Source organism: Vibrio sp. YT-15, from assembly GCF_033337445.1.
GTDB classification, from domain to species: Bacteria; Pseudomonadota; Gammaproteobacteria; order Enterobacterales; family Vibrionaceae; genus Vibrio; species Vibrio alginolyticus.
This window is the reverse complement of record NZ_JAWOQR010000006.1, coordinates 288,358-344,610: the sequence shown is the minus strand read 5'-3', so window position 1 is coordinate 344,610 and position 56,253 is coordinate 288,358. Positions and strand designations below refer to the sequence as shown.

General features: G+C 42.9%; 64 protein-coding genes and 2 pseudogenes (2 of these 66 cut by a window edge). 49 read left to right on the top strand and 17 right to left on the bottom strand.

The annotated features are described in order from the left end of the window. From wecB to R7D93_RS14525, 5 genes are all read left to right on the top strand, one after another. Nucleotides 1–1,052, top strand: the 3' portion of a protein-coding gene (gene wecB, locus R7D93_RS14545; RefSeq protein ID WP_213868572.1) for a non-hydrolyzing UDP-N-acetylglucosamine 2-epimerase. 76 nt of this gene lie to the left of the window's left edge; the window shows 1,052 of its 1,128 coding nt (coding positions 77–1,128); its start codon lies beyond the left edge, outside the window; it ends in the stop codon at nt 1,050–1,052. Between the two features lie 35 nt (nt 1,053–1,087). Beyond that, nucleotides 1,088–2,347, top strand: coding sequence for a UDP-N-acetyl-D-mannosamine dehydrogenase (wecC, locus tag R7D93_RS14540; protein WP_213868570.1), 1,260 nt, complete (start codon nt 1,088–1,090; stop codon nt 2,345–2,347). A 435-nt stretch (nt 2,348–2,782) separates the two neighbouring features. Further along, entirely contained in the window at nt 2,783–3,532 is a 750-nt protein-coding gene (locus R7D93_RS14535) for a hypothetical protein (protein ID WP_225496725.1), read from the top strand. Continuing rightward, the gene (locus R7D93_RS14530) at nt 3,522–3,935 is read left to right on the top strand and encodes a serine O-acetyltransferase (protein ID WP_213868566.1); all 414 of its coding nucleotides are present in this window, start codon (nt 3,522–3,524) and stop codon (nt 3,933–3,935) included. The genes R7D93_RS14535 and R7D93_RS14530 overlap by 11 nt, the downstream gene beginning before the upstream one ends. After that, nucleotides 3,932–4,960 (top strand): glycosyltransferase family 4 protein, encoded by a 1,029-nt coding sequence (locus tag R7D93_RS14525; protein ID WP_213868565.1) that lies wholly within the window; start codon nt 3,932–3,934, stop codon nt 4,958–4,960. Before R7D93_RS14530 ends, R7D93_RS14525 begins: the two co-directional genes overlap by 4 nt. 1,363 nt (nt 4,961–6,323) lie before the next feature. Here R7D93_RS14525 and R7D93_RS14520 read toward each other — a convergent pair. Then, nucleotides 6,324–6,965 (bottom strand): annotated as a pseudogene (locus R7D93_RS14520) (IS5/IS1182 family transposase); the annotation flags it as partial. Nucleotides 6,966–7,189: 224 nt separating this feature from the next. Between R7D93_RS14520 and R7D93_RS14515 the strand changes: the two are divergent. The 7 genes and pseudogenes from R7D93_RS14515 to galU all read left to right on the top strand — a co-directional run bounded on the left by R7D93_RS14515 (nt 7,190) and on the right by galU (nt 16,990). Next, a complete protein-coding gene (locus R7D93_RS14515) occupies nt 7,190–8,542 on the top strand; it encodes a hypothetical protein (RefSeq protein ID WP_213868564.1) in 1,353 nt (450 codons plus the stop codon). A 147-nt stretch (nt 8,543–8,689) separates the two neighbouring features. Next, on the top strand, nt 8,690–10,219 hold the full coding sequence (locus R7D93_RS14510; protein WP_225496726.1) for a heparinase II/III family protein: 1,530 nt from the start codon (nt 8,690–8,692) through the stop codon (nt 10,217–10,219). A gap of 24 nt (nt 10,220–10,243) precedes the next feature. Then, on the top strand, nt 10,244–10,948 hold the full coding sequence (locus R7D93_RS14505) for a WecB/TagA/CpsF family glycosyltransferase (protein WP_213868562.1): 705 nt from the start codon (nt 10,244–10,246) through the stop codon (nt 10,946–10,948). A gap of 156 nt (nt 10,949–11,104) precedes the next feature. Then, nucleotides 11,105–12,373 (top strand): annotated as a pseudogene (locus R7D93_RS14500) (DUF6444 domain-containing protein). A 306-nt stretch (nt 12,374–12,679) separates the two neighbouring features. Next, nucleotides 12,680–14,779: a YjbH domain-containing protein gene (locus R7D93_RS14495; protein ID WP_395237239.1), complete on the top strand. Its 2,100-nt coding sequence runs from the start codon at nt 12,680–12,682 to the stop codon at nt 14,777–14,779. Between the two features lie 97 nt (nt 14,780–14,876). Continuing rightward, complete coding sequence (locus tag R7D93_RS14490) at nt 14,877–16,043, top strand: nucleotide sugar dehydrogenase (protein WP_213868560.1); 1,167 nt, start codon at nt 14,877–14,879, stop codon at nt 16,041–16,043. A gap of 68 nt (nt 16,044–16,111) precedes the next feature. After that, nucleotides 16,112–16,990, top strand: a complete 879-nt coding sequence (galU, locus tag R7D93_RS14485) for a UTP--glucose-1-phosphate uridylyltransferase GalU (protein ID WP_005397961.1) — start codon at nt 16,112–16,114, stop codon at nt 16,988–16,990. 97 nt (nt 16,991–17,087) lie between these two features. Here galU and tpiA read toward each other — a convergent pair whose 3' ends face one another. Beyond that, complete coding sequence (gene tpiA, locus R7D93_RS14480; protein ID WP_005384863.1) at nt 17,088–17,858, bottom strand: triose-phosphate isomerase; 771 nt, start codon at nt 17,856–17,858, stop codon at nt 17,088–17,090. A 269-nt stretch (nt 17,859–18,127) separates the two neighbouring features. Here tpiA and R7D93_RS14475 point away from each other — a divergent pair, with 269 nt between their 5' ends. The 3 genes from R7D93_RS14475 to R7D93_RS14465 all read left to right on the top strand — a co-directional run bounded on the left by R7D93_RS14475 (nt 18,128) and on the right by R7D93_RS14465 (nt 20,580). Further along, a complete protein-coding gene (locus tag R7D93_RS14475; protein ID WP_017820736.1) occupies nt 18,128–18,475 on the top strand; it encodes a 5-carboxymethyl-2-hydroxymuconate Delta-isomerase in 348 nt (115 codons plus the stop codon). Between the two features lie 162 nt (nt 18,476–18,637). Beyond that, nucleotides 18,638–19,060, top strand: a complete 423-nt coding sequence (locus R7D93_RS14470; RefSeq protein WP_033905993.1) for a DUF805 domain-containing protein — start codon at nt 18,638–18,640, stop codon at nt 19,058–19,060. Nucleotides 19,061–20,286: 1,226 nt separating this feature from the next. Beyond that, nucleotides 20,287–20,580 (top strand): GIY-YIG nuclease family protein, encoded by a 294-nt coding sequence (locus tag R7D93_RS14465; protein ID WP_025768346.1) that lies wholly within the window; start codon nt 20,287–20,289, stop codon nt 20,578–20,580. On the opposite strand, the gene R7D93_RS14460 is transcribed toward R7D93_RS14465, so the two are convergent. The 3 genes from R7D93_RS14460 to glpX all read right to left on the bottom strand — a co-directional run bounded on the left by R7D93_RS14460 (nt 20,574) and on the right by glpX (nt 23,430). Next, nucleotides 20,574–20,924 carry a DUF3135 domain-containing protein gene (locus tag R7D93_RS14460; RefSeq protein WP_053303351.1) on the bottom strand — a complete coding sequence of 117 codons (351 nt, stop codon included), beginning with the start codon at nt 20,922–20,924 and terminating at the stop codon, nt 20,574–20,576. The genes R7D93_RS14465 and R7D93_RS14460 overlap by 7 nt on opposite strands. A 160-nt stretch (nt 20,925–21,084) precedes the next feature. Then, complete coding sequence (locus tag R7D93_RS14455; RefSeq protein WP_054701039.1) at nt 21,085–21,705, bottom strand: helix-turn-helix transcriptional regulator; 621 nt, start codon at nt 21,703–21,705, stop codon at nt 21,085–21,087. Nucleotides 21,706–22,422: 717 nt separating this feature from the next. Then, entirely contained in the window at nt 22,423–23,430 is a 1,008-nt protein-coding gene (gene glpX, locus R7D93_RS14450; protein WP_005383180.1) for a class II fructose-bisphosphatase, read from the bottom strand. 348 nt (nt 23,431–23,778) lie between these two features. On the opposite strand from glpX, the gene zapB reads away from it, so the two are divergent. Further along, complete coding sequence (zapB, locus tag R7D93_RS14445; protein WP_005379536.1) at nt 23,779–24,021, top strand: cell division protein ZapB; 243 nt, start codon at nt 23,779–23,781, stop codon at nt 24,019–24,021. Nucleotides 24,022–24,156: 135 nt separating this feature from the next. Here zapB and rraA read toward each other — a convergent pair whose 3' ends face one another. From rraA to priA, 7 genes are all read right to left on the bottom strand, one after another. Further along, the gene (gene rraA, locus R7D93_RS14440) at nt 24,157–24,663 is read right to left on the bottom strand and encodes a ribonuclease E activity regulator RraA (protein WP_005379537.1); all 507 of its coding nucleotides are present in this window, start codon (nt 24,661–24,663) and stop codon (nt 24,157–24,159) included. 76 nt (nt 24,664–24,739) lie between these two features. Beyond that, on the bottom strand, nt 24,740–25,657 hold the full coding sequence (locus tag R7D93_RS14435) for a 1,4-dihydroxy-2-naphthoate polyprenyltransferase (RefSeq protein ID WP_005383178.1): 918 nt from the start codon (nt 25,655–25,657) through the stop codon (nt 24,740–24,742). 1,121 nt (nt 25,658–26,778) lie between these two features. Beyond that, a complete protein-coding gene (gene hslU / locus R7D93_RS14430) occupies nt 26,779–28,110 on the bottom strand; it encodes an HslU--HslV peptidase ATPase subunit (RefSeq protein WP_053303349.1) in 1,332 nt (443 codons plus the stop codon). 23 nt (nt 28,111–28,133) lie between these two features. Then, complete coding sequence (gene hslV / locus R7D93_RS14425; protein WP_005383176.1) at nt 28,134–28,685, bottom strand: ATP-dependent protease subunit HslV; 552 nt, start codon at nt 28,683–28,685, stop codon at nt 28,134–28,136. A gap of 115 nt (nt 28,686–28,800) precedes the next feature. Further along, nucleotides 28,801–29,349 (bottom strand): cell division protein FtsN, encoded by a 549-nt coding sequence (ftsN, locus tag R7D93_RS14420; RefSeq protein WP_130544805.1) that lies wholly within the window; start codon nt 29,347–29,349, stop codon nt 28,801–28,803. 225 nt (nt 29,350–29,574) lie between these two features. Then, a complete protein-coding gene (gene cytR, locus R7D93_RS14415; RefSeq protein ID WP_254901949.1) occupies nt 29,575–30,603 on the bottom strand; it encodes a DNA-binding transcriptional regulator CytR in 1,029 nt (342 codons plus the stop codon). Nucleotides 30,604–30,906: 303 nt separating this feature from the next. After that, the gene (gene priA, locus R7D93_RS14410; protein ID WP_225496737.1) at nt 30,907–33,111 is read right to left on the bottom strand and encodes a primosomal protein N'; all 2,205 of its coding nucleotides are present in this window, start codon (nt 33,109–33,111) and stop codon (nt 30,907–30,909) included. 296 nt (nt 33,112–33,407) lie between these two features. Here priA and rpmE point away from each other — a divergent pair, with 296 nt between their 5' ends. The 29 genes from rpmE to rplQ all read left to right on the top strand — a co-directional run bounded on the left by rpmE (nt 33,408) and on the right by rplQ (nt 47,745). Continuing rightward, the gene (gene rpmE / locus R7D93_RS14405) at nt 33,408–33,629 is read left to right on the top strand and encodes a 50S ribosomal protein L31 (protein WP_005379546.1); all 222 of its coding nucleotides are present in this window, start codon (nt 33,408–33,410) and stop codon (nt 33,627–33,629) included. A 456-nt stretch (nt 33,630–34,085) separates the two neighbouring features. After that, the gene (gene rpsJ, locus R7D93_RS14400) at nt 34,086–34,397 is read left to right on the top strand and encodes a 30S ribosomal protein S10 (RefSeq protein WP_004410492.1); all 312 of its coding nucleotides are present in this window, start codon (nt 34,086–34,088) and stop codon (nt 34,395–34,397) included. Nucleotides 34,398–34,411: 14 nt separating this feature from the next. Then, nucleotides 34,412–35,041: a 50S ribosomal protein L3 gene (gene rplC, locus R7D93_RS14395; RefSeq protein WP_005379555.1), complete on the top strand. Its 630-nt coding sequence runs from the start codon at nt 34,412–34,414 to the stop codon at nt 35,039–35,041. Nucleotides 35,042–35,058: 17 nt separating this feature from the next. After that, nucleotides 35,059–35,661 (top strand): 50S ribosomal protein L4, encoded by a 603-nt coding sequence (rplD, locus tag R7D93_RS14390; protein ID WP_005379556.1) that lies wholly within the window; start codon nt 35,059–35,061, stop codon nt 35,659–35,661. Further along, nucleotides 35,658–35,960 carry a 50S ribosomal protein L23 gene (gene rplW, locus R7D93_RS14385; protein ID WP_004398471.1) on the top strand — a complete coding sequence of 101 codons (303 nt, stop codon included), beginning with the start codon at nt 35,658–35,660 and terminating at the stop codon, nt 35,958–35,960. The genes rplD and rplW overlap by 4 nt, the downstream gene beginning before the upstream one ends. Before the next feature lie 15 nt (nt 35,961–35,975). Next, on the top strand, nt 35,976–36,800 hold the full coding sequence (rplB, locus tag R7D93_RS14380) for a 50S ribosomal protein L2 (RefSeq protein ID WP_005383168.1): 825 nt from the start codon (nt 35,976–35,978) through the stop codon (nt 36,798–36,800). A 21-nt stretch (nt 36,801–36,821) separates the two neighbouring features. Beyond that, entirely contained in the window at nt 36,822–37,100 is a 279-nt protein-coding gene (gene rpsS, locus R7D93_RS14375; protein WP_004394525.1) for a 30S ribosomal protein S19, read from the top strand. Between the two features lie 10 nt (nt 37,101–37,110). Then, nucleotides 37,111–37,443 (top strand): 50S ribosomal protein L22, encoded by a 333-nt coding sequence (gene rplV, locus R7D93_RS14370; protein ID WP_005383164.1) that lies wholly within the window; start codon nt 37,111–37,113, stop codon nt 37,441–37,443. 18 nt (nt 37,444–37,461) lie between these two features. After that, complete coding sequence (rpsC, locus tag R7D93_RS14365) at nt 37,462–38,160, top strand: 30S ribosomal protein S3 (protein ID WP_005383161.1); 699 nt, start codon at nt 37,462–37,464, stop codon at nt 38,158–38,160. Nucleotides 38,161–38,171: 11 nt separating this feature from the next. Beyond that, a complete protein-coding gene (gene rplP / locus R7D93_RS14360) occupies nt 38,172–38,582 on the top strand; it encodes a 50S ribosomal protein L16 (RefSeq protein WP_005379577.1) in 411 nt (136 codons plus the stop codon). Then, nucleotides 38,582–38,773 carry a 50S ribosomal protein L29 gene (gene rpmC, locus R7D93_RS14355; RefSeq protein ID WP_005379576.1) on the top strand — a complete coding sequence of 64 codons (192 nt, stop codon included), beginning with the start codon at nt 38,582–38,584 and terminating at the stop codon, nt 38,771–38,773. Before rplP ends, rpmC begins: the two co-directional genes overlap by 1 nt. Continuing rightward, nucleotides 38,773–39,027, top strand: a complete 255-nt coding sequence (rpsQ, locus tag R7D93_RS14350; RefSeq protein WP_005379575.1) for a 30S ribosomal protein S17 — start codon at nt 38,773–38,775, stop codon at nt 39,025–39,027. Before rpmC ends, rpsQ begins: the two co-directional genes overlap by 1 nt. Before the next feature lie 162 nt (nt 39,028–39,189). Then, nucleotides 39,190–39,561 (top strand): 50S ribosomal protein L14, encoded by a 372-nt coding sequence (rplN, locus tag R7D93_RS14345; protein WP_004410450.1) that lies wholly within the window; start codon nt 39,190–39,192, stop codon nt 39,559–39,561. A gap of 13 nt (nt 39,562–39,574) precedes the next feature. After that, entirely contained in the window at nt 39,575–39,892 is a 318-nt protein-coding gene (rplX, locus tag R7D93_RS14340; RefSeq protein WP_005379574.1) for a 50S ribosomal protein L24, read from the top strand. Nucleotides 39,893–39,915: 23 nt separating this feature from the next. Then, entirely contained in the window at nt 39,916–40,455 is a 540-nt protein-coding gene (rplE, locus tag R7D93_RS14335; RefSeq protein ID WP_005379573.1) for a 50S ribosomal protein L5, read from the top strand. Nucleotides 40,456–40,472: 17 nt separating this feature from the next. Then, nucleotides 40,473–40,778: a 30S ribosomal protein S14 gene (rpsN, locus tag R7D93_RS14330; RefSeq protein ID WP_004410442.1), complete on the top strand. Its 306-nt coding sequence runs from the start codon at nt 40,473–40,475 to the stop codon at nt 40,776–40,778. Between the two features lie 29 nt (nt 40,779–40,807). Further along, nucleotides 40,808–41,200, top strand: coding sequence for a 30S ribosomal protein S8 (rpsH, locus tag R7D93_RS14325; protein WP_005379572.1), 393 nt, complete (start codon nt 40,808–40,810; stop codon nt 41,198–41,200). A gap of 13 nt (nt 41,201–41,213) precedes the next feature. Then, nucleotides 41,214–41,747, top strand: coding sequence for a 50S ribosomal protein L6 (rplF, locus tag R7D93_RS14320; protein WP_005379570.1), 534 nt, complete (start codon nt 41,214–41,216; stop codon nt 41,745–41,747). 9 nt (nt 41,748–41,756) lie between these two features. Continuing rightward, complete coding sequence (gene rplR, locus R7D93_RS14315) at nt 41,757–42,110, top strand: 50S ribosomal protein L18 (RefSeq protein WP_005379568.1); 354 nt, start codon at nt 41,757–41,759, stop codon at nt 42,108–42,110. Between the two features lie 14 nt (nt 42,111–42,124). After that, nucleotides 42,125–42,628 (top strand): 30S ribosomal protein S5, encoded by a 504-nt coding sequence (gene rpsE / locus R7D93_RS14310; protein WP_004745894.1) that lies wholly within the window; start codon nt 42,125–42,127, stop codon nt 42,626–42,628. A gap of 7 nt (nt 42,629–42,635) precedes the next feature. Beyond that, nucleotides 42,636–42,812 carry a 50S ribosomal protein L30 gene (rpmD, locus tag R7D93_RS14305; protein WP_005379565.1) on the top strand — a complete coding sequence of 59 codons (177 nt, stop codon included), beginning with the start codon at nt 42,636–42,638 and terminating at the stop codon, nt 42,810–42,812. 5 nt (nt 42,813–42,817) lie between these two features. Further along, nucleotides 42,818–43,252 carry a 50S ribosomal protein L15 gene (gene rplO, locus R7D93_RS14300; protein ID WP_005383155.1) on the top strand — a complete coding sequence of 145 codons (435 nt, stop codon included), beginning with the start codon at nt 42,818–42,820 and terminating at the stop codon, nt 43,250–43,252. Nucleotides 43,253–43,272: 20 nt separating this feature from the next. Further along, a complete protein-coding gene (gene secY, locus R7D93_RS14295) occupies nt 43,273–44,607 on the top strand; it encodes a preprotein translocase subunit SecY (RefSeq protein ID WP_005379562.1) in 1,335 nt (444 codons plus the stop codon). A 38-nt stretch (nt 44,608–44,645) separates the two neighbouring features. After that, nucleotides 44,646–44,759: a 50S ribosomal protein L36 gene (gene rpmJ / locus R7D93_RS14290; RefSeq protein ID WP_000868186.1), complete on the top strand. Its 114-nt coding sequence runs from the start codon at nt 44,646–44,648 to the stop codon at nt 44,757–44,759. Between the two features lie 149 nt (nt 44,760–44,908). Then, the gene (gene rpsM, locus R7D93_RS14285) at nt 44,909–45,265 is read left to right on the top strand and encodes a 30S ribosomal protein S13 (RefSeq protein WP_005383154.1); all 357 of its coding nucleotides are present in this window, start codon (nt 44,909–44,911) and stop codon (nt 45,263–45,265) included. An 18-nt stretch (nt 45,266–45,283) separates the two neighbouring features. Beyond that, nucleotides 45,284–45,673: a 30S ribosomal protein S11 gene (rpsK, locus tag R7D93_RS14280; RefSeq protein WP_001118870.1), complete on the top strand. Its 390-nt coding sequence runs from the start codon at nt 45,284–45,286 to the stop codon at nt 45,671–45,673. 27 nt (nt 45,674–45,700) lie between these two features. Then, a complete protein-coding gene (gene rpsD, locus R7D93_RS14275; RefSeq protein ID WP_005383146.1) occupies nt 45,701–46,321 on the top strand; it encodes a 30S ribosomal protein S4 in 621 nt (206 codons plus the stop codon). A gap of 24 nt (nt 46,322–46,345) precedes the next feature. After that, complete coding sequence (locus R7D93_RS14270) at nt 46,346–47,338, top strand: DNA-directed RNA polymerase subunit alpha (protein ID WP_005383143.1); 993 nt, start codon at nt 46,346–46,348, stop codon at nt 47,336–47,338. A gap of 26 nt (nt 47,339–47,364) precedes the next feature. Then, a complete protein-coding gene (gene rplQ, locus R7D93_RS14265; RefSeq protein ID WP_005383141.1) occupies nt 47,365–47,745 on the top strand; it encodes a 50S ribosomal protein L17 in 381 nt (126 codons plus the stop codon). A 135-nt stretch (nt 47,746–47,880) separates the two neighbouring features. On the opposite strand, the gene R7D93_RS14260 is transcribed toward rplQ, so the two are convergent. Both R7D93_RS14260 and R7D93_RS14255 read right to left on the bottom strand, forming a co-directional pair. Then, nucleotides 47,881–48,360 carry a DUF2780 domain-containing protein gene (locus tag R7D93_RS14260; RefSeq protein WP_017820297.1) on the bottom strand — a complete coding sequence of 160 codons (480 nt, stop codon included), beginning with the start codon at nt 48,358–48,360 and terminating at the stop codon, nt 47,881–47,883. A gap of 153 nt (nt 48,361–48,513) precedes the next feature. After that, complete coding sequence (locus tag R7D93_RS14255) at nt 48,514–49,134, bottom strand: FKBP-type peptidyl-prolyl cis-trans isomerase (protein ID WP_005383137.1); 621 nt, start codon at nt 49,132–49,134, stop codon at nt 48,514–48,516. Nucleotides 49,135–49,366: 232 nt separating this feature from the next. Here R7D93_RS14255 and R7D93_RS14250 point away from each other — a divergent pair, with 232 nt between their 5' ends. Further along, a complete protein-coding gene (locus R7D93_RS14250) occupies nt 49,367–49,963 on the top strand; it encodes a LysM-like peptidoglycan-binding domain-containing protein (RefSeq protein WP_017820296.1) in 597 nt (198 codons plus the stop codon). 91 nt (nt 49,964–50,054) lie between these two features. On the opposite strand, the gene R7D93_RS14245 is transcribed toward R7D93_RS14250, so the two are convergent. After that, nucleotides 50,055–50,516 carry a GNAT family N-acetyltransferase gene (locus R7D93_RS14245; protein WP_225496818.1) on the bottom strand — a complete coding sequence of 154 codons (462 nt, stop codon included), beginning with the start codon at nt 50,514–50,516 and terminating at the stop codon, nt 50,055–50,057. Nucleotides 50,517–50,658: 142 nt separating this feature from the next. Here R7D93_RS14245 and dbpA point away from each other — a divergent pair, with 142 nt between their 5' ends. Next, complete coding sequence (gene dbpA, locus R7D93_RS14240) at nt 50,659–52,038, top strand: ATP-dependent RNA helicase DbpA (protein ID WP_225496746.1); 1,380 nt, start codon at nt 50,659–50,661, stop codon at nt 52,036–52,038. A 54-nt stretch (nt 52,039–52,092) separates the two neighbouring features. On the opposite strand, the gene R7D93_RS14235 is transcribed toward dbpA, so the two are convergent. Continuing rightward, nucleotides 52,093–52,671, bottom strand: coding sequence for a Crp/Fnr family transcriptional regulator (locus R7D93_RS14235; protein WP_225496748.1), 579 nt, complete (start codon nt 52,669–52,671; stop codon nt 52,093–52,095). A gap of 97 nt (nt 52,672–52,768) precedes the next feature. Then, on the bottom strand, nt 52,769–54,730 hold the full coding sequence (gene cpdB, locus R7D93_RS14230; protein WP_225496750.1) for a 2',3'-cyclic-nucleotide 2'-phosphodiesterase: 1,962 nt from the start codon (nt 54,728–54,730) through the stop codon (nt 52,769–52,771). Nucleotides 54,731–55,005: 275 nt separating this feature from the next. Between cpdB and cobA the strand changes: the two genes are divergently transcribed. Together cobA and cysD are read left to right on the top strand one after the other, a co-directional pair. Beyond that, nucleotides 55,006–55,881 carry a uroporphyrinogen-III C-methyltransferase gene (gene cobA, locus R7D93_RS14225; protein WP_213868556.1) on the top strand — a complete coding sequence of 292 codons (876 nt, stop codon included), beginning with the start codon at nt 55,006–55,008 and terminating at the stop codon, nt 55,879–55,881. Between the two features lie 59 nt (nt 55,882–55,940). Further along, nucleotides 55,941–56,253, top strand: the start of a protein-coding gene (gene cysD, locus R7D93_RS14220) for a sulfate adenylyltransferase subunit CysD (protein WP_005379592.1). The gene runs 596 nt beyond the window's last position; 313 of the gene's 909 nt are visible here — the first part of the coding sequence; its start codon is at nt 55,941–55,943; its stop codon lies beyond the right edge, outside the window.

Genomic DNA, 56,253 nt, shown 5'->3' with positions numbered 1-56,253 from the left:
TGGCAGCAGATGATCGCTTTGAAGCAAAATGCTGCGTAACCGCTCAGCACAGGGAAATGCTAGACCAAGTACTCGAGCTATTCGAGATCACACCAGACTACGATCTGAATTTGATGAAAGCGGGTCAAACGCTTAATGATGTGACAGCCCGAATAGTACAAGAGTTAAAACCCGTCCTTCAAGAGTTTCAGCCAGATGTCGTTTTGGTTCATGGAGACACAGCGACGACTTTTGCTGCTAGCTTAGCCGCATATTATGAACAAATTGAAGTTGGTCATGTGGAAGCTGGCCTTCGCACGGGTAACATATACTCGCCATGGCCGGAAGAAGCCAATCGTCGTTTGACTGGTGTACTTACCAAGTATCACTTTGCCCCAACGGAAACGTCAAAAGAGAACCTTCTACGTGAGAACTTCACACCAGAAGACATTTTTGTTACGGGTAATACGGTTATTGATGCGCTGCTAATGGTTAAAGACAAAATCGAATCTGACAGCGATTTGAGTGCAACATTAGCGGCACAATTTCCATTCTTAGATGACAACAAAGAATTGATATTGGTTACGGGGCATCGAAGAGAAAGTTTTGGTGGCGGCTTTGAACGTATTTGCGAGGCATTAGCTCAAACGGCGAGACAACACCCAAATGTACAAATTCTTTATCCAATGCACTTGAACCCTAATGTTCGCGAACCAGTTAACCGAATTTTAGGAGATGTTGAAAATGTGTTGTTAATTGAACCGCAACAATACCTACCATTTATCTACTTAATGAGTCGTTCCCATATCATCCTAACTGACTCTGGTGGCATTCAAGAAGAAGCGCCATCTCTTGGTAAACCAGTACTAGTTATGCGTGATACAACAGAACGTCCTGAAGCTGTTGCTGCCGGTACAGTGAAATTAGTTGGTACTGACGTAGAAAAAATTACGGCCAGTCTCGATTCACTATTAAATGACGAAGAAGCGTACAAAGAGATGAGTTTTGCTCATAACCCTTATGGTGATGGTAAAGCATGCCAACGAATTTTAGACGCGTTAATAGCGCAGTAAGTTTTAATACCAAATAAATTTTTAAGGTTCATATTATGTCTTTTGAAACGATTTCAGTGATCGGTCTTGGTTATATTGGTTTGCCAACTGCAGCCATGTTTGCTTCCCGTAAGAAAAAAGTGATAGGTGTTGATGTAAATCAGCATGCGGTGGATACCATTAATAGAGGTGAAATACATATTGTTGAGCCTGATTTAGACATGTTGGTTAGCGCGGCAGTACAACAGGGTTATCTTGAAGCGACCACTGAACCGAAGTCTGCAGATGCTTTTTTAATTGCTGTACCTACACCATTTAAACCATGTAACGAAGGTGATATTCCTGAGCCGGATTTAAGCTATATCCATAGCGCGGCTAAAGCCATTGCACCCGTGTTAAAAAAAGGCGACTTAGTTATTCTAGAGTCAACTTCACCTGTGGGAGCAACTGAGCAACTGGCAGAATGGTTAGCTGAATATCGTAATGACTTGTCATTTCCACAGCAAGTAGGTGAAATAGCCGACGTTAACGTTGCTCACTGCCCAGAGCGAGTGTTACCTGGCAAAGTCGTTACTGAATTGGTTCAAAATGATCGTGTCATTGGTGGGATGACAAAGCGTTGTTCAGAGCGTTCTGTAGAGTTGTATAAAACTTTCGTCATGGGGGAATGCGTAACTACTAACGCAAGAACTGCAGAAATGGCTAAGTTAACGGAAAACAGCTCTCGTGATGTTCAAATCGCTTTTGCTAACGAGCTTTCTATTATCTGTGATGAATTAGATATTGATGTTTGGGAGTTAATCGCTTTGGCAAATCGCCACCCCCGTGTGAATATTTTACAACCAGGTCCTGGTGTTGGTGGTCACTGTATAGCTGTGGACCCATGGTTCATTGTATCGAAGACACCAAAGCAAGCTCAAATTATTCACACTGCTCGTAAGGTAAATGATTACAAGCCTGATTGGGTCATTGAAAAAGTTAAAATTGCGATTGCTGATTTCTTACAAGCAAATCCAAATAAAACAGCGAAAGATGTGACCATCGCATGTTATGGATTAGCGTTTAAGCCTGATATCGATGATTTACGTGAAAGCCCAGCACTATCCATTGCGAGAGCTATTGCGATTCAGCATTCGTCTGAAGTATTGGCTATTGAACCCAATATTAAAACATTAAATGAAGAAAATATGCGCTTAGTAACTATTGATGAATCATTAAGTAAGACTGATATTCATGTGATGCTAGTGGATCATCATCAATTTAAGAAAATTAAGTTGAATGATGCTTTTGTTATTGATACTAAGGGAATTTGGTAAGGTGTTTTTGAATTGAGGGAGTCTATTGGTTTTTTCTATTTGGTACTGGTTTTTCTAGTGCCAAGTATATTTTTAACTGATCTAGTGACAATAACTACAGGGGTTAATTTCTCAGCTATTGCTAGATTCCTAATTCTCTTGATTGTCATTGCTTTGTACGTTTTAACAACTGATCACAAAAGAGTACTACGTGATATACCATTGTTATTAATTTTAATCTCACTGCAATTATTGGTTTATATATATAATTCTCATTATTGGGAGTTATTAAATAACCTGAATTTTGTTATTAAGTTCATTTCATTATATTTTTGGTATAATGTAAGTAAAAACTTAGTAAATTATAATACTTCTAGTTACGTTAAAGTCTGCGATATGACTTTATTGTTATATTTATGTTCAATATTAATAGCGGCTATCTTTGAGGTGTCCGTTATGAGTACTTATGGTGATACTGGTAGATTTGGTTATAAAGGAGTTATTCCAGCAGCGAATGAAACAGCTCCTTTGTTACTAATATCATCTACTTGGTATGCTTTACAATTTAGTAAGAATATAAATGCTACAAACTTATTTAAGCTTTCTGTAGCTTTCCTTGCATGTGCACTTATTGGAACCAAAGCGGCTTTAATTATCAGTGTATATTCTTTGTTTGTCGTTTTCTTCGGCTTGAATAATTTATTGATAAGAGTTGTAGTTATAACTCTCTTGCTCATTTTTATATCATATTTATCTTACTTGAATTTTGACCAAATTTTATTGGCTTATCAGTCCACCCTTAGTTATTTTGAATCAAAAATGGTAGGCACAGGTTTAGAAAGTTGGGTATTCGCCTTACTATCTGGTAGGAATCACAAGTTAGAATCTATACTAGATGTGTATTTTTCAAGTGAAATCTATTGGTATTATTTATTGGTGGGTTCATATAGTGTAGGTACATATATGTCCGAATTAGATTTGGTTGATACGATTTTATTATTTGGATTTCCTATTGGATTGATTATGTATTATCTCTATTTCTATGCAATATACAAGATTTCCTATAATCAGGATATTGGCTTGTCATTTTGTATACTACTTTGCTTTTTGTCTATTCTTGCTGGACATGTGGTTTTTTCAGCAGTCTATTTACCTTTCATGATGGCGATGTTCTTTAAGAATTACAGGTATGGTTATGGTCAATAAGTTTTTGTCTTTGGGGCGCTTTTTCTATTCGTCAAGATTATTTTTTTTAGGTGAATTGATTAGAATATCGATAAGGCTTATATTCGGTTGTTCTATTGATCCGAGAACTAAAATAGGAAAAGATGTAGTTTTTGGTTATAACGGAATTGGTATAGTAATTCACCCTAATGTTGTTATTGGAAACAATGTAACCATCGCACAAAATTGTACAATTGGAGGGAGGTTTGGATGTAAACGGTTACCAGAAATTTCTGATAATGTTTATATTGGGGCGGGAGCCGTTATTATAGGTGACGTTAAGATTGGAGATGGAGCGGTTATTGGAGCAAATGCAGTTGTAACTAAATCGGTACCAAGTAACATAACAGTTGTCGGTGTCCCTGCTAGAGAAATAAAAAAATGATATATATTTACTCAACAAATCCAGAAAGTATAACTGGTGGAATAGCAAAAACAGTAAGTACTTTAGTCGCTTCCCTAAAAAATAAGAAAATAGAACATAAAGTAATTTCAACTCATATTGATACAAATAATAGATTTGAAAAAATAAAATTAATTTTATTTTCTATGAAAAGTGCATTTCTTACTAATCACAATGATGTCGTTTATTTAAATGCTGGGGGAAAAATTTCTATATTCAGAAAGTTTATCATAGCATTAATAGCAAAGTGTAAAGGTGCAAAGGTTTTATTGCATATACATGGTCCCTCTTTGACAGATAATTTGGATTCGCGATATTATCGTTGTTTTTTTAAAATCATGTGTAAGTCGATTGATCAACTAGTTGTACTGACACCTTGGTGGGTAGAGCAACTGAGTTGTTATCACAATAAAATTACGATATTACCAAATTCAGTTGATCTCGATGTAGCGGCAGTCCCTAGAGCAAAAAGTGAAGGTGAGAGGCTTCTTTTTCTTTCTCGACTTGAGAAAGAAAAAGGCGCGGATATTGCTATTATGTCACTGCTTTTTAATTCGTGTAAGCTAACTATCGCTGGCGAAGGACAAGATAAAGAGCGCCTAATAGGACTGGTTAAGAAACACAAACTTGAAGATCGAGTTGTGTTCTATGGTTGGGCAAATGAGAGTGATAAAATAACCTTACTAGAAAATCATGATGTTTTTTTACTTCCTTCTCGAGGAGACTCTTTTGGTATGGGGTACATAGAAGCCATGAGTTATGGACTGCCCTGTGTTGGTTTAAATTATAAGTCACTTATAGATGTTATCACAGACGATGTTGGATTAATTGTAGATATTAATGGCAAAGAAGACATTGATATAGCCAAAGAAGTTGGCCGAAGCTGCCAATGTTTAGTTAACGATAATATTTTATACAACAAGTTATCAAAAGGAGCTATTGAGAAAGTTCGTAAAGTATATTCGTCAGATATCGTAGTTAAAAAATTTATAGATTATTTATACTAAATGCTAAATAAAATTTATCTCGCCATTTCGAGTGCTATACCTGTAATCTTTCGAATTTTAGTTCTCTTTATTTCTTCTAAAATTATTATAGGAGATAGTGTATCAAGCTTTGTTAATGATTATAATGTCGTTCTCGCAGTTTCACTTTTATCATCCATGGGAGTTGCATCTCACTGTTTGGTATACACATCGAAAGATAATAGTAAAAACTATCTATTTACATCACTAGTTTTTGTTTCTATAACCTCATTAATGGCGGCTTTGGCAATATACTTTCTTTGGCAGTACCAATATGTATATTACTTTAAAAGCTTAGTCGCTTACTCATGCTCTTATTCATTTTATATGGTTTTACGTCATTTTTTTTTAGGAAAACAACGTTATTTAACTATAGTTATTTATGAATTGTTCATATGTGGAATATTCCTGTTGTCATTATGCTTTTACAACGTTACTACCTCTGATGACTTATTTGAAGTGCTATCATTTTCTTATGCGTTTGTTACAATAATTCTAATTTCACGTAATATAAAACTTTCATTCTTCTTTGAAGAATTAAATAAAGAAAATAGCCTCAAATATATTGCACACTCTAGCTTATCAAACTTTATTTCTAGTGGCATTGGTTTTCTTATTCCTAGCTATATAAATCATTTTATTAGCAAAGATATAGTTCTTAATATAAGCTTAATACAACAAATGTCATCTTTAGTGACATTTGTAACTAGAAACGTCTCTCTTTTTTATATCGCGATTTTCTCAGCCACTCAAGATTTGTATAGAAACTATTGTAACTTTACAAAAATTAACAATATAGTTCTAAGCCTATCTATACTTGTATTTGTTATTTCTCTATCAATATATAGTATATTGTTTAAACTTGATGTTTATTTTTCGTTGACAAGCCTGTTTGTTATACTTTTTGTGGTATTTTCTCAAGTATCATTACCAGCATCAAATATTTTGATGGTTAGAAATAAAGTAGAAAAAATTACTTTTTCTAATGGTGTGTTTTGTTTGTTATGTATTGTCGTGTTTTTATTGTTCATCTTGGTTTATGGGATGCTTGAATTGCAACCGTGGAAGGCAGCGACCCTGTTGTATATATTGCTTTGCTTGAATCAGATAGTTAAAAGTTACATGATCTTAAACTTCGCAAAAATGGAGCTCAGTATTAAATGATTTACAGAGAATTCTGATATTTATTCGGCGACTTTGTTAATTATACGGTAATTTCCAACTATATCTTACACTAGTAGAAGTTGAGTCGAATTAGGAAGAGGCCATAAGCGTCAAAATTTAGCTATCGAATTGGCTTTTTTGTGTAATTACGGTAAAAACGAAGATTAACATAATTGAGTGATTATTCAACAAGACATTGAGTTTCGGGCATACCTACCCCTGTAAGCCGGTTCAATGCTTCTATCATGGGGTAAGTTTCACTAACTTGAGCATTGTAATTTCTTAGGCTTAATATCCAACCTCGTAACGGCTTTACTCGATACATTGCTGTTTCTGAGATTGAATGTGATAGTTATAACGCTTTTTATTAGAAGCGCAGAGTTTTTGGCAATATACCGCTAAATCCCGAGGTTGAACATTTTTCCAAAAAGCTGCCCCTTCTCTAGAGGGTTAAGTGGAACAGCTCATTTAATTCGCATTGCATAGTGACAACCCCTTGTGTCAGGAGCGAATAGCCATCGACAGATATCTCTAGGATTCTTCTACGTGACTGCTTGATTTAGTTCGTTAGAGCTTCAGCGTCGGTGACAGTAGATAAACTAGAGTCTGCTGCGACTTTTTGTGAGTGATTGTATCTACTAGAGATATGCAGTTTTTCTAGGCTCTGCGTTTACCGTCATACAGTGTTTTTTGATTTTCCCTTCACCTTCGTCATAAAAATTTAGAGGCTTGTAGCACCTAAAGCTAGACGCTGTATTGCACCCTTAGTTTTTGTGTTAAACGAAGCATCATCTGGCTTAGATCTTAGGCTGATACAGATGTGCTTAAACATGCAGAGTAGTGAAACGACTTTAAAAGCAAGTATTAAGCATAAAAGAATGATGTGTACGATGAATTCTGAGTATCTCTTGAAGGTTCTGACGAACCTTTATTTACTGGTTGTTCAAAAGTTTCCGTTCATTTTAGGTGAGATTTATACGGGGCTTATTATTAAGGTTCAGTCGATGAACAGTTACTAAAATATTTATTTGTATGGATTGTTATATTGTGAAAATTAAAAGATTTATTCTTAATAATATAAGTTTATTGCCAAATTTCATCTTGCTATTTTTAATGAGATTTAATCGAAATCCTAATTTTGTATATGGAAGTAAATATAGAAATTATAGAGAGATTCTTACGAAAAATGATAAAGATAAAGTTCAGGAGGTTGATCTTCTTACTAACATAGTTAATAGATGTAGAAACGAAGTTCCATATTATAAAAATTATGAAAAATTTTCTACTATCGAAGAATTCGAAGACAACATTCCTTTCATTGATAAAGATAAAGTACTTGCAGATTTTAATTCGTTTCTTAACTCTTCAATTGACCTTAAAAATTACGATAGAGGAACAACGGGAGGGACTAGTGGTAAACCATTACGGCTAGTTATGCCACCAGATCGTTATATTGTTGAATTGGCAACTATTCATCATCTATGGTCAAAGGTTGGATATGATTTTAGTACACGAGCCGTTATACGAAACGCTAAATTGCCAGAAAACAAAGTATATACGGTTAATCCTATTACTAAAGAGATAATATTTGATGGATTTAAATTAAATGATGAATATTTTGAAAAAATATACCGCGTTCTTTTAAAAAATAAAGTTGAGTTTATTCACTGTTACCCATCAGTTGCTTACACTTTTTCAAAGTTTTTATATAAACGTTGTTTAGATACTTCATTTTTAAAGGCTTTCTTATGCAGTTCTGAAAATGTGATTATATACCAAAAAGAATTTATTGAAAGTTCACTAGGTATTAGACTGTATTCATTTTACGGTCATAGTGAGAAATTAATATTAGCAGGTAATAACATAGAGAATAATAATATTTCTGAAAACTATAAAATAGAGTCTAGATACGGTTACTTCGAACTGATAGATGAAAATGGTAAAGTTATTAAAGAAAAAGGTATTTTAGGCGAAATAGTAGGCACAACATATCACAATATAGGTATGCCTTTGATAAGATATAGGACTGGAGATTTCGCGAGTTATATTGAGTATGACCAAGATAAAGATATTAAAATCATTGGACCTATAAAAGGACGTTGGCTTGGAGAAAAAATATATAATGATGATATGAGTTTTATAACACCAACAGCATTGAACTTACACTCAGAGTTATATGAAAAAATAGATGGCTTACAATATAGACAAACAAAACCTGGATTCTTGGAAGTATTGATTATAAAGGGCAGTACTTATGATGATAAATGTGAGTCTATTCTTATGAAACATTTTAAATCCGCGATGAAAGCGGGAACTACCATAGAAATAATATATGTAGAAGAGTTAATAAAACAAAAAAATGGTAAGTTTTTATTGTTGTTATCTAGCGTTAAGGCTTAAAATATGAGGAAAAGTGTATTATGGTATTTTAAACGCCTTAGGAAAATGCCTCTTTTAGAGATTGGTTCAAGGGTATTGGAGTTGATGTACTATAAATCCGATTGCTTTAGGTTCAAGAATGGGTGGATTAGCCACAAATCAACACGTTTGAATTTGGATGTTGTTCATGATTACGCTGTCATAGAATTGGAAGAGGGAAAAAATATCATTGACAGAGGTGTTTTGGTCGAGGAAATTGATAATTCAAATTGGTTTAAATCGAATCGAATTCCAACAAACTTTGATTTGAGATTATATTGGGAAGGACACCGATTCAAAGAATATATAGTGTTGGCAAGGGAAGATAATGGGGAAGAGTTACTGAAGAGTAGTTTAAAATCCTGGATGAATCACAATAAACCCTTGAAGGGTTTAAATTATATATCAACAATGGAATGCGCAATTCGCTGTATAAATTTGTTCTCGTCTTTAGTAATTTTAAAAAGAGCTAAAGGTGATATTTCTCAGGAGTTGATTGATATATCAAACTCATTCTTTATCACTAACTATGACTTAATTAGACATAGGCTATCTCTGTTTTCATCTCGTGGTAATCATACGTTATTCGAATATGCAGGCCTTGTGATAATTTGTCACGCCTTATCTAAATCAGAATTAAGTTTTTGGCAAGGTAAACTAGAATCTGAGTTTGATTATCAAACTTTTAATGATGGTTCTGGAATTGAACAGAGCACAGCATATCATTTGTTTAACATTGAGCTTTGTTTATTAATTCATAGTGTTATTTCCAGTGATAGTATATTATCCACTTTGAAAAGAGCCGCTCCGTTTATATCGAATTTTATATCAAGTGATAGTGTTGTAAGGTTTGGGGATAGTGATAGTAGCTACTTTTTTGACTGGAATTCGACACTTAGATTGTTATCTACTTTTGATACTGATCATAAAGAGTATATTAAAAACTATAGTGATGCTGGGTTAGCAGTTATTCGTAATAATATAGGAACCTGTTATTTTAAATATGGTTATTTTGGTATGCCACCTCTGTTCGGACATGCTCATTATGACTTTTTGAGTGTAGTATTTAAAGATATGAATAACTCGCTAGTTTCAGCTGATAGCCAAACATATACTTATACTTCTTTTGAACGTGCAAGTTATCGTTCTTCAAAATATCATTCCATGCCAAGTTTTGGTGAAGATGATATTAAACAATTAACACCTTTTTCTTGGAGCAGAGGCGGTTCGGGGAAATTATTAGCAACTAGTGAAAGTTTGATTAAGGCATCATATTCAAAAGAAGATGGTACAAAATTAACTCGAAGCGTTCATTTTGGTGATGATTATTTTATGATCGTAGATGAGGTTGATTTTGAAGGTTCTAATGTAACTGTTGGTGATTTTAAACTCTGTGTGAGATGGCTGCTTCTCTCTAGCGTATTTGATATGTCTTTTTTTGAAGTTGACGCACACGAAAAAATTTCTAATATAGACCCTCTTACCGAAAAACTTGATTATTCTAAATTATACGGTTGTAAAGAAAATAATATTTTAACCTGCTTGTCATTTGAGATTAGTAAGTCTAGTAGACTAGTGAGCGTGTTTAAAGCAAGAGATTGTTCATCTAATCATTTAGATTATTTAGATTGTTTAATAAATAGTGCGTCTAGGAAATAGTTGTAAACGTGGTTATTAAAAAGTATGAAAAACTGTAAGGTTAATGGTGTTAAAATTAACGCTGTAGATTCTAGATTTGAACTGATCGAGAGTGCATTCAAACAAAAAAGTATTTTAATTGCAGTTAACGCAGAGAAAATATTAAATTCAACGCCACAGTCCATAAATATTATAAACAGAAATATGGGATACCCTGATGGATATGGTGCGGTTTTGGCTTTAAAGCGTAATGGTTTTCAGGAAGCTATTAAAATTCCTGGTTGCGAGTTGTGGTTAGATATTATTTCTCGCTTCTACAAAAATAAAAGATTCTATTTTATTGGAGGAAGGCAAGAAGTAATTGAAAGCACGGTTGTTAAGTTAAAGAAAGAATTCCCACAGATAAATATTACAAATTTTAGAAACGGTTACATCGCTAATGATCGGGAAAAGCAGGATTTAATTAACGATATAATTGATAAGAAGCCGGATATTGTTTTTGTTGCTATGGGGTCACCGCTACAAGAAATTCTAATGGAGGAGTTAAGTAAGATACATCCAGCTCTTTATCAAGGACTAGGTGGTAGCTTTGACGTATATACAGGGAAAGTAAATAGAGCTCCTGAATGGTGGTTAAAAAACAACCTAGAGTGGTTGTATAGATTATTGCAAGAACCATTCAGAATTAAGCGGCAAATTCATTTGGTTAAGTTTCTTTTTCTTCTTTATTCGGGTAGATTTAATAGCTAAAAATACAAAAACTGTGATTGTTTCCGATTCTAGTAATCACAATCAGGGCAAGGTCAAGAAAAATCGCGTCGAGTAGGGCATGGCCTAGACGTGACTATTCGCACTGGCTCCCACTTTGCCTATTGAGTGATCATTGCTAGCGTTCATGCTAACTGCATTACTAAGAAAAAATCCAAATTCTCATCTTCACCACCTATTGCATCGGATATCAACGAAGCTAGTGCGTTGATATCTGAGTTATGGGAGCAATTGCGCCATTATGAAGATAGGCTCAAAACGAGCAGCGCTAATTTCTCTAAATATCCTTCCTCCGATGGGACTCAAGAGCGGGCTTAACGAAAAAAGCTCAAAGCTCTAGTGGTCGCAATCCGAGAGGAGCTAAACAGCGTCACGAAGGGCATAAACGACAACCCTCAGAACTAAAAGAGTCCGATATTGTTGTCGATTGTTATCCTGAAAACACATGCCCTTGCTGCGGTGACACTGACCTCGAAATGAGTGATACACCGTTTTATCGCCACCAAGTTCATGAAATCCCACCACCACACATAGACATTATCGAATATTGGCTCTATTCAAGCATGCGGATAGGTCATAAAAGTATAAAAACCAAGCGATGTCCCTCAAGGGATTATAGGGCCAAATTAATGAGTCATATCGCCATACTGGCTGGTCAATATTATCGCAGCGTTCGAAAAAATACGTTCCTTACTGCAAGAGCAGTTTGGCACGACCTTCTCAGGTGGTGCCATAAGTAAAGCGCATTACCTCTATGCTTACACCTCTGCATCAAGCAAGTAAAACCAATATATACAATCTGCGCCATTTTCACATGTAGATTAAACGTATCACTCGAGAAATGATGAGGAGCGTCTACGTTGGTGCTGGTTAGTCGCAAGTGGTGACTTAGTCTATGAAAAAATTCTTTACTCTCGCTCTACGCATTCAGCAAAAACGATACTAGATTCAGACTATTGTGGCATCGTGGTCTGCGACCAGTATAGCGGCGACAACTGGCTTTCTCAGGATAAACATCAACTATGTTGGTCGCATGTTATTCGCAATTTACAACAAATTGCTGATTACTAAGGTAAGGGCCACACTGCCAAAATAGGTCAGCGCCTTGTACTGCTGAGCAAATTAGTCTTTCGAACTCGGCATTGTTGGGAGGCTGGCAAAATCGATGATGCTCTATACCTAAATCGATTGCGTGGCTTCTTTATGCAGCGAAAAATCAGCTATGGAACAACCTCTGATGCAGGCGATAAGTTCCGAGATAGGCTCCACTCGCTAATAAAAACCTGCAAGAAGAGGCTGAGATCTTCGCTCGAGACTCTAACTCGCATTGTAACTGCTGTGATCTCACAGCAACCATACCCTAATGTCTTCGACCTCAACGAAACTAGCTTTTACGCAAACGCTTAGTCAATAACCTGTTGGTGAACAGTTACTTGTCAATAGCTCGGGGGAATAGTTACAACCTCAAAGCCGCTCTCAGAATAAAACAATGCAGAAATATGTGTTGTAAGAGTTAGGGTTAGTAGTTAAACATCTATTTCGAGGCTGCTTTTGTGGAAGTTTCTATATCAAGCTAGGCTGCTAGCTTTGGTTAGACGACGCATTAATTAAAATGAAACTTGATGCAAATGTAAAGTTAATGAAAAATAAGTAGTTTAATAAAGGTGCTTAGGCCCTTATTACGTATTTAAAACTTCAGTAGTGGCATGACCAATGATAAAAATGATAACTGTGGGGGCTGTGGTGTGTTCACTGCCTTTTTATGTAGGTGCAGCAAAAGTAACTGAACAGTTAGAGCGCTTACCCTCTAATCAGAGCTTTACTGGCTTAACGCAGACACCCAATGCTCAGTCGTTAAATTTCGGTGATTTTTCTTTCACATATGCACAAGGGTTACCATGGCGAGAGCGAGTTAACGAGCTAGATTCACTTAAGTTTTCGCTTGGGGTACAGGAGGGTTTGGAAGCACATGCACGTATAGTGACTGAAACTTATAACTGTAAAGGTTTTTTGGAAGCGGGATGTGGGATCCGCGATCTATCTTTGTCATTTAAATATCAGTTCCCCAATTGGTTGAATTTCAATAGCTTCAACCTTGCCGTCGGTGTTCAGGATCTAGGAGGGGCGGCCAACCATTTCCAGACGAATTATGTGGTTGGAGATTACACAACCCATCTTGCTCCATTACGTTTTTCTGCTGGTTATAGTATTTCAGATATCGAGCTAGGAGTCATGGATGGGGTATTTGGAGGTGTGGAATATCAGCCATTTCGTTTTATGCAACTCACAGCAGAATACGATGCTGTCGAGTTTAACTCTTCAGTGAAATTTTTCACACCAAAAGGAGTGTTGCCACATGACATAGCAGCTTCACTCAGCTATCAGCTTTATTCAGGACATGATTCTGACGAGGCGACGGTGTGGAATGCTGCTCTTTCAATACCTTTGATATCTGACTACACGCGCTCAGTAAACTTTTCTCAAAATGATCTGTCGTTGAGAGATAGGCTTTTTGTAGAACAGAAGAAGTTTCAAGATGCTTCGATATCAACTTTGGTGAGTGCGTTAAAAAATGAAGGTTTCGTTAACGTTCAAGTGGGGTTGGTCAATGATAGAGTCGTGGTGGCTTTAGAAAACCGCCGCTACAACCATAATCAAGTTGACGGGCTAGGTGTGGCTCTGGGGATTGTATCGAGTCATTTCGGTCAAAATGCGGCGCAAGATATTGGCGCTGCATCGGATCAATTTGAACTTGTGATGCTTGCCAACCAAAAACCAGTGGTCAGCGTTTTGTCTAACTCTAACTGTTATCAAAGTTTTGTCAATGGCAGCGCAGTTTGCGATGACATTCAGTTTATCACGCGCGATTTGTCGGAAAGATTAGACATGGTTGATTGGAAAACGAAGCGAGTCAATTCAGGCACTTTAGATTCGCAGATCGTACTTTCCCCTATGGTAAGGCATGGCGTAGCAACCGAGTACGGAGTGTATGATTACTCTTTTGCCATGTCTAGCAACTTATACACCTACCTATGGTCTGGTGCGGCAATTGATGTTCGTCATATTTTACCTTTAGCAGAAAGTGATGATTTTGAAGAGGGTGGGTATTTCGAAGACAGCGTATACGAGAACGAGATTGAGCGTGCAATGGTACATCAGTTCTTCCGTTTACCGTATGTCGATATAGCAAACCAGGTCTCTCTAGGCTTGGTTAAGTCGGATTATATCGGTGCGCGCAGCGAATCAGCTTGGTTCTCTCAATCGGGCAACCATGAGTTGGGATTAGAGATGAGCTATTTCCAACATCAAGACGAAAAAGACAAAAATGGTTATGCGAACCCAGATCGCCAAACCTTTTTAACTCGTTACACATTCTCTATGCCAGAGTGGGATTGGCAGTTTAACGCAACTGCTGGAGAGTTTTGGAAAGGAGATGTTGGCGCAAAATTCACGACATCACATTGGTTTGAAGACATAGAAGTATCGGCAAGTTATCAGGTGACAAAGTTTAACGATACAGACGAAGAGCAGTTTGTCACTGTGTCAGTAAAGCTGCCATTAACGCCATGGCGTGATATGTCACCGGGAGTAATACAGGTTCGTGGCAACGAAGCCTATGATTTCAACGTTATGACACGAGTGGGTAATGATTCTAACTACTTAGCGGCAGGCCAGGGTGATGAACTCGTAATGGATAATAGTATGCTTCGCCGTTACTTTAACCGAGGCCGCTATGGTCAAGAGTACTTTGAACAGAACAAGCTGCGCATCCGCAACGCTTATTTGCGTTACTTGGGTACTCAATTGAATTAAGTTGTGTTGCTAGTTAGGCTTTTAGTTAATCACCGCACTCTACCGAGAGTGTCGGTGCTTTGATATGCTAGCGTCAGTTAAATAATAGGAAATAAAAATGAAAATTGCTGTCGCAGGCACGGGCTACGTCGGTTTGTCCAATGCCATGTTATTGTCGCAAAACCATGAGGTTGTGGCGCTTGATATTATCCAAGAAAAAGTGGATTTGTTGAATAACAAGCAATCTCCAATTGCGGATGCCGAAATTGAGGATTTTTTAACAAACAAAGAGTTAAACTTTGTCGCGACGCTAGATAAAGAGCTGGCTTACAAAGACGCAGAGTTTGTTGTCATTGCCACACCAACGGATTATGACCCTCAAACGAACTACTTTAACACCTCTTCAGTTGAAGCTGTGATTAAAGATGTGATGGCGATTAACCCAGATGCGGTTATGGTGATTAAGTCGACTGTACCTGTGGGTTATACTGCGCGCATTAAAGAAGAACTCGGTTGTCAGAATGTCATGTTCTCTCCAGAGTTTCTTCGTGAAGGTAAAGCACTTTACGATAACCTCCACCCGTCTCGCATCATCGTTGGTGAGCGTAGCGAACGTGCAGAGAAGTTCGCTAATCTTTTGGTCGAAGGTGCGGTAAAAGAAGATATCTCGGTTCTGTTTACTAACTCTACAGAAGCAGAAGCGGTTAAGTTGTTTTCAAACACTTACCTTGCGATGCGCGTGGCTTATTTCAATGAGTTAGATTCGTATGCTGAAGCACACAACCTTGATGCGCGCCAAATTATTGAAGGTGTAGGCTTAGACCCTCGTATTGGTAACCACTACAACAACCCTTCATTCGGTTACGGCGGGTACTGTTTACCGAAAGATACAAAGCAACTGTTAGCAAACTATCAGGATGTTCCAAATAACATTATTGGAGCTATTGTTGATGCAAACCGCACTCGTAAAGATTTTGTCGCAGAGTCTATTCTCAAGCGAGAACCAAAAGTTGTGGGCATTTATCGCTTAGTTATGAAAGCTGGCTCAGACAATTTCCGCGCTTCGTCTATTCAAGGCATTATGAAGCGTATTAAGGCAAAAGGCATCGAAGTTGTGGTATATGAACCAGTACTTCAGGAAGATGAGTTTTTTAACTCACGTGTAATCAAAGATATGAATGAGTTTAAACAAAGTGCAGATGTGATTGTCTCTAACCGTATGGTTGAAGAACTAGCTGATGTTGCTGATAAAGTTTACACCCGTGACCTGTTTGGTAGCGATTAATTAGTCTTTATATTCAAAATAATATAACAGGCTCCCTCAGAGGAGCCTTTTTTTAGTTGGTAATGGTTATGATTAAAAAATGTTTATTCCCTGCAGCGGGCTACGGCACACGTTTCCTTCCTGCAACTAAGTCGATGCCGAAAGAAATGATGCCAGTGGTGAACAAGCCATTGATTGAATACGGTGTTGAAGAAGCGATTGAAGCCGGTATGGACGGTATGTGCATCGTCACAGGTCGTGGTAAGCACTCGTTAATGGATCACTTTGATAAAAACTATGAGTTAGAGCATCAAATTAGCGGTACAAGTAAAGAAGCGCTGCTTGATGATATTCGTTCTTTGATTGATTCTGCGAGTTACACTTACATTCGTCAGCGTGAAATGAAAGGCTTAGGTCACGCTATTCTTACGGGACGTGAACTGGTCGGTGATGAACCGTTTGCTGTTGTGCTCGCGGATGACCTATGTGTGAATGAGGACAAAGGCGTTCTAGCGCAAATGGTTGAGCTGTACAAACAGTTCCGCTGTTCAATCGTTGCGGTACAAGAAGTGCCGGAATCAGAAACACATAAATACGGTGTGATTGCTGGCGAGATGATCAAAGATGATATCTTCCGCATTGATAACATGGTAGAAAAGCCAGAGCCAGGCACTGCACCTAGCAATCTAGCGATTATTGGTCGCTATATTCTGACACCTGATATCTTTGAACTGATTGAAAATACAGAGCCAGGTAAAGGTGGTGAGATTCAAATCACCGATGCGCTGATGCAACAAGCTCAATCTGGTTGTGTTTTGGCATACAAATTTAAAGGTCAACGCTTTGATTGCGGTAGTGTAGAAGGCTACATTGAAGCTACAAATTACTGCTACGAGAACCTTTATAAGAAAGATTCCAGTGCGGAGCTAGCGAAAAAGCCAACCGTGAAAATTGCCGAGCCAGCGTAGGTCGGAACTTTCTATTAGGTACTCCGACGGTACAACACAAACAAAAAGGGATGCATGATGCATCCCTTTGTTATTTTTACTCTCAGTAAAAACGAGATTACGCTTTTGCTTTAGCCGCTGCTTTAGCGATTGCTGCGAAGCTTTTCGCGTCTAGAGAAGCGCCGCCAACGAGAGCGCCGTCGATGTCTGGTTGTGAGAAGTAAGCTTCAGCGTTTTCTGGCTTAACAGAACCGCCGTATTGGATGATTACTTGTGCTGCAACTGCTTCGTCTTTCGCTGCGATTAGTGCGCGGATAGAAGCGTGGATGCGTTGTGCATCTTCAGCTGTTGCTGCTTTACCAGTACCGATAGCCCAGATTGGTTCGTAAGCGATGATTGCGCCGTTTAGAGCTTCAACACCGTAAGTGTCAATAACTGCGTTGATTTGACGTGCACATACAGCTTCAGTTTCGCCAGCTTCGTTTTGCGCTTCAGACTCACCGATACAGAAAACAGGTGTTAGGCCGTTTTCTTTTAGGAAGTTGAATTTCTTAGCGATAAACTCGTCAGATTCGTTGTGGTATTCACGACGCTCTGAGTGACCGATGATGATGTGAGTAGCACCGAAATCTTTCAGCATTTCTGGAGACATATCGCCAGTGAACGCACCGCTGTTGTTTAGGTCAGTGTTTTGAGCACCTAGGATGATCTTGTTACCGCCTTCAGCGATTACGCGCTCTGCTAGGTCGATGTAAAGTGCTGGTGGAGCGACTGCTACGTCAACACCTTCAACGCCTTCAAGTTCAGCGTTAAGACCAGTTAGCAGCTCAGTTACCATTGCTTTGCTGCCGTTTAGTTTCCAGTTACCCATCACTACAGGACGACGCATAGGAATATCTCCCTTATCTTTAATGTAAATAGTCAATTAATGTAAAAAATCTACGTAGGAATATAACAGAATAATGTGAACAGATCATGATTGGCGTCATGTCTTGTCCGGCTTTCTTTACTGATTCGACCAAGCATCGATCCTGTTATTTTTGTCAAAAGCAACCGATTGGTGATCGCGTAGACAGAATGATAGTTCATTCCTCGGAAATTGCTGCTGAGATTGGTATTACTACGCGCTGGAATTAATTGTTGTAGAAAGGAATCAAAATGCCAAATCTCGTTTTAGAGTATTCAAACTCGGTGGAAGAACGCGTCAATGTTCAGGGGTTGCTGGAGGATTTACATAAAACGGCGTTAGAAAGTGGCCTTTTTGAACTCGCGTCAGTGAAATCTAGAACGCTCCGGTGCCACAATTGGTTAATAGGAGAGGAGGGAGATAGCCTTGATTTTATCCATATCAACTTTGATTTGTTATCTGGTCGCTCCCAAGAACAAAAGCGAGAACTGTCACGAGCCTTGATGGCGACACTTCAAGAGCAAGCCAGTCACGTGCACAGTTTAACGGTCAATATCCGAGACATGGATATAGATAGCTTCCAAAAGGTAGTGAACTAGGTTGCGCTGAATTGCCCGAGAATAGCGAGGGGTTATTGTTACTAATTCTCAGCCTGGCTCTGCTTGTTATATGGGCGTTGTGGGCACCCAAGCTATCGGTGTCCTTTCCAAACTATATTGACTCGGCTAATCTATAACCTTTCTATTTTGGGGTAAAATTTGATGTCGACTAAAGAGTTACTGTTTTCTTTTCAAGGACGTATAGACCGTAAAACCTACTGGATTTGGAACGTCATTTACTATGTGTCCATTCTAGGCTTTGGTGCCGGTATCAGCCAGCTGCTTCCTACTCTCTCCTATGTTCTTCTTCCTATTTTCTTGGTGGTTCTGTTGATCCCTGATTTGGCGATCACCACTAAGCGTTGGCACGACCGCAACAAATCGATCTATTGGCTAGCACTGAATATTCCGCTGATTATCGGACGAATTGCCACGCCAATGACCAGCCCTGCCGCGCAAGAGCCGTCGACCCCACAGATGTTCGTCGCTTCCATTTCTCTGATTTGTGGTTTATGGATTCTAATTGAATGTGGTTTCTTAAAGGGAACATCAGGACCAAATCAATATGGCCCTGAGCCGGAGTAATTGCTTCAAGTATCGAGCGTGCTGAAAGTAGATTCTTAGTCTCGCTAAGGCTCGCTAGAATGACGAATTCTTTTGATTTAGAGGCTCTTAAAGTCATCGTCATTCTGAACAACGAGGGACGAGTGTGATTCAGAATCTATCGTCCGCTTGAGCCCTGGTTAAGCTGTGTGTGAAAGAGTAGGAGTTTGCTGTTACCAGATCCTTAGTCTCGCTAAGGCTCGCTAGAATGACGAACTCTTTTGATTTAGAGGCTGTTAAACTCACCGTCATTCTGAACTGCGAGGGACGAGCGTGATTCAGAATCTATCGTCGGGTTGAGCAGTGGCTAAGCTGAGCGGGAAAGAATAGGAGCTTGCTGTTACGAGATTTTTAGTCTCGCTAAGGCTCGCTAGAATGACGAGCTCTTTTTATTTAGAGGCTCTTAAAGTCACCGTCATTCTGAACTGCGAGGGACGAGCGTGATTCAGAATCTATCGTCCGGTTGAGCAGTGGTTAAGCTGAGCGGGAAAGAATAGGAGTTTGCTGTTACTAGATTCTTAGTCTCGCTAAGGCTCGCTAGAATGACGGACTCTTTTGATTTAGAGGCTGTTAAAGCCACTGTCATTCTGAACAGCGAGGAATGAGCGTGGTCCAGAATCTATCATCCGGTTGAGCAGTGGCTAAGGTGAGAGCAAAAGAATAGGAGCTTGCTGTTACGAGATTTTTAGTCTCGCTAAGGCTCGCTAGCATGACGAACTTTTTTGGTTTGGAGGCTGTAAAACTCACCGTCATTCTGAACAGCGAGGAACGAGGTGATTCAGAATCTATCATCCGGTTGAGCAGTGGCTAAGCTGAGCGGGAAAGAATAGGAGCTTGCTGATACCAGATTCTTAGTTTCGCTGCGGCTCGCTAAAATGACGAACTTCTCTGGTTTAAAGGCTGTTAAAGTCACTGCCATTCTGAACAGAGAGGTGCGAGTGTGGTTCAGAATCTATCGTCCGGTTGAGCAGTGGTTAAGCTGAGCGGGAAAGAATAGGAGCTTGCTGTTACTAGATTCTTAGTCTCGCTAAGGCTCGCTAGAATGACGAGCTCTTTTGATTTAGAGGCTCTTAAAGTCATCGTCATTCTGAACAACGAGGAACGAGTGTGATTCAGAATCTACGCACAGAGTGCTCCGAGTTTGAAATAAACTGACTGAGCTCGCGAATTACAATGGAAAAGTAACAGCGAATAATGAAGGAGAATGAATCATCGATAAGACACCTTGCGTTTATATCCTAACGTCAAATAACAACGCCGTTCTCTACATAGGTGTTACCAGTCAGCTGCCCCAAAGAATATGGCAACATAAAAATGGAGTAGTGGAAGGATTTACTAAGAAATACAACGTTCATAAGCTCGTTTACTTTGAGTTATTCGACGATATGGCTAATGCTATAAACCGAGAAAAGCAGCTCAAGCAGTGGAAGCGTGAGTGGAAGTTAGCCTTGGTAAGAGAAACGAACCCTAACTTTCTCGATCTATCTACTGAGTATCAGTAAAAATCATCCCTATCTTTAAACGCATTTAAGCTAACCACATCCGCTTTTTGTGTCGGTGCCGCTTCCCCTTCTAGCGCTGCTTTGAACTTTACGACCTGTTTTTGCAACTCGTTCATCAATACCACATTGGTGTGATGAGGGTTTTTACACGTGCTGATGACTCTATCAATGTGGCTTTGTTGAGCCCACAATCTTTCTTTCATATCTTCTGATGCGCTTTCGATCATCTCTTTCGCCATCTCATGACGAAATTGCTCAAAAGCTTCTGGGTCTCGCTCTGCCATTCGAACCATTTCATCGAATGGAGGAAGCGTTTGGGACGGGATATGACGTAGATTAGACATCGATGCTCTCCAAATCCTTATGGAAATTGCCTTTAGTTACTAAAAGCCTATACCACTAGAAAGAGGAGAGAGGATGAATTCTTTAGCCGTCTCACTTATAAGAGAAGCTTTCGAGCTTGAGATTGAACAAGTGCGGCATGTCGATGTTTGGTTGTGGTGGTTACTGCAGTTGTTGGATGCGGTAAACGCAGCGTCTTTGGCCACTAATGATGTGTTCGGTACGCTCTACTTTGGTGTCACGTCCAAGTAAAGACTGAAAGACACTTAATTCTGATTGGCACAAGCTTGGGCAGCGAGTTGCGGCTTTACAAATCGGACAGTGATTTTCGATCAAGATGAATCCGTTCTCATCTTTCTCGAGCTCTGCCATATAGCCTTCTTGCTCTCTTAATGTGACAAGTGTTTCTAGTTTGCTTTGCAGAGAGTCGCATTGCTCAAGATGCTGACGATAACTTTGTAACGTGAGTTTTTCCCTTTCTGATGTGACTTTTTCCAGTCCATCTTTGCCAAAGATATGTTCGACAGCTTCTATAAACTGAATGGTCAACTCACCGTGACGGTCAGTAAATTGCTCATGACCTTTTTGAGTGAGAGACCAATGACGAGCAGGGCGACCAACTTTTACTTTTACGTCATGGATAGAAAGAATGCCATCATCTTCTAAACTTTGCAGGTGCTGACGAGCCCCCATGGTTGTCATACCTAGCTCAGAAGAGAGTTGTTTTGCAGTGACGGAGCCATCACGCTTAACGATTTGCAATATCCTATCTACGGTCTTCATATACCCACCATTTATACGTCAGTACATATTATGCGCGATAGGGTTAGTAAAGAAAAGTGTTGACTTAATTTGAGTGTGGATTTGTAGGGGCGATGTTCATATGAGCCAATATATGTCGTCATTCTGAACAGCGAGGAACGAGGTGATTCAGAATCTATCGTCCGATTGTGCAGCGGTTAAGGCGAGCAGGAAGAATAGGAGTTTGCTGTTACCAGATTCTTAGTCTCTCTGGAACTCGCTAGAGTGACGAGTTCTTTCGATTTAGAGCTTATTAAAATCACCGTCATTCTGAACAACGAGGAACGAGGTGATTCAGAATCCATCTTCTGGTTGAGCAGTGGTTAAGGTGAGCGGGAAAGAATAGGAGTTTGCTGTTACCAGATTCTTAGTCTCGCTGGAGCTGGCTAGAATGACGAGTTCTTTTGATTTAGAGCTTATTAAAGTCACCGTCATTCAGAACAACGAGGAACGAGAGTGATTCAGAATCTATCTTTTGGTTGAGCAGCGGTTAAGGCGAGCAGGACAGAATAGGAGCTTGTTACCACTAGATTCTTAGTCTCGCTGGAACTGGCTAGAGTGACGAGTTCTTTTGATTTAGAGCTAATTAAAGTCACCGTCATTCTGAACAACGAGGAACGAGAGTGATTCAGAATCTATTGCCCGGTTGTGCGGAAAGAAAGGCTCAAGCTCAGACTGAGCGAGAGCCTCGAGAAATGCTTAAAGAATAATATCGCGTACTTCTGGATCTTTACGATCTAAGTAGTGAGTCGATTTGATGCGGCGAATAGTTCGGCATCGACCGCGCACGAGCAGCGTTTCTGTGGTCGCTATATTGCCTTGACGAGAGATACCTTCCAGCAAGTCACCTTTAGTGATGCCTGTAGCTGAAAATACCACATTGTCGCTACGAGCCATGTCTTCCATTTTGAGGACAACATTCGCTTTTACGCCCATTTCATCGCAGCGTTTTAGTTCATCTGCACCGTAAATGCGGTTTTCTTCAGTATCGCCTTTTACCTCATGACGAGGAAGCAGGCGACCGTGCATGTCACCGTCTAGCGCTCGAATTACCGCTGCTGATACAACCCCTTCTGGCGCACCGCCAATACAGTACATCATGTCCACTTCACTGTCTGGCATACAAGTTAGAATAGAGGCAGCGACGTCACCATCAGGCACCGCAAAAACACGTACGCCCATTGCTTGCATTTCTGCAATAACGTCATCGTGGCGAGGCTTCGCAAGGGTAATAACGACTAGGGTATCAAGTGGCTTGTTCAGGGCTTTTGCTACGTTCTCTAGGTTTTCTTTTAACGGCTTTTCTAAGTCAATTACGCCTTTTGCACCAGGGCCAACAACCAGTTTTTCCATGTACATATCTGGCGCTTTAAGAAAGCTGCCTTTCTCACCTGCGGCAAGTACGGCTAGTGCGTTCGATTGTCCCATTGCCGTCATACGCGTCCCTTCAATCGGGTCGACAGCGATATCCACTTCATCACCACCAATACCCACTTGCTCACCAATGTACAGCATTGGCGCATCATCGATTTCACCTTCACCAATGACAATTTCACCACTGATATCTGTTTTGTTCAGTAGCGTGCGCATAACTTCAACAGCTGCGCCATCGGCTGCGTTTTTATCGCCACGGCCAAGCCATTTGTAACCAGCCAGAGCTGCACCTTCAGTCACACGGGAAAATGCCATTGCTAAATCGCGTTTCATGATGTCTCCAAGTAAGCAAGAGGGAAGAAGAATTTGCGCGGCGATTCTATCACAAGGTCGAGTAAACGTTTGCCTTTTTGCGAGGCTTTTACTTTATCTAACTTGAATTTGATCAATACTTAGGGCGATTTTCAGCGTAGCGGGACGCAAAATCCTTGCTCAAAAATGCTTCGGCGACAAGAAAAGTCAGCGTTTAGTGAGATTGCGCTGATTTTTTGACCGAATGATGCAAAATATCGAATATAGTGAGTGTTTCTCATCGCGACGCTGAGTAGAATGAACCTTATATAGGTTAGGTGTGCATCAATCTCGCACATCGTCCCAACGGAATAACATAGGTAGGCCAAGATGTCTTTTGAAGTACTAGAACAACTAGAATCTAAAATTCAAACTGCAGTTGACACAATCACTCTTCTTCAGATGGAAGTCGAAGAGCTGAAAGAAGATAAAGCTAAACTTGCGGAAGAAGCGAACGAGCTTCGCTCTCAACGTGAAGAGCTAGAGCAAAAAGCACAACAAGCACAGCAAGAGCACGCACAATGGCAAGAGCGCATTCGTGCACTACTTGGCAAAATGGACGAAGTGGAATAATTCGGCTTCTTCATTCCAAATTAAAAACACCCGCGTTAAGCGGGTGTTTGTGTTTTAGGGAAGTAGAAAATGTTAAGACAAGGCTAGGCGCTAAGAGCCAAGAGAAGGCCCTATAACTTAGGCGCCTAAGACTCGTTATGCTTCTTCATCCAACTCTAAATCAATATTCAATGGTTCTGGCGACAGGATAATTCCGGTGCTATCAGCATAAATGTAATCTTCTGGAAGGAAGCTAACGCCGCCAAAGTTGACTGGTACATCCAATTCGCCAATACCCTGACTGGTCGCTCCAACAGGAATAGAAGCGAGGGCTTGAATGCCTAAGTTCATATCTTCAAGTTCATCTACTTCACGAACACAGCCGTAAACGACAATGCCTTCCCACTCGTTTTCTTCCGCAATGGTTGCGATTTCTGCATCGATAAGGGCTTTACGTAGGGAACCGCCACCGTCAATTAACAAAACGCGACCAAGTCCATCTTGCTCTAATGTCTCGCGGATCAACGAATTATCTTCAAAACACTTGATGGTGGTGATTTGCCCGGCAAATGAAGCGCGACCGCCAAAGTTACTGAACATTGGTTCAACCACATCTACCTGATCGAGGTAGATATCACAGAGTGCTGAGGTATTGTATTCCATAGCGTACCTTTCTAAACAGAAATTGGTTGTCTTTGAGTATATCTAGGCATTAAGTCAATGCAATGACAATCCTTTTTTAACTTACTAGAGTTTGAGCTACCACAATTGTTGCAAACAAAACGTTGGTGACTAGAGAGCATTTCACGATGACTGGCATCATTGGTGCTATTTGAGCAGGCTTTTGTGTATGCCAAACCGCTTTACCATGATCGGCCACGAAATAAATACTAAGTAAGAATGGCAAGCTAATCCAAACGGGTTTGTCTTGAATTAACAAGTAAGCCGCAAAGGCAAGGATAGCTCCGCCAAGTAAAATAAAGTGGTACTGTTTGGCTTTACGTTGACCTAAGCGTACCGCCACCGTGCGTTTACCACACTCTCGGTCGTTCTCTATATCACGCATATTGTTGATATTGAGGACTGCAACGGCGAGTAAACCGCAGCCTAAAGCAGGTAAGAATAGTGTGGTGTCTACGTGACCAGTATGCAAGAAGTAGGTACCGGATACGCCGAGTAAACCAAAAAACAAGAATACTGATATATCGCCAAGCCCCACGTAACCGTATGGTTTGCTACCCATGGTATAAGCAATGGCGGCGAGAATGGCCAAAATTCCCAGCCCGATAAAAGTAACAATGCTTTCCAGTGAACTTAGTGAATAGAAAACTAACACCAAGCCTGAGATTGCGGTCAGAACGATGTTAAAGATAATCGCTTGTTTCATCTGTTTAGCACTTACCGCGCCAGACTGCATCGCTCGTAATGGGCCGAGGCGTTTGTCGTTATCTGTACCTTGAACGGCATCGCCATAGTCGTTTGCCAGGTTGGACAGAATTTGCAGCAATGTCGCGGTTACGAAAGCCATGATGGCAATCGTCAGTGAGAAATGACCCGCCGAGTAGGCGAGCACGCTACCTGTTAAGATAGAGACCAATGCCAGAGGTAATGTTTTTGGACGAGCGGCTTCAAGCCAGATCTGTAGAGATTGTTTCATGGAAATTTCGTGCTAGTAACCAATGTGCCCAGTATAAGCACAAAGAGGCAGATACGCTATTGACCTAAAACAACTCAACTAGAAGTCAAAGGGTTATTCAGAATCTATCATCCGGTTGTGCAGTGGTGAAGGTGAGTGGGAAAGAAAGGCGTTTGCTGTTAGCAGATTCTTAGTCTCGCTTGAGCTCGCTAGAATGACGAGATCTTTTTTGATTTAGGTATTGTCAAAGTCACCGTCATTCTGAACAACGAGTGTGATTCAGAATCGATCATCCGATTGTGCGGTGGTTAAGGTGAGTGGGGAAGAATAGGCGTCTGCTGTTGCCAGATTCTTAGTCTCGCTTGAGCTCGCTAGAATGACTAGGCCTTTTAATTTAGATGTTGTCTAAGTCACCGTCATTCTGAACCGCGAGGAACGAGTTTGATTCAGAACCTATCGTCCGGTTGTGAAGTGGTTAAGGTGAGTTGGAAAGAATAGGCGTCTGTTGTTACCAGATTCTTAGTCTCGCTTGAGCTCGCTAGAATGACGAGACCTTTTGATTTAGATGTCGTCTAAGTGACCGTCATTCTGAACAGCGAGGAACGAGTGTGATTCAGAATCTATCGTCCGGTTGTGCAGTGGTGAAGGTGAGTGGGAAAGAATAGGCGTCTGCTGTTAGCAGATTCTTAGTCTCGCTGAATCTCGCTAGAATGACGAGAGCTTTTGATTTAGGTGTTGTCTAAGTCACCGTCATTCTGAACGGCGAGGAACGAGTGTGATTCAGAATCTATCATCCGATTGTGAAGTGTTACGGTGAGAGAGAAAGAATAGGCGTCTGCTGTTACTAGATTCTTAGTCTCGCTTGAGCTCGCTAGAATGACGAGATCTTTTTGATTTAGGTGTTGTCACAGTAACCGTCATTCTGAACAGCGAGGAACGAGGTGATTCAGAATCTATCGTCCCAATAGTGCCGTGGTTAAGGTGAGTTGGAAAGAATAGGCGTCTGCTGTTAGCAGATTCTTAGTCTCACTTGAGCTCGCTAGAATGACGAGAACTTTTGATTTAGGTGTTGTCACAGTGGCCGTCATTCTATACAAAAAGCCCAGAAACAAGGTTCTGGGCTTTGGTAAAATAGATTGCGATTAAAGAATAAAGCGGCTTAGATCTTCATCTTCAATTGTGTCGCCTAGGCGCGCTTTCACGTAAGCGGAATCAATAACGAATTTAGCGCCAGATTGCTCCGCTGCATCGTAAGAGATTTCATCCATCAAGCGTTCCATTACGGTGTGTAAGCGACGAGCACCGATGTTTTCTGTGCTTTCGTTGACCGTCCATGCCGCTTCCGCGATTTGCGTGATGCCGTCTTCTGTGAATTCGATGTCCACATCTTCCGTTTTCATCAACGCAACGTACTGCTCTGTTAGAGAGGCTTTTGGTTCTGTCAGAATGCGTTTGAAGTCGTTGCTGCTTAGTGCTTCTAGCTCAACACGAATTGGTAGACGACCTTGCAATTCTGGGATCAAGTCAGATGGTTTTGCCACTTGGAATGCACCAGATGCAACAAACAGAATGTGGTCTGTTTTTACCATGCCGTGCTTGGTTGATACCGTGCTGCCTTCAATCAATGGAAGTAGGTCGCGCTGAACACCTTCGCGTGAAACGTCTGGGCCTGAGCTCTCGCCGCGTTTACAGATTTTGTCGATCTCATCGATAAATACGATGCCGTTGTTTTCAACGTTGAAAATCGCTGCTTCTTTTAGCTCTTCTTGGTTTACCAGTTTCGCCGCTTCTTCTTCCGCTAACGCTTTCATTGCGTCTTTGATTTTCAGCTTACGTTTTTTCTTGGTGTCGCCAGCGAGGTTTTGGAACATGCCTTGCAGCTGGTTAGTCATCTCTTCCATACCAGGAGGCGCCATGATCTCTACGCCCATTTGTGGTGCGGCTACGTCGATTTCAATTTCTTTATCGTCTAGTTGGCCTTCACGCAGTTTCTTACGGAAGATCTGGCGAGTGTGAGAAGACTCTTCCGTTTGCTCTGATTGACCCCAACTATCACGTGCTGGTGGCAGTAGCGCATCAAGAATGCGTTCTTCCGCTTGTTCTTCTGCGCGGAATTTCACTTTTTCCATCGCTTGTTGATGCGTCATTTTCACAGCGACATCTGTTAGGTCACGGATGATGGTTTCAACTTCTTTACCAACGTAACCCACTTCGGTGAATTTTGTCGCTTCAACTTTGATGAAAGGGGCATTTGCCAGTTTTGCGAGGCGTCGTGCGATTTCAGTCTTACCAACACCAGTAGGACCAATCATCAAGATGTTTTTTGGCGTCACTTCGGCACGCAAGCTTTCTTCAAGCTGCATGCGGCGCCAGCGGTTACGAAGTGCAATCGCAACCGAACGCTTGGCTTTTTCTTGACCGATAATGTGGCGGTTCAATTCATGAACGATTTCGCGAGGCGTCATTTCAGACATATTCTTTCCTTACTTCGTTACGATTACGCGGTTGGTTTTTCAGGCTCTACTGTTGAGTCTAGCTCTTCTACCGTGTGGTGATGGTTAGTGAAGACACAAATGTCACCCGCGATATTGAGAGCTTTTTCCGCGATCTCACGAGCATCTAGATCTGTGTTTTCTAGTAGGGCGGTTGCGGCAGCTTGTGCGTAAGCACCACCAGAGCCAATCGCAATCAGGTCATGTTCTGGCTGTACGACATCACCATTACCGGTAATGATTAACGATGCGGTTTCGTCGGCAACGGCAAGTAAGGCTTCGAGCTTGCGCAAAGCACGATCGCTACGCCAGTCTTTGGCTAGCTCAACTGCCGCTTTGGTTAGGTGACCTTGGTGCATTTGCAGTTTGCTTTCGAAGCGCTCAAAAAGGGTGAAGGCATCCGCAGTACCGCCGGCAAAGCCCGCTAGTACTTGGTTGTTGTATAGGCGGCGAACTTTGCGCGCATTACCTTTCATTACGGTATTGCCTAGAGATACTTGGCCATCACCCGCGATGACGACTTTATTATTTCGACGTACAGATACAATGGTAGTCACAGTCGACCTCTTGATTATTTCTCTTTGGATTTAATTCAGTATATGGGGGAGGAGAAATGGGGATTCAAGGGGGCAAAAAGAAAGGCCCTAGGATCTTAGCTCCTAGGGCCTGAGTTTAAAGATTTTCTTTCCAAATCGCGCACGGCTCGATTTTCGCGCGTTGCAGTTTATGACGGTCACGTTCTGCATCACGTTTGAACTTATACGGACCTAGCACCACGCGATACCATGAACTGCCTTCTTTCTTACGAATCTTGCTCGACATCCCTTGGAACGCGATTGCAAGCTTGCGCTCTTCCGCTTGTGCCTGAGTTTTGTACGCGCCACACTGCATGATGTAAGGAATTTTAGAAACTTCAATTTCTTTGGCCACAACTTCAACTTCACGTTTCGGTAGTGACTCAACATATTCCCATTTTTCTTCTGGTGGTGGCGGCAAGTCTTTTTTCGGCTTTGGTTTGCTGACAGTGGTTGTTGGCTGCTTCACGACTGGTTGTTTAGGTTCTGGGTCGCTACTCAAAAGGTAAAGACCATAGCCAAAACCGCCCACGAGCAAGATAGCGAGCAGGCCACTGCGCCAAGGTTTTTTTCTTCTCGGCGGCTGTTTTTTTGTCGACTTTTTTGGGGTGCCTCGCCCCCGTCTTACATAATCTCTATTTGCCACGGTTATTTCTGGTCATCAAGGATTCTTGCAAATATGTTAATCCAGAACGAGTTGAGAAAACACCCTATTGATAGAATCTTGATAGCTAAAGCGCGACAACGCCCGAGTGTAGGAGTGTGTTTCCGTTCTCGCTTACATTTATTCAGGGATACACAAAAAGCAGGAGGGGTAAATAAAAAAGCGGCGCCTTAGCACCGCTTTGGGGATGAATACCTAATCTTTAGGTTAAGGGCGCTGTGGTGGCGCTGCACTTCCACGAATGACGAGATTAGTTTCAAGCAGACGCGAGCCTGAATGCACGTCGTGGCCTTTTAACATCTCGAGCATCATTAGCATCGCTTGTCGACCAATCTCATAGCGAGGTTGAGAGATGGTGGTCAACGGTGGATCGCAGTACTGAGCGAAGTTAATGTCATCAAAGCCCACAACAGAGAGATCTTGCGGTACTCGTAAGCCAAGCTTTTTCGCTTCTTGAATTGCGCCGATGGCCATTGTGTCACAGTGACAGAAAATAGCCGTTGGTGGTTCTGGCAATTCGAGCAGTTTACGAACGGCTTTTGCTCCGCCATCAAAAGAGAACTCAGTAATGACACTATATTGTGGATCTTTATTGATGCCGGCACGGCGCAGGGCTTGTTGGTAGCCTTGCTGGCGGAACTGACACAATATTGCTGTATCTGGTCCAGAGATTTGAGCAATGCGTTTATGACCTAATTGGGTCAGGTAATTCACCGCTTCAAATGCTGAGGTCAGGTTATCAATATGTACTGTCGGAAGCTCGAGCTCTGGCGCAAATTCACACGCCATTACCATCGGAGGTAAGTTCTTTTGCTCTGGCTTACTGACATCGAATGGTAGATCTGTACCAAGCAGTAGCATTCCATCTGCCTGCTTAGTAAATACGAGGTTAACGAAAGAGCTTTCGCGTTTCTTCTGTTGTCCGCTATCGCCCAGCAGGACTAGATAGCCATGTTCCATGGCTGCATCTTCAATACCGCGAATAATTTCAGAAAAATAAGGATCACAGATGTCGGGAACGATAGTAACAATGGTTTTTGATTCGTTTCTACGTAAGTTGCGCGCTAATGAGTTTGGAGAATAACCCGCTTCAAGTACGGCATCTTCTACTCTCTTTCTTGTAGAAGAAGAGACCTTCTCTGGATTCATTAAGGCTCGAGATACCGTAGCCGTAGACACTCCCGCAAGCTGGGCAACATCCTTCATTGTCGCCATAGTTTTTAACCTCTCATTTATTTTTTGCCAAGATGACGTTATTCCGGTTTGAAATCAGAGTAATCAAACCGAGTTAGAGCTGTATTTGCTCTTCGCTCAGTTCGTGTTAACGAGTGGGAAAATGGATTCTTCACCGCGATATCAATTTGTGGGAATAGTCATTGTTTTAATCTAAGCCTGTGCAAACAAGTCACTTTAGACTTTTCTAATTTGGATAGTCTATTCATTTCTAAAGTGAAAGTTACGGTCTGTTTAACAAAAATTGTAATCTTGGTGTGATCCTGGTCACATTAAATGGTAATTCATTACATAGTTAAACGTTTGCTAGCTGAGATCTTGTGGTTCTATGTCTAAATTCCAGCGTACTTTCTTAGCATTTGGCAACAACTCAATAGCAGGTTTGGCACTGGTTAATAACTTTTGCATCAATGAACGATGCTGAGTTTGCAGTAATAGTTGCCAACGGTATTTACCAGCCCGCTTGGCCAAAGGTGAAGGAGTAGGGCCTAACACCATGCAGGAATCATCGAACAGAGGGTGTGACTCTAACGTAAAGCGAACCTGACGCAGGAAGTCTTCAACTACCTCACTTTGGTTCGCCTCTGCTTTAAACAGAGTCAAGAAACTATAAGGCGGAAGCTGAGCCAGTTTGCGTTCTTCCAGAGCAGTCATAGCAAAGTGGCGATAGTCTTTTTGAAGCAGGGCCTGCAGCAAGCTGTGCTCAGGATGGTGGGTTTGTAGGATAACCTCGCCAGGTTTACTTGCGCGGCCGGCACGACCTGCGACCTGAATAAACAACTGCGCTAGTCGCTCGGAAGCGCGGAAGTCACTACTATAGAGAGAGCCATCAACATCCAAAAGAGCAACGAGCGTTACATTTGGAAAATGGTGCCCCTTAGCCAGCATTTGGGTGCCAATCAGAATTTGATGTTCACCTTTGCGAATCGATTCAAGGGCATCTTCCAAACTACCTTTGCGACGTGTGCTGTCTCTGTCGATGCGAATGGCGTTGTATTCTGGAAATAACTGAGCCAATTGTTGTTCGAGTTGTTCCGTTCCTACGCCGACGGTAACCAATTGGGTTGAACCACACCCCTGACATTGATGAATCACCGCTTGTTGTGAGCCGCAGTGATGGCAGCGTATTTCGTTGCTGTAATGGTGGAACGTATAGTACGCATCACAGCGTTTACATTCTGCAATCCAACCGCATTCATGGCACATCAAAGCGGGCGAAAAGCCTCGACGGTTAAGAAACAACATTACTTGATTGCCCGCTTTTAAATGCTTGCGCATCTCGGCAATCAGTTGGGCAGATAAACCACTTTCTAAATACTGACCTTTTACATCTAACACTTTATTAGTGGTTGGCACGGCAGAGCCAGCTCGTTGGGTTAGTGTTAAATGGTGATATTTGCCTGACAAGGCATTGTGTAATGTCTCCAGTGCAGGTGTGGCTGAGCCCAGAACAACCGGAACTTGTTCTTTATGAGCGCGCATTACAGCAACATCACGAGCGTGGTAACGCAAGCTGTCTTGTTGCTTATAAGAGGAGTCATGCTCTTCATCCACAATGATAATCCCGAGATCAGCAAAAGGCGCGAGTAGGGCTGAGCGTGTGCCGATAATGATTCCGGCCGCTTTGTCGCGTGCAGAAAGCCACGCATTCAGACGCTCCGTCTCGTTTAACCCGGAGTGGATGACGTCAACTGGCACATTAAAACGGCGTTTAAAGCGGTTGATGGTTTGGGGCGTTAAGCCAATCTCTGGTACTAAAACCAAGGCTTGTTTCCCTTGCTCTAAAACTGGCTTGATAAGGTTGAGGTACACTTCTGTCTTACCTGAGCCCGTGACGCCTTCTAATAAATAGGAGGCAAAACCTGTTTGGCTATTTACACTCGCAATAGCCAGCGCTTGTTCGTGGTTGAGCTTTGGCTTTTCGACGTCGCATTCAACGTGCTGTCCCCACTGGGTGATTACAGGCTTCTTCTCGATACGTTCAATCCAGCCTTTCTCTTCTAAAGACTTTAGTACTGTTGAGGATATCTCTTGGTCGACAAATTCCTGGTGAGGCAAAGCGCCGTTAACCAACATTTGCAAGACCTTCTGTTGTTTGACCGCTCGACGATCAAGACCTTGCATCAGCTTGTCTTTACCGGATTCGGTAATTTGCCACTCTTGTAGCGTCGCAAAATCTGCAGGCTTTCCTTTACGTAGAGCTGCTGGCATCGCATTGTGTAGCGTATCTCCAAGTGGGTATTGGTAGAACTGGCTGCACCAAGTCAGCAACGAATAAAGCTTTTCAGACCATATCGGCTGAGAATCAAGAACTGCTTTGATTGGCTTGAGTTGATCTTTGGGAAAGTCCGAGTGATTAACCATCGCGGTGACGATGCCAACTAACGTTTGGCGTCCAAAAGGTACGGAAACGCGTCCACCAATGATCGGAAACAGGTGCCCCGGAATAGCGTAATCAAATTGTTTGTCGAGCGGAACGGGTAATGCCACTCTAGCAATGGTTGGACGCATAAATTTTTAGCTATTAAAAAAGAGGGAAAGGAAATGAGAGTCTATTAAAATCGGTATGGAAATTCGAGTAAAGCAATGCGATTCAGCGTGAATCGTGCCTCTATGATTAGTCTGGCTAAAAAAGTGGCGAAAAAGTTGCCAAATGTGTTGATCCGAGCAATGTGATTCTTTACTATATCGCGCCTTGAGATATGGCTTCGGCAATTAGTTGATGCGGTATCCCATTTTATTATTAATTGCGTGTGGTGTGCGGCTTAGATTCGTATAGCGACACGGCCTACTATTGAGGTTATCCCATGAAAGCTGGTATCCACCCAGAATACAAAGCAGTAAAAGCGACTTGTTCTTGCGGCAACTCTTTTGAGTTCAACTCTACTCTAGGTAAAGAGTCTATCCACCTAGACGTATGTGACAAGTGTCACCCATTCTACACTGGTAAGCAACGTATCGTTGATACAGGCGGCCGTGTTGATCGCTTCAACAAGCGTTTCGGTGCACTATCAAGCGGTAAGAAATAATAGCAGCCGCTATTACGATTACAGTTTAGAAAAGGACGCTTCGACGTCCTTTTTGTTTTAATGGCTACCAAGCGAAGAGGAACGTATGGGGTTTGGAATATCCCCGATTATTTTTCACTCAGCGCTTGCAACCTAAAGTGTGATCTGTATAATGCAGCGCACTGGTTAAGCCAGTTGTGAACCAATGAGCAGTGAGGAGCGAGCAAATCTAAGGATTTGCGAGGTAATGTATACTCAGCTTATGTTCGCGGTTAATACAATTAGCTATCTTTTCTTCGGAAAAACTATCCTCAAAGGTGACTTTGGCATATAGGGATAGTTAATCGAAAATTAACTGACAATGCGTCCTAATCTTGGATGCTACGGTTTCACATAAATCAATCGGCATTCTCTCGTCTTGACGAGTTTGAGTGGCGATATTGTTTGTGTAATTTATTAAATTTGGAGCTCTGTCTCATGCAGAACCAACGTATCCGTATCCGCCTAAAAGCTTTCGATTACAAACTAATCGATGCTTCTACAGCGGAAATCGTTGAAACAGCTAAGCGCACTGGCGCACAGGTTCGTGGTCCAATCCCACTGCCAACTCGTAAAGAGCGTTTCACAGTTCTTATCTCTCCACACGTTAACAAGAAAGCACGTGACCAGTACGAAATCCGTACTCACAAGCGTCTAATCGACATCGTTGAGCCAACAGACAAGACTGTTGATGCTCTAATGCGTCTAGACCTTGCTGCGGGCGTTGACGTTCAAATTAGCCTAGGTTAAGGGAGATTAGAAGTATGATTGGTCTAATCGGTCGTAAAGTGGGCATGACCCGCGTATTTACTGAAGAAGGCGTTTCTATCCCAGTAACAGTTGTTGAGGTTGAAGCTAACCGTGTTTCTCAAGTGAAAACTCTTGAAACTGACGGCTACGCAGCAATCCAGGTTACAGCTGGTTCTAAGAAAGCTAACCGTGTAAACAAAGCTGAAGCAGGTCACTTTGCTAAAGCTGGCGTTGAAGCTGGTCGCGGTCTTTGGGAATTCCGTTTAGAAAACGGCGAAGAGTTCGAAGTTGGTTCAGAACTAACTGTTGAACTATTCAACGAAACTAAGAAAGTAGACGTTACTGGTACATCTAAGGGTAAAGGTTTCCAAGGCGCTGTTAAGCGTTGGAACTTCCGTACTCAAGATATGACTCACGGTAACTCATTGTCTCACCGTGCTCCTGGTTCTATCGGTCAATGTCAGACTCCAGGTCGCGTATTTAAAGGCAAGAAAATGGCAGGTCACATGGGTGCTGAGCGTGTAACGACTCAAAACCTAGAGATCGTACGTGTTGACGCTGAGCGCAACCTGCTTCTTATTAAAGGTGCAGTCCCAGGCGCAACTGGCGGCAACGTGATCGTTAAACCAGCTGTTAAAGCATAACGTCTCAGGAGTAAGTAATGGAACTAATGGTTAAAGGTGCCGATGCACTAACTGTTTCCGAAACTACTTTCGGACGTGAGTTTAACGAAGCTCTTGTACACCAAGTAGTTGTTGCGTACGCAGCAGGTGCTCGTCAAGGTACTCGTGCTCAAAAAACACGTTCAGAAGTTTCTGGCGGTGGCGCTAAGCCATGGCGTCAAAAAGGTACTGGCCGTGCGCGTGCTGGTACAATCCGTAGCCCAATCTGGCGTACAGGTGGTGTTACTTTTGCTGCGAAACCACAAGATCACAGCCAAAAAGTAAACAAAAAAATGTACCGTGGTGCTATGAAGAGCATTCTTTCTGAGCTTGTTCGTCAAGAGCGTCTAATCGTTGTTGATAACTTCTCAGTTGAAGCACCAAAGACTAAAGAGCTAGTTGCTAAGCTTAAAGAGCTTGAGCTAACTGACGCTCTAATCGTGACTAGCGAAGTAGATGAGAATCTATTCCTAGCTGCTCGTAACCTATACAAAGTTGACGCACGTGATGTTGCTGGTATCGATCCAGTATCTCTAATCGCGTTTGACAAAGTTGTAATGACTGCAGAAGCAGTTAAGCAAGTAGAGGAAATGCTAGCATGATCACTGAAGAGCGTATCCTAAAAGTTCTACGTGCACCGCACATCTCTGAAAAAGCAACTATGGCAGCTGAGAAAGCGAACACTATCGTTTTCAAAGTAGCTAAAGATGCGACTAAAAAAGAGATCAAAGCAGCTGTAGAAAAGCTATTTGAAGTTGAAGTTAAGTCTGTAAATACTCTTATCACTAAGGGTAAGACCAAACGTCAAGGTCTACGCCAAGGTCGCCGCAGCGACGTTAAGAAAGCGTACGTTACTTTGAAAGAAGGTCAAGATCTTGACTTCGTTGGCGGCGCGGAATAACAGGAGTAGTTAAAAATGGCTATTGTTAAATGTAAGCCGACTTCCCCTGGTCGTCGTCACGTTGTTAAAGTTGTTAACGCTGACCTACACAAGGGCAAGCCATACGCACCTCTTCTAGAGAAAAACTCTAAGAACGGTGGTCGTAACAACAAGGGTCGTATCACAGTACGTCACATCGGCGGTGGTCACAAGCATCACTACCGTGTAGTTGACTTCAAACGTACTAAAGATGGTATTCCAGCGACAGTTGAGCGTCTTGAATACGATCCAAACCGTAGCGCAAACATTGCTCTAGTTCTTTACAAAGACGGTGAGCGTCGCTACATCCTAGCACCTAAAGGTGTTGTAGCTGGTGATGTTATTCAGTCTGGTGTTGATGCACCAATCAAAGCTGGTAACACTCTACCAATGCGTAATATCCCAGTAGGTTCAACAGTACATAACGTTGAACTTAAGCCTGGTAAAGGTGGTCAGCTAGCTCGTTCGGCTGGTGCTTACGCTCAAATCGTTGCTCGCGACGGTGCGTACGTAACTATCCGTCTACGTTCTGGCGAGATGCGCAAAGTTCTTTCTGAAGGCCGTGCAACAATCGGTGAAGTTGGTAACTCTGAGCACATGCTACGTGAACTTGGTAAAGCAGGTGCATCACGTCATCGCGGTATCCGTCCAACGGTTCGTGGTGTTGTAATGAACCCGATTGACCACCCACATGGTGGTGGTGAAGGCCGTACTTCTGGTGGTCGTCACCCAGTATCTCCTTGGGGTATGCCTACTAAAGGCTTCAAGACTCGTAAGAACAAACGCACTGACAAGTACATCGTACGTCGTCGTAACAAGTAATCTATATAAAGAGGAATCGCCATGCCACGTTCTCTCAAGAAAGGTCCTTTTATTGACCTACACTTGCTGAAGAAGGTAGAGAAAGCGGTGGAAAGCGGAGACAAAAAGCCTATTAAGACTTGGTCCCGTCGTTCAATGATCATCCCTACGATGATCGGTTTGACCATCGCTGTCCATAATGGTCGTCAGCACGTACCAGTATTTGTAACTGATGAAATGATCGGTCACAAACTGGGTGAATTCGCACCAACACGTACTTACCGCGGTCACGCTGCGGATAAGAAAGCTAAGAAGCGCTAAGGAGTAGATAATGGAAGCAATTGCTAAACATAACTTTGCTCGCATTTCGCCTCAGAAAGCTCGCTTAGTTGCGGATCTAATCCGTGGTAAATCTGTTGACCAAGCTCTAGAAATCCTAACGTTCAGCAACAAAAAAGCTGCTGCACTAGTTAAGAAAGTTCTAGAGTCTGCTATCGCTAACGCGGAGCACAACGAAGGTGCAGATATTGACGATCTGAATGTCGCAAAAATCTTTGTAGATGAAGGCCCAACCATGAAGCGTATTATGCCTCGTGCTAAAGGTCGTGCGGATCGTATCTTGAAGCGTTCAAGCCACATCACTGTTGTTGTAGCAGATCGCTAGAGACTAGGAGAGTAAGCAATGGGTCAAAAAGTACATCCAAATGGTATTCGTCTAGGCATCGTTAAGCCTTGGAATGCTACATGGTTTGCTAACACCAAAGATTTCGCTGACAACCTAGACGGCGACTTCAAGGTACGTCAGTTCCTTACAAGTGAACTGAAAAAAGCGTCTCTATCACGTATCGTTATCGAGCGTCCTGCTAAGAGCATCCGTGTGACTATTCACACTGCTCGTCCAGGCGTTGTTATCGGTAAGAAAGGTGAAGACGTTGAGAAGCTACGCGCAGCTGTAGCTAAAATTGCAGGTGTACCAGCGCAAATTAACATCGCTGAAGTACGTAAGCCTGAACTAGATGCGCAACTTGTTGGTGACAGCATCGCGTCTCAGCTAGAGCGTCGTGTTATGTTCCGTCGTGCTATGAAGCGCGCAGTACAAAACGCAATGCGCCTAGGCGCTAAAGGTATCAAAGTGGAAGTAAGCGGTCGTCTAGGCGGCGCTGAAATCGCACGTTCAGAGTGGTACCGTGAAGGCCGTGTGCCTCTACACACTCTACGTGCTGACATTGATTACGCAACTTCTTCGGCTCACACTCAATACGGTGTGATCGGCATTAAAACTTGGATCTTCAAAGGTGAAATCCTAGGTGGTATGCCAGCAGCTAACGCTGTAGAGCCTAAAGGCGACAAGCCTAAGAAGCAGCGTAAAGGCCGTAAGTAAGGAGTCGACAGATGCTACAACCTAAACGTACTAAGTTCCGTAAGGTTCAGACTGGTCGTAACCGTGGTCTAGCTAAAGGTACTGATGTAAGCTTCGGCGAATTCGGTCTTAAAGCTGTTGGCCGTGGTCGTCTAACTGCTCGTCAAATCGAAGCGGCACGTCGTGCAATGACACGTCACGTTAAGCGTCAAGGTAAAATCTGGATCCGTGTGTTCCCAGACAAACCAATCACAGAAAAACCACTTGAAGTTCGTCAAGGTAAGGGTAAAGGTAACGTTGAGTACTGGGTAGCCCAAATCCAACCTGGTAAGGTTATGTACGAAATGGGTGGTGTACCTGAAGAATTGGCACGTGAAGCGTTCCGTCTTGCGGCACGTAAACTGCCTTTCAAAACTACATTTGTAACTAAGCAGGTGATGTGATGAAAGCACAAGATCTACGCGAGAAAAGCGTTGAAGAGCTTAACGCTGAGCTAATGAATTTGCTACGTGAACAGTTCAACTTGCGCATGCAAGCTGCGACTGGTCAACTACAGCAAACTCATACTCTGAAAGCTGTACGCCGTGATATCGCACGTGTGAAAACTGTTTTGACTGAGAAGGCAGGCGCATAATGAGCGAAGTAAAACGTACTCAACAAGGTCGTGTTGTTAGCGACAAGATGGACAAGTCTATCACTGTTGCTATCGAACGTTTCGTAAAACACCCAATCTACGGTAAATACGTAAAACGTACGACTAAAGTACACGCACATGACGAGAACAACGAGTGTGGCCTAGGCGACACAGTTGAAATCGCAGAGTGTCGTCCACTGTCTAAGACTAAGTCTTGGACTTTGGTAAAAGTTCTAGAAAAGGCGAAGATTTAATCTCGTTAATTCTATGAAACTAAAGCGGCTCCAAAATATTTTTGGAGCCGTTTATTTTTTGACTACCCAATCACAAAAAAGGGTGGTACAATTCGCGTCCCTTTTAAAGAGGCAGCCCGACCCGTGATGGGTCTAGTTATTAATATTTAGCGGAGCACTAACATGATCCAAATGCAAAGTATGCTGGACGCAGCTGATAACTCAGGCGCACGCAGCGTAATGTGTATTAAGGTTCTGGGTGGCTCTCACCGCCGTTATGCACATATCGGTGACGTCATCAAAGTTACTGTGAAGGAAGCAATCCCTCGCGGTAAAGTTAAAAAAGGTGATGTTCTGAAGGCGGTGGTAGTGCGCACCCGTAAAGGCGTACGTCGTCCTGACGGTTCTGTCATTCGCTTCGACCGAAATGCTTGCGTATTGCTAAACGACAATACTGAGCAACCAATCGGTACACGTATCTTTGGTCCTGTGACACGCGAACTTCGTGGCGATAAGTTCATGAAGATCGTTTCACTGGCTCCAGAAGTTCTGTAAGGAGCACGTAGAAATGGCAGCTAAAATCCGTCGTAATGACGAAGTAATCGTTCTTGCTGGTAAAGACAAAGGCAAGAAAGGTAAAGTAACTAAGGTTCTAGCAACTGGTAAAGTTATCGTTGAAGGTATCAACCTAGTTAAGAAACATCAGAAACCTGTTCCAGCTATGGGTATCCAAGGCGGTATCGTAGAGCAAGAAGCAGCTATCGACGTTTCTAACGTGGCTATCTTTAACGCAGCTACTGGTAAAGCTGACCGTATCGGTTTCCGTTTTGAAGACGGCAAAAAAGTTCGTTTCTTCAAGTCTAACGGCGAAACCGTTTCTAACTAATAGAAGTAATTTGGAGTTCTACTATGGCGAAACTGCATGATTACTACAAGTCGTCTGTAGTCGCTGAACTGACCAAACAGTTCGGTTACACAAGCGTCATGCAAGTCCCTAGAATCGAGAAAATCACCCTAAACATGGGTGTTGGTGAAGCAATCAACGATAAGAAACTGCTAGAAAATGCAGCGTCTGATATGGCAACGATCTCTGGTCAAAAGCCACTTATCACAAAAGCGCGCAAATCTGTTGCAGGTTTCAAAATCCGTGAAGGCTACCCTATCGGTTGTAAAGTAACCTTGCGTGGCGAACGTATGTGGGATTTTCTTGAGCGTTTAATTAACATCGCTCTTCCACGTGTACGTGACTTCCGTGGTGTTAGCGCTAAGTCTTTTGACGGTCGCGGTAACTACAGCATGGGCGTTCGCGAGCAAATCATCTTCCCGGAAATCGACTTTGATAAAGTTGATCGAGTACGCGGTCTAGACATCACTATTACGACGTCTGCTGGTACTGATGAGGAAGGCCGTGCTCTGCTGGCTGCCTTTAACTTCCCATTCCGTAAGTAAGGTGAAGGGTTACTGTTATGGCTAAAAATTCAATGAAAGCACGTGAAGCAAAACGTGCGAAGCTAGTAGCTAAGTTCGCTGAAAAGCGTGCAGCGCTAAAAGCTATCATCAGCGATGTAAACGCATCTGAAGAAGATCGTTGGAACGCGGTTCTTACACTGCAATCTCTTCCACGTGATTCAAGTGCATCACGTCAGCGCAACCGTTGCAACCAAACTGGTCGTCCACACGGTTACCTACGTAAGTTCGGTCTAAGCCGTATTAAGGTTCGTGAAGCTTGCATGAAAGGCGAGATTCCGGGTCTTCGTAAGGCTAGCTGGTAATTGCCACTTAATCATTTGGAGTAAATCATATGAGCATGCAAGATCCGATTTCGGATATGCTGACCCGCGTTCGTAACGGTCAGGCAGCAAACAAAGTTGCTGTAAAAATGCCTTCTTCAAAGCTTAAAGTTGCAATTGCTGCACTACTAAAAGCTGAAGGTTACATCGTTGACTTCGCTGTTGAAGGCGAAGCAAAACCTGAGCTAGAAGTTACACTTAAGTACTTCCAAGCTAAACCAGTAATCGAGCAACTTAAACGTGTTTCTCGTCCAGGTCTACGTGTTTACAAGAAGAAAGATGAACTTCCTTCTGTAATGGGTGGTCTTGGTATCGCTATCGTTTCTACTTCCAAGGGTCTTATGTCAGACCGCGCTGCACGTAAAGCAGGTCTTGGTGGTGAAATCATCGCTTACGTAGCTTAATAAGGAGTAGACTATGTCTCGTGTTGCAAAAGCACCTGTCGCTATTCCAGCTGGCGTAGAGGTGAAACTAAACGGCCAAGAAATCACTGTAAAAGGTGCGAAAGGCGAACTAACTCGCGTTCTTAACAACGCAGTTGTAATCGCTCAGGAAGAAAATAACCTGACTTTCGGTCCTAAAGAAGGTGTTGCTAACGCATGGGCTCAAGCAGGTACTGCTCGCGCTCTAGTTAACAACATGGTTGTTGGTGTTACTGAAGGCTTTACTAAGAAGCTAACTCTTAAAGGTGTAGGTTACCGTGCTGCTATCAAAGGCAACGCTGTAGGTCTAACACTAGGCTTCTCACACCCAGTTGAGCACGAGTTGCCAGCGGGTATTAAAGCTGAATGTCCAAGCCAAACTGAAATCGTGATCACTGGTGCTGACAAGCAACTAGTTGGTCAAGTTGCGGCTGACATTCGTTCTTACCGTGAGCCTGAGCCATACAAAGGCAAAGGTGTTCGTTACGCAGATGAAAATGTGCGTACTAAAGAAGCTAAGAAGAAGTAAGGTAACACTATGGATAAGAAAGCATCTCGCATCCGTCGTGCTACACGTGCACGTCGTAAGATTGCAGAACTGGGTGCGACTCGCCTAGTTGTACACCGTACTCCTCGTCACGTGTACGCACAGGTTATCGCGGCTAACGGCTCTGAGGTTATCGCAGCAGCTTCTACTGTAGAAAAAGCGATCCGTGAGCAAGTGAAATACACTGGTAACGTTGATGCAGCTAAAGCAGTGGGTAAAGCTATTGCTGAGCGCGCTCTAGAGAAGGGCGTAACTGCAGTTGCATTTGATCGTTCTGGTTTCCAATACCACGGTCGAGTAGCGGCGCTAGCAGAATCTGCTCGCGAAGCTGGTCTGAAATTCTAAGGTAGGGTTGGAAGATGGCTAAAGAACAACAAGTTCAAGCGAATGATTTGCAAGAAAAGCTAATCGCAGTTAACCGTGTTTCTAAAACGGTTAAAGGTGGTCGAATCATGAGCTTCACTGCACTAACAGTAGTTGGTGACGGTAACGGTCGTGTAGGTTTCGGTTACGGCAAAGCTCGTGAAGTACCTGCAGCGATTCAAAAAGCAATGGAAAAAGCGCGTCGTAACATGACTACGATCGCTCTAAACGAAGGCACTCTTCACCACCCAGTGAAAGGTCGCCATTCGGGCTCTAAAGTTTACATGCAGCCTGCTGCAGAAGGTACTGGTGTTATCGCAGGTGGTGCGATGCGTGCAGTACTAGAAGTTGCTGGTGTACACAACGTACTATCTAAAGCGTACGGTTCTACGAACCCTATCAACATCGTTCGTGCAACGATCGATGCACTAGGTAGCATGAAGTCACCAGAAATGGTTGCTGCTAAACGTGGTCTAACTGTTGAATCTATTTCGGAGTAAGAACACCATGGCAACTATTAAAGTAACTCAAACTAAAAGCTCAATTGGTCGTCTGCCAAAGCACAAAGCTACTTTGCGCGGTCTAGGTCTTCGTAAAATCAACCACACAGTAGAACTTGAAGATACTCCGTGTATTCGCGGTATGATCAACAAGGTTTACTACATGGTTAAAGTTGAGGAGTAATCAGAATGCGTTTGAATACTCTAGCACCGGCTGCTGGCGCGAAAACTTCTGCGAAGCGAGTAGGTCGTGGTATCGGTTCAGGCCTAGGTAAAACTGGTGGCCGTGGTCACAAAGGTCAAAAATCACGTTCTGGCGGCAGTGTTCGTCCAGGTTTCGAAGGCGGTCAGATGCCTCTGAAACAACGTCTACCAAAATTCGGTTTCACTTCTCGTAAGAGCCTAGTGTCTGCTGAAGTTCGTCTAGCTGAGCTAGCGAAAGTTTCTGGTGACGTAGTTGATCTAAACAGTCTTAAAGCTGCTAACATCATCACTAAGAACATCGAATTTGTAAAAGTTGTTCTTTCTGGTGAAATCAACAAAGCAGTGACTGTTAAAGGTCTACGTGTGACTAAAGGCGCTAAAGCTGCAATCGAAGCTGCAGGCGGTAAAATCGAGGAATAATCTCGAGGAACGAGGTACAGATGGCTAAGAAACCAGGACAAGATTTTCGTAGTGCTCAGAGCGGCTTAAGTGAACTAAAGTCGCGCTTGTTATTCGTAATTGGTGCACTTTTAGTATTCCGAGCCGGCTCTTTTGTGCCGATTCCTGGTATTGACGCTGCTGTACTTGCCGATTTGTTCGAACAGCAAAAAGGTACCATCGTTGAAATGTTTAACATGTTCTCCGGTGGTGCTCTTGAGCGTGCATCTATATTAGCATTGGGCATCATGCCGTATATTTCGGCATCTATTGTTGTCCAATTGCTAACTGTAGTTCATCCAGCGTTAGCTGAACTCAAAAAAGAGGGTGAAGCAGGCCGTCGTAAGATAAGCCAATACACACGCTACGGCACGCTTGTACTTGCAACCTTCCAAGCTATAGGTATTGCAACTGGCCTACCAAACATGGTCGACAATCTGGTTGTTATCAACCAAACCATGTTTACGCTAATTGCTACCGTAAGTTTAGTAACCGGTACCATGTTCTTGATGTGGTTAGGTGAACAAATTACAGAGCGCGGAATTGGTAACGGTATTTCGATACTGATTTTTGCAGGTATTGTTGCTGGATTGCCTTCTGCAATCGGTCAAACAATCGAGCAAGCGCGTCAAGGTGAATTGCATGTACTTCTTCTGTTGCTAATCGCGGTATTAGCTTTTGCAGTAATTTACTTCGTTGTTTTCATGGAACGTGGTCAACGCCGAATCGTCGTTAACTATGCGAAACGTCAACAGGGTCGTAAAGTGTTTGCTGCGCAAAGCTCGCACTTGCCTCTTAAAATTAACATGGCAGGTGTAATTCCAGCGATTTTTGCATCAAGTATTATCTTGTTCCCAGGAACATTGGCTCAGTGGTTTGGTCAAAACGGTGAGAGCAGCGCGTTCGGTTGGTTAACTGACGTGTCTTTGGCTCTTAGCCCTGGTCAACCGTTGTATGTAATGCTTTATGCAGCAGCAATTATCTTCTTCTGTTTCTTCTACACGGCGTTGGTTTTCAACCCGCGTGAAACAGCAGATAACTTGAAGAAGTCTGGTGCATTCGTACCCGGTATCCGCCCAGGTGAGCAGACAGCGAAATACATTGATAAAGTAATGACACGTTTAACCCTTGCTGGTGCACTGTACATTACCTTTATCTGTCTGATTCCCGAGTTCATGATGGTCGCGTGGAACGTACGTTTCTACTTCGGCGGTACATCGCTACTAATCGTAGTTGTTGTAATTATGGACTTTATGGCACAGGTACAGACTCATCTGATGTCTCAACAGTATGATTCTGTGTTGAAGAAAGCGAATCTGAAAGGCTACGGCCGTTAATCCGGCGGTAGACTCAGTTTCATTTACGGAGTTTAGCAATGAAAGTTCGTGCTTCCGTTAAAAAAATCTGCCGTAACTGTAAAGTAATCAAGCGTAACGGTGTCGTTCGCGTGATTTGCAGTGAGCCAAAGCACAAACAGCGCCAAGGCTAATTAGCAGAAATTTTTACTTGAAAATGAAGGTTGGGTCGAGTATATTCCTCGGCCTACCTTTTGCGTGCAAAAGAAGTAGTATTCCGTAGCGTATCCATAACGGGCTTTGCTGCGGCTAATTCTTTTATAGAAACACTTAGGAGTGAATAATGGCCCGTATAGCAGGCATTAACATTCCTGATCAGAAACATGCAGTAATCGCTCTAACAGCGATCTACGGCATCGGTAAAACTCGCTCTCAAGCTATCCTAGCTGAAGTGGGTATTGCTGAAAATGTTAAGATCAGTGAACTAACTGAAGAGCAGATCGATCAACTGCGTGATGGTGTAGCTAAGTACACTGTAGAAGGTGATCTACGTCGTGAAGTATCTATGAACATCAAGCGTCTTATGGACCTTGGCTGTTACCGTGGTCTTCGTCATCGTCGCAGTCTACCACTACGTGGACAGCGTACTAAAACCAACGCTCGCACCCGTAAGGGTCCGCGTAAGCCGATCAAGAAATAATCGGGAAGGTAGAGTACAATGGCTAAACAACCAACTCGCGCTCGTAAGCGCGTACGCAAGCAAGTTGCAGATGGCGTTGCGCACATCCATGCTTCTTTCAATAACACAATCGTAACCATTACTGACCGTCAAGGTAACGCTCTTGCATGGGCTACTGCAGGTGGTTCTGGTTTCCGTGGTTCTCGTAAGTCTACTCCGTTCGCTGCACAGGTTGCTGCTGAGCGTTGTGCTGAAATGGCTAAAGAATACGGCCTAAAGAACTTGGAAGTTATGGTTAAGGGTCCTGGTCCAGGTCGCGAATCTACTGTTCGTGCACTAAACGCCGCTGGTTTCCGCATCACAAACATCGTTGATGCTACACCAATCCCTCATAACGGTTGTCGTCCACCTAAGAAACGTCGCGTATAACGTTTCTAGGACAATTGGAGAAGAATCATGGCAAGATATTTGGGTCCTAAGCTGAAGCTTAGCCGTCGTGAAGGCACTGACTTATTCCTTAAGTCTGGTGTTCGCGCGATCGATACCAAGTGTAAAATTGATAACGCACCAGGTGTACACGGCGCTCGTCGCGGTCGTCTATCTGAGTATGGCGTTCAGCTTCGTGAGAAGCAAAAAGTACGTCGTATGTACGGCGTTCTAGAAAAACAATTCCGTAACTACTACAAAGAAGCTGCTCGCCTAAAAGGCAACACTGGTGAAAACCTACTTCAGCTTCTTGAAGGTCGTCTTGATAACGTAGTTTACCGCATGGGCTTTGGCGCAACTCGCGCAGAAGCACGTCAGCTAGTTAGCCACAAAGCTATCCTAGTAAACGGTAAAGTTGTAAACGTTCCTTCTTTCAAAGTAGCGGCTAATGACGTTGTTTCTATTCGCGAGAAAGCTAAACAGCAAGCTCGTATCAAAGCAGCTCTAGAAGTTGCTGAACAACGTGAAAAACCAACTTGGATTGAAGTAGATGGTGGCAAGATGGAAGGTACATTCAAGCGTATGCCTGAGCGTTCTGATCTATCAGCTGACATCAACGAACAATTGATCGTCGAGCTTTACTCTAAGTAAGGTTTAAACTAAAGAGAGGACACAATGCAGGGTTCTGTAACAGAATTTCTTAAGCCACGTCTAGTTGACATCGAACAAATCAGCTCGACTCACGCAAAAGTAACTCTTGAGCCATTAGAGCGTGGCTTTGGTCATACTCTGGGTAATGCACTTCGCCGCATCCTTCTATCTTCTATGCCAGGTTGTGCTGTAACAGAAGTAGAAATTGAAGGCGTACTTCATGAGTACAGCACGAAAGAAGGCGTTCAAGAAGATATTCTTGAAATTCTTCTAAACCTTAAAGGTTTGGCTGTGCGCGTTGCCGAAGGCAAAGATGAAGTGTTCATTACTTTGAACAAATCAGGCTCGGGCCCTGTGGTTGCAGGTGACATCACCCATGATGGTGATGTAGAGATCGCTAACCCTGAACACGTAATTTGTCACCTAACGGATGACAACGCTGAGATCGCAATGCGTATCAAAGTTGAACGTGGTCGTGGTTATGTTCCAGCTTCTGCGCGTATCCATAACGAAGAAGACGAGCGTCCTATCGGTCGCCTACTAGTAGATGCTACTTACAGCCCAGTAGACAAAATTGCCTACGCTGTAGAAGCAGCTCGTGTAGAACAGCGTACTGATCTAGACAAGCTTGTTATCGATATGGAAACAAACGGTACTCTAGAACCTGAGGAAGCAATCCGTCGTGCAGCTACAATCCTAGCTGAACAATTGGATGCATTCGTAGATCTTCGTGATGTACGAGTTCCTGAGGAGAAGGAAGAGAAGCCAGAATTCGATCCGATCCTACTGCGTCCTGTAGACGATCTTGAACTAACAGTTCGCTCTGCTAACTGTCTGAAAGCAGAAGCGATTCACTACATCGGTGATCTAGTACAACGTACTGAGGTTGAGCTACTTAAAACGCCTAACCTTGGTAAAAAATCTCTTACTGAGATTAAAGACGTACTTGCGTCACGTGGTCTGTCTCTGGGAATGCGCCTAGAAAACTGGCCACCTGCATCAATCGCTGAAGATTAATCGATACTAGTTAGAAGGATTAGGTCATGCGCCATCGTAAGAGTGGTCGTCAACTCAACCGCAACAGCTCACATCGCAAAGCGATGTTCAGCAACATGGCTAGCTCTCTAGTACGTCATGAAGTTATCAAGACTACTTTGCCAAAAGCAAAAGAGCTACGTCGCGTAGTTGAGCCTTTGATTACACTAGCTAAGACTGACAGTGTTGCTAACCGTCGTCTAGCATTTGCACGTACTCGTGACAACGAAGTAGTTGCAAAACTATTTAACGAACTAGGTCCACGTTTTGCTGCTCGTCAGGGCGGTTACACTCGTATCCTAAAAGCTGGCTTCCGTGCTGGTGATAAAGCTCCAATGGCTTACATTGAGCTTGTAGATCGCCCAGCTGCTGAAGAAGCTGCTGAGTAATCAGTTCGTAAGAACGAGAAAGCCGAGCATTAGCTCGGCTTTTTTGTATCTGTAATTCAGTAAACCTTTATATCCAGTCTGCATTTATTTCAACCCATGCAGACTGGCAATTTAAAAAGTGATTATCACTTACGCTTATTTACTAGTATTCCACAATCCGCCCAACGAACTTAGAAGCCCTTCGCTAGCGCCTTGCTTGTTCAAGTAATCCAAGATGACTGGAGCAAACTGACTGATCATAGATGGGTCTAAACCTAACGTATCGAATGCACTTTTGACTGCACTGATATTCTCAATATTTCCTAGTAAGCTTTGTGCTCCTTGCAAGTTTGAAAGTCCAGGAATCAAAGACTGTAATTCACTACTATTTTCTTGCGAAAGCTGGCTTTGAGCCAAAGCGAGTAGCGCACCACTGCCTCCGGCTGCTTGCTCAGTGGATACTGGTAATTGGCTAGTTAGCATGTCTGTTAATGGAGATGACTCGGTGTTCAAGCTGCTGCCGACCATGTCCATCAGGCCACTTTCTTTACTTTTTTGAGTGACTGAATCTAAGAATGCGTGCGCACTACCAATGTTGATTGATAGGAGTGCTAGAGTTAGGAGTGTTTTACGCATAGTACCTCCAAAGGTTGAGCGTTTTTTAAAAGTGATTTTATTTTTAAAGGCTATCAGAGTGAAAGGTTCAGAGGTGAGAAAGTCTATTCAGTTTAGACAAAAAAACGGCGCTAGTGCGCCGTTTTATTTAATCATAATTGAAAATGGTTTCAATTAGATAATATCTAATAGTTCTACTTCGAAAACTAAAGCTGCAAATGGAGGGATAGCCGCACCAGCGCCACGCTCACCGTACGCAAGATCTTGTGGTACGTATAGCTTCCACTTAGAGCCAACAGGCATTAGTTGTAGTGCCTCTACCCAACCTTTGATTACACCTGTAACAGGGAATTCAGCAGGTTGACCGCGAGATACAGAGCTATCGAATACAGTACCGTCAGTTAGCTCACCGTGGTAGTGAACGCGAACTGAGCTTTCTGCTGTAGGAACTGCACCAGTACCTTCAGAAATGATTTCGTACTGAAGACCAGAGTCTAGAACGTTAACTTCAGGTCGTAGAGCGTTGTCTTTTAGGAACGCTTCGCCTTCTGCTGCCGCAATTTTTGCTGCTTCTTGGCGAGCTGTTTCTGCACGAGTGTGAAGTTCTTGTAGTGCTTTGTTGATTTCATCAATTTCGATTGATGGCATGTCACCAGTTAGTGCTGTTGCAATACCTGCTGCGATAGCATCAACGCTAAGACCTTCAAGACCAGAGCCTGCAAGTTGCTGACCCATTTGCAGACCAATGCCGTAGCTTGCTTTTTGTTCTGCAGTTTCAAATTTAATTTCAGACATGAATGTCGCTCTTATTAGGAGTGATAAAGGTAACAGGATATCAGTTTCGAGCTTAGGTTTAAATGATTGCGACTGAATGCTTAATTGAGGCGGCCAGGTTGTGACTTATCTCTTACTCCAAGTGAAATTTCTGCTAATTTAATCCCAATTCCATTTTAGTTTGGTGAAAAACATATACTCTCCGCGTCGGTATTTTTATACTGACCGTAGAAGTATTAAGGGACTCATTACAATGAATCGTCGCAGAAAGAAAAAGCAGCAAGTCGACTATGTCGAATTGGTTAAACAAAAATTCGCTGCTATCGACTGGAAGCAGCCGTTCAACAAAGAGCAATGGTTGGAGCGTATACAGCCTGTTAAGCAGTTTTGGTTGCGTCTGCCTAAATTTCATCAGCGTGCTTTGATGGTCTTAGTGCCATTGATTCTGGTACTCCTTGTCATTCCTTTGCCAAATAAAACAGATCAACCAGTTGAGCAGACTGAGGTCGATCATCAACGCGTAGCGATTGAGCTGAACGCGCAGAGTTTAAGCCAGCAGAGAACCTCTCAGAACTCTGGACCGAAATCTGAAGACTGGAAAGAGTACACGGTTAAAAATGGTGATACATTAGCGCAGGTTTTCAGAAGTAATCAGCTCTCTATGGCGGATCTTAGCGCTCTGGTCAAAATAGAAGGCAGTGATAAGCCGCTAAGCCAAATAAAGCAGGGACAATTGATTCGCTTTAAGCTTAGTGACGAAGGTGAGTTAGATATGCTACAGCTGGAAAAAAGCGGGCGGTCCGTTATGTTTTTCCGTTTATCGGATGGGACCTTTGGACGTAACAAGTAAACGCTTCAAATGAAAAGACGCGAAGATATCGCGTCTTTTTAGTCAGTTTTTCATAGCGATTAGTTTTCATAGTAACCAATCGAGTTGAAGCTTATAGCGCTACGGATTCTTTCCGCATATCCACATGAGGGATACCATCTTCAAGATAGCACTCTGAGATAACCTTGAATCCATGACTAGCATAAAACTGGATGAGATGCTCTTGAGCTCCTATATCAATCGTCTGTCCTGGCCACAATATTTCACACTGTGTTAATGCCTCTTCCAGCAACTTATGTCCCAGACCATCACCACGCGCAGTTTGTTTGGTGACGACTCGACCAATGCTCACATTGTCATACGTCGTGCCAGCGGGTAGCAATCGTGCGCAAGCAACAAGTTCATCACCGTGGTAACCTATTAGATGATAAACACCTTCCAGTGTGTCTTTGCCATCCAGTTCAGGATAAGGGCAGGTTTGTTCAACGACGAATACATCCACACGTAATTTCATCATTGTATACAATTGTGTGGTTGTCAGTTGAGCAAAGGGCAAAGTAATCCAAGTTAGCATGTTGTCATCCGTCATGAGAGTAGAGTGACTGACTTTACTTTGTTTTGTACTCATACTCATTAACAAAGGTTAATTAGCACTGGTTTTCCCACCAAATCTGGTGATAATGTGCCCTCTTTTCATCTCACCTGAGGATATTCCCGTGAGCAAACAAACTTTTGATCAAGTCGGGCTAAACCCAGCGTTACTCGCCACACTTGATTCCCTGAACTACACCCACATGACGCCAATTCAAGCTTTGAGTTTGCCTGCAATCCTAAAACATCGTGATGTCATCGGGCAGGGTAAAACGGGCTCAGGTAAAACCGCTGCATTTGGTTTGGGTGTTTTATCGAACCTTAACGTCAAACGTTTTCGTGTCCAGTCATTAGTATTGTGTCCAACTCGTGAGCTTGCGGATCAAGTCGCGAAGGAAATTCGTACTTTAGGTCGTGGCATTCATAATATTAAAGTGCTTACTCTCTGCGGTGGGATGCCAATGGGGCCACAAATTGGTTCTCTGGAGCATGGTGCGCATATCCTAGTCGGCACACCTGGCCGTATTTTGGATCACCTTGAGAAAGGCCGAATTAACCTTAGCGAGCTGAATACTTTGGTGCTGGACGAAGCTGATCGCATGTTGGACATGGGTTTCCAAGACGCATTAGATGCGATTATTGATGCAGCGCCAAAGCAGCGTCAAACTCTACTTTTCAGTGCTACTTTCCCAGAGAAAATTGAGCAAATTGCGCAGCGTATCATGCAGACGCCTGAAGTGATTAAGGTGGAATCGACGCACGATACCTCAAGCATTGCTCAGCATTTCTATAAAGTTGAAGGCTCGGAAGCGCGTGATGAAGCGTTGGCGAACTTGCTACTGACTCACCAACCAGAGTCCGCTGTGGTTTTTTGCAATACCAAAAAAGAAGTGCAAAGTGTCGCAGATGAGTTGCATCGCAAAGGGTTCAGCGTTATCGATATCCATGGGGATTTAGAACAGCGTGAACGCGATCAAGCATTGGTGCAGTTTGCTAACAAGAGTGTTTCTATCCTTGTCGCAACAGACGTCGCGGCGCGTGGTTTGGACGTAGATAACCTTGATGCAGTCTTTAACTTTGAGCTATCGCGCGATCCTGAGGTTCATGTACACCGTATCGGTCGTACAGGCCGTGCAGGTAGTAAAGGTTTGGCGTTCAGCTTCTTTGGAGAGAAAGACGGTTTGCGTGTAGCTCGTATTGAAGAATACCTGGACATGGACGTGGTACCAGCAACATTGCCTGCCAAATCAAATCAGCAGCCATACCAAGCGAAGATGGTGACGATTAACATTGATGGCGGTAAGAAACAGAAAGTACGACCGGGAGATATCTTAGGATGTCTGACTGGAAAAAATGGTATCCCAGGCTCTCAAGTTGGCAAGATTCACCTTTTCCCGATGCGCGCCTACGTTGCCGTCGAAAAGTCTGTGGCTAAAAAGGCTCTACAGACCATTAGTAACGGCAAGATGAAAGGGCGCCAGTTCCGGGCGCGAATTCTTAAATAGCTCAAATAGCAGAGAAAAAGCTCTTCGTTTGAAGAGCTTTTTTCTTTTTTGAGTTTATTTGAGAGTGTGATCTTTGGTTAAGCGTGCTTTGATTCGACTCAAACTGATTGGCGTGATCCCAAGATAAGCAGCTATTTGGCTATCGGTAATACGTAGCTTTAAGTCTGGGTAATGAGCGCAAAATAATTGATATCGTTCCTCTGGAGAGTAGAGCAACATAAAGCGTTCTTTATTCTCTTTATTAACCAGTTGGTTTTCGAGTAGCTTTAAGTAAATGGCGTGCTTTTCTGCTCGCCAGTGATGCAACGTTTCAATTGGCAAGCAAAATAGCTGACAAGCGCTCAGCGTTTCCAATAAGTAAGGCGAAGGTTGGTCCTTTATTATGCTCTCAAACCCGATAACCCAGTCCTTCTCCCAATAAAATTCTTTACTGAATTCTTTGCCGTGCTCCGTGAGATAGCTTGCGTGGCATAACCCCTCAATAATGAAGTACAGATGTGAGCTAAACTCCCCTTGGTGATTAAGAATGTGGCGTGTAGGCAGTTCGAGCAACTCACCATTTTCAATAAGTTGGTTTGCTTCTGTGTCTAAGAAGCCATGATTGACTAAGTCTGAAAAAAGATCGCTGTGCATGTGATAACTCAGAAACGGTTTTCTTTATTTTAACGGGTTTTATTGATAACGAAAAAGCGGCTCATGAGAGCCGCTTAGTGTTGTTGTCAAATCAACCTTATTTATTCAGATCGATTTGATAAATTGCGAAACCAATGTCGTCTGTTGACACGCGTTTCATTGGGTATTGTCCTTTCTCTTTGATGAACTGCGCCGCTTTATCGCTAGGGGAGGTTTCGAAACGAATATCTAGCTTGTTATCGGACTTAATCGGTGCGAAAGACCAGTTGTTGTCAGCGCTTGGTGTCACTTCTCCTTTTTCTTCACTCACGCGAGAAATATAAGTGGCGACGACAGAGCGGTTTTCATCTGGTGCGTCAAATGCAATGAAATCTGGGCCTGTACCAGGGAAAGTATTGCTATAAGCACGGTAGTTATTGGTTGCGATAATGAAATCTTGCTTCGGATTGACAGGCTTACCATTAAACGTCAGATTCACGATACGCTGAGAATCTGGATTAATCACTTTACAATCCGCATCGTACTTCGGCGGTTGGGTAACGTCGACTTGGTAGTTAACCCCATCAATAACATCGAAGTTGTACGTACGGAAATTATCCCAATCAATCAAAGATTGCGGTTCAGGATTGTTGATGTCGATGTGGTTGAATTGACCCGCACTGCACTCTAGCCATTCGCGAACTTCTTTACCTTTCACTTTCATCGCAACCAAGGTGTTTGGGTATAAGTAAAGATCGGCCGCATTACGGAAGGTGAGCTGACCGGACTCTACTTCTGTAAAGTTATTCGGATCGTTCTTACGACCGCCGACTTTAAATGGTGCTGCCGCACTCAGTACTGGAATGTCAGAAAGGTCTGGGTCGCCTTGAATAAAGCGTTCTACGTAGTCTTTCTGAGCAAGGTTAACGATTTGAATGGTGGGGTCGTCCTGCACTAATGCCAAGAAGCTGTACATGACATCATTTGCTTTGCCGATTGGTTGGTTTACAAATTCACGAGTGCCTTTGTGATCTTCTTCTAACGCTTTCACAATATCTGCATCGGCTTTAGCTAATGACTTCTTATTTACTTTATCGAAGATAGGGCGTGCTTCTGCTTGGCCTTCGACGACTTGCCATCTGCCGTCTTTCTCTTTCAGCATCAAATCCATCACACCTACGTGACTTCCCCAGCGGCCCGGCATCACGGACGTTACACCATTGATGGTCCCTTTATCTATATCAACACCAGGTAGGTTTGCGAAGTCTTTCCCTGGGAAGACTGCGTGAGAGTGGCCAAAAGCAATCGCATCAATACCTTCAACTTCTGTGAGGTAGTAAACAGAGTTTTCAGCGCCTAGTTTGTATGGATCAGTAGAAATGCCCGAGTGTGGAATCGCCACAATCACGTCTGCGCCTTCTTTCTTCATTTGAGGAATCAGTTTCTCTGCTGTTTCCTTAATGTCTTTAGCAAAGACTTTGCCTTCTAAGTTTTTTTTATCCCACACCATAATTTGTGGTGGTACAAAGCCGATGTAACCCACTTTTATTTGATGCGCTTCGCCGTTTGTGTCTTTAAATGTGTGAGTTTTGATGAGGTAAGGCTTGAAGTAATGCTCACCGGTTTGTTTATCAAATACGTTTGCATTGATGTAAGGGAAGTTTGCCCCCTTCAACGTCGTTTGTAGGAAATCTAAGCCATAGTTGAACTCATGATTGCCAATGTTGCCCACATCGTAGTCTAGCTTGTTCATCGCTTTGTAGACTGGGTGCACGTCGCCGGGATTAATCCCCTTTGCCGCCATGTAATCGCCCATTGGGCTGCCCTGAATTAAATCGCCGTTATCTACTAGTACCGTGTTTTCTGCCTCAGACTTAGCCTGTTTCACTATTGTCGCAGCGCGACTTAAACCGATTTGCTGTGATGGTTGGTCTTTGTAGTAATCGTAATCCATCACGTTGGTGTGAATGTCGGTGGTTTCGATAATACGAAGCTTGATAGTATCGGCCATTGCTGGGCCAGCAAGCGTTAGCATGCCACTTAAAACTGCGAGGGAAATAGGATGAACTGCCACTTTCATTTGGTGCTCCAATTCAATGATAAGGGGAAATCGTACTGCGTAATGTATCAAACACAGGTGCAACTCGATGATAAAGATACAGAAAACTGTGAACATTAATCAGTTTACTGAACCTTATTCATATTAACCGCCGACTTTTTCACGCTTTTGAATGAGACCAAACAAAAACTTCTTAGCAGATTTTTGAATAAAAAATGAAATTTTAGAATTTCAGGTAATATAAACGCCCCGCCATAATGCTTGCATAACGATATCAATGGACGATGAGCAAGCACATGGCAACGAACGATTCAGTCACTTCTTTTCCTAAACCAAAGCCCCGGTTAGTTTCTGACAACCCAGTCGCTGGTGTTACTCGTTTTGCAAAGCAATCGCTACAGCCTGGTGAAGTCGCCTTAGTAGGTGCAGGACCAGGCGATCCTGAACTTCTGACGGTGAAAGCACTGAACTGCTTGCAGCAAGCTGACGTGGTTTTGTACGACTACTTGGTGTCTGAAGAAATCATGGCATTGATTCCAAGCGATACGATTTTGGTGTGCGTTGGGAAGCGAGCTGGGCATCACAGTGTGCCGCAGGAGAAGACGAATCAGCTTTTGGTGGATTTTGCCAAGCAGGGCTACAAAGTAGTGCGCATTAAAGGTGGGGATCCGTTTGTATTCGGTCGTGGTGGTGAAGAGTTAGAAGTGCTTGCTGATACCGGCGTTCGTTTTCAAGTTGTCCCTGGCATTACCGCAGCAGCTGGCGCAACCGCTTATGCTGGTATTCCACTGACTCATCGTGATTATGCGCAATCGGCCATCTTTGTGACTGGCCACTTGAAAGAAGAAAGTGATGAGATGGATTGGTCCACGTTGGCGCGTGGGAATCAGACTTTAGTGATCTACATGGGGCTGATGAAATCACACTATATTCAGAATCAACTCATTAAGCATGGTCGTTCAGCGTCGACTCCGATTGCCATTATTGAGCGTGGCACGCAGATTCAACAAAAAGTATTTACGGGAGAACTCTCCCAACTCTCTGATTTATCGAAGGAAGCACAGTCGCCATCTTTGATTGTTGTCGGAGAGGTAGTGCGACTGTCTCAAAAGTTAGACTGGTTTTTGTCTAGTACTGAATTCAACAAAAGTGCTATTGCCAACTCCATATAATTTCAGACCAAAGATTAGAGACGTAATGCGCCTTCAAGCTTAAAAAGGAAATACAAAACATGGACCAACAACGTTTAACTCACCTTAAACAACTCGAAGCGGAGAGTATCCACATCATCCGTGAAGTTGCGGCTGAGTTTGATAACCCAGTCATGATGTATTCGATTGGTAAAGACTCATCAGTGATGCTGCACCTAGCGCGTAAAGCTTTTTACCCAGGTAAGATTCCATTTCCATTGCTGCATGTCGACACCGATTGGAAGTTCCGCGAGATGATTGAATTTCGTGATCGCACCGCGGCCAAATACGGTTTTGAGCTTTTGGTACATAAGAATCCAGAAGGTCTAGCCATGGGCTGTAGTCCGTTTGTTC

Coding starts and splice junctions, on each gene's coding strand:
- glpX (WP_005383180.1), bottom strand. CDS start 23,430: ATGAAACGCGATTTAGCAATGGCATTTTCCCGTGTGACTGAAGGTGCA.
- R7D93_RS14250 (WP_017820296.1), top strand. CDS start 49,367: ATGAATCGTCGCAGAAAGAAAAAGCAGCAAGTCGACTATGTCGAATTG.
- rpsC (WP_005383161.1), top strand. CDS start 37,462: ATGGGTCAAAAAGTACATCCAAATGGTATTCGTCTAGGCATCGTTAAG.
- hslU (WP_053303349.1), bottom strand. CDS start 28,110: ATGTCTGAAATGACGCCTCGCGAAATCGTTCATGAATTGAACCGCCAC.
- rpsS (WP_004394525.1), top strand. CDS start 36,822: ATGCCACGTTCTCTCAAGAAAGGTCCTTTTATTGACCTACACTTGCTG.
- rplN (WP_004410450.1), top strand. CDS start 39,190: ATGATCCAAATGCAAAGTATGCTGGACGCAGCTGATAACTCAGGCGCA.
- R7D93_RS14435 (WP_005383178.1), bottom strand. CDS start 25,657: ATGAAACAATCTCTACAGATCTGGCTTGAAGCCGCTCGTCCAAAAACA.
- priA (WP_225496737.1), bottom strand. CDS start 33,111: ATGCGTCCAACCATTGCTAGAGTGGCATTACCCGTTCCGCTCGACAAA.
- rplR (WP_005379568.1), top strand. CDS start 41,757: ATGGATAAGAAAGCATCTCGCATCCGTCGTGCTACACGTGCACGTCGT.
- rpmJ (WP_000868186.1), top strand. CDS start 44,646: ATGAAAGTTCGTGCTTCCGTTAAAAAAATCTGCCGTAACTGTAAAGTA.
- rpmE (WP_005379546.1), top strand. CDS start 33,408: ATGAAAGCTGGTATCCACCCAGAATACAAAGCAGTAAAAGCGACTTGT.
- rplP (WP_005379577.1), top strand. CDS start 38,172: ATGCTACAACCTAAACGTACTAAGTTCCGTAAGGTTCAGACTGGTCGT.
- rpmC (WP_005379576.1), top strand. CDS start 38,582: ATGAAAGCACAAGATCTACGCGAGAAAAGCGTTGAAGAGCTTAACGCT.
- rplO (WP_005383155.1), top strand. CDS start 42,818: ATGCGTTTGAATACTCTAGCACCGGCTGCTGGCGCGAAAACTTCTGCG.
- R7D93_RS14235 (WP_225496748.1), bottom strand. CDS start 52,671: ATGCACAGCGATCTTTTTTCAGACTTAGTCAATCATGGCTTCTTAGAC.
- rpsH (WP_005379572.1), top strand. CDS start 40,808: ATGAGCATGCAAGATCCGATTTCGGATATGCTGACCCGCGTTCGTAAC.
- galU (WP_005397961.1), top strand. CDS start 16,112: ATGATTAAAAAATGTTTATTCCCTGCAGCGGGCTACGGCACACGTTTC.
- rpsD (WP_005383146.1), top strand. CDS start 45,701: ATGGCAAGATATTTGGGTCCTAAGCTGAAGCTTAGCCGTCGTGAAGGC.
- R7D93_RS14495 (WP_395237239.1), top strand. CDS start 12,680: ATGATAAAAATGATAACTGTGGGGGCTGTGGTGTGTTCACTGCCTTTT.
- rpsM (WP_005383154.1), top strand. CDS start 44,909: ATGGCCCGTATAGCAGGCATTAACATTCCTGATCAGAAACATGCAGTA.
- R7D93_RS14455 (WP_054701039.1), bottom strand. CDS start 21,705: ATGAAGACCGTAGATAGGATATTGCAAATCGTTAAGCGTGATGGCTCC.
- rplV (WP_005383164.1), top strand. CDS start 37,111: ATGGAAGCAATTGCTAAACATAACTTTGCTCGCATTTCGCCTCAGAAA.
- rraA (WP_005379537.1), bottom strand. CDS start 24,663: ATGGAATACAATACCTCAGCACTCTGTGATATCTACCTCGATCAGGTA.
- rpsE (WP_004745894.1), top strand. CDS start 42,125: ATGGCTAAAGAACAACAAGTTCAAGCGAATGATTTGCAAGAAAAGCTA.
- R7D93_RS14255 (WP_005383137.1), bottom strand. CDS start 49,134: ATGTCTGAAATTAAATTTGAAACTGCAGAACAAAAAGCAAGCTACGGC.
- rpsK (WP_001118870.1), top strand. CDS start 45,284: ATGGCTAAACAACCAACTCGCGCTCGTAAGCGCGTACGCAAGCAAGTT.
- rpsN (WP_004410442.1), top strand. CDS start 40,473: ATGGCTAAAAATTCAATGAAAGCACGTGAAGCAAAACGTGCGAAGCTA.
- cpdB (WP_225496750.1), bottom strand. CDS start 54,730: ATGAAAGTGGCAGTTCATCCTATTTCCCTCGCAGTTTTAAGTGGCATG.
- rplQ (WP_005383141.1), top strand. CDS start 47,365: ATGCGCCATCGTAAGAGTGGTCGTCAACTCAACCGCAACAGCTCACAT.
- R7D93_RS14460 (WP_053303351.1), bottom strand. CDS start 20,924: ATGTCTAATCTACGTCATATCCCGTCCCAAACGCTTCCTCCATTCGAT.
- R7D93_RS14505 (WP_213868562.1), top strand. CDS start 10,244: ATGAAAAACTGTAAGGTTAATGGTGTTAAAATTAACGCTGTAGATTCT.
- R7D93_RS14535 (WP_225496725.1), top strand. CDS start 2,783: ATGAGTACTTATGGTGATACTGGTAGATTTGGTTATAAAGGAGTTATT.
- R7D93_RS14525 (WP_213868565.1), top strand. CDS start 3,932: ATGATATATATTTACTCAACAAATCCAGAAAGTATAACTGGTGGAATA.
- R7D93_RS14470 (WP_033905993.1), top strand. CDS start 18,638: ATGTCGACTAAAGAGTTACTGTTTTCTTTTCAAGGACGTATAGACCGT.
- tpiA (WP_005384863.1), bottom strand. CDS start 17,858: ATGCGTCGTCCTGTAGTGATGGGTAACTGGAAACTAAACGGCAGCAAA.
- R7D93_RS14270 (WP_005383143.1), top strand. CDS start 46,346: ATGCAGGGTTCTGTAACAGAATTTCTTAAGCCACGTCTAGTTGACATC.
- zapB (WP_005379536.1), top strand. CDS start 23,779: ATGTCTTTTGAAGTACTAGAACAACTAGAATCTAAAATTCAAACTGCA.
- R7D93_RS14475 (WP_017820736.1), top strand. CDS start 18,128: ATGCCAAATCTCGTTTTAGAGTATTCAAACTCGGTGGAAGAACGCGTC.
- rplF (WP_005379570.1), top strand. CDS start 41,214: ATGTCTCGTGTTGCAAAAGCACCTGTCGCTATTCCAGCTGGCGTAGAG.
- secY (WP_005379562.1), top strand. CDS start 43,273: ATGGCTAAGAAACCAGGACAAGATTTTCGTAGTGCTCAGAGCGGCTTA.
- R7D93_RS14490 (WP_213868560.1), top strand. CDS start 14,877: ATGAAAATTGCTGTCGCAGGCACGGGCTACGTCGGTTTGTCCAATGCC.
- R7D93_RS14245 (WP_225496818.1), bottom strand. CDS start 50,516: ATGCTAACTTGGATTACTTTGCCCTTTGCTCAACTGACAACCACACAA.
- rpmD (WP_005379565.1), top strand. CDS start 42,636: ATGGCAACTATTAAAGTAACTCAAACTAAAAGCTCAATTGGTCGTCTG.
- R7D93_RS14530 (WP_213868566.1), top strand. CDS start 3,522: ATGGTCAATAAGTTTTTGTCTTTGGGGCGCTTTTTCTATTCGTCAAGA.
- rplD (WP_005379556.1), top strand. CDS start 35,059: ATGGAACTAATGGTTAAAGGTGCCGATGCACTAACTGTTTCCGAAACT.
- rplX (WP_005379574.1), top strand. CDS start 39,575: ATGGCAGCTAAAATCCGTCGTAATGACGAAGTAATCGTTCTTGCTGGT.
- cobA (WP_213868556.1), top strand. CDS start 55,006: ATGGCAACGAACGATTCAGTCACTTCTTTTCCTAAACCAAAGCCCCGG.
- rplW (WP_004398471.1), top strand. CDS start 35,658: ATGATCACTGAAGAGCGTATCCTAAAAGTTCTACGTGCACCGCACATC.
- rplE (WP_005379573.1), top strand. CDS start 39,916: ATGGCGAAACTGCATGATTACTACAAGTCGTCTGTAGTCGCTGAACTG.
- wecC (WP_213868570.1), top strand. CDS start 1,088: ATGTCTTTTGAAACGATTTCAGTGATCGGTCTTGGTTATATTGGTTTG.
- rpsQ (WP_005379575.1), top strand. CDS start 38,773: ATGAGCGAAGTAAAACGTACTCAACAAGGTCGTGTTGTTAGCGACAAG.
- R7D93_RS14260 (WP_017820297.1), bottom strand. CDS start 48,360: ATGCGTAAAACACTCCTAACTCTAGCACTCCTATCAATCAACATTGGT.
- rpsJ (WP_004410492.1), top strand. CDS start 34,086: ATGCAGAACCAACGTATCCGTATCCGCCTAAAAGCTTTCGATTACAAA.
- rplB (WP_005383168.1), top strand. CDS start 35,976: ATGGCTATTGTTAAATGTAAGCCGACTTCCCCTGGTCGTCGTCACGTT.
- rplC (WP_005379555.1), top strand. CDS start 34,412: ATGATTGGTCTAATCGGTCGTAAAGTGGGCATGACCCGCGTATTTACT.